Here is a 56,123-nt window from a genome sequence, read left to right as displayed (position 1 = left end):
CTATGGCGCAGACGTGCGCAACCAGCTGCCAGAGCCTGCGATAAAGGCTCTGGAAGAGGAAATGGCAAATCGCGGGTTCATTGTTTTCAAGCGCCAGGCGGGCCTCTCGCCCGAAGAACTGATTGATGCCTGCAAATGGTGGGGCGGCCGTGAGATCCACTCCACCCACGGTGTTCATCCCGCAACGCCGGGCCGCAACCGGCACATCTTCCGCTGCTCCAATGATGGCCGCCAAGGCATTCTCGGCGTTGGCCCACAATGGCACAACGACGGCAGTTTCGAAGCTGCCACCTTCTCCCACAGCGCCTACTACATGGCCCGCGCACCGGAGAACGGCGGCGGTACCCACTTCGCGCACCAGGGCGCCGCGTTTGATGCGCTGCCGCCGGAAAAACAGGATCTCTGGGAACGCTTGGTGTCGGTGAACTCCGCATCCAGCGTGACCCACCCCGTGGTTCACACCCACCCGATTTCCGGCCGCAAAAGCGTTTGGCTGCACCTGGGCATGACCGGCGCCATCATAGAACGCCTGCCGGAAGATGGCCTGACACTCGACCAGCTAAAAACCCTGCCCGCCCCCGCCGACAGCTTCCGGTTGCTGGACGAAGCCGCCATGAAAGAGCTATTCAACGATTACAACGACCTGTTGAACGACTCCTTCAAGGATGGTTACGGTATTCGCTACGAATACGACACCGGCGATCTGCTGTTTATCGACAACTGGGCCGTTGCCCACCGCGCCTCACCAGAGGCCCACCTGCCGGCAGAGCAGCAGGGCCTGCGCATCATGGACCGGGTAACCATCAAAGCTCCGCGGAACCTCGCGCCCCACTTTGGCCTGCCGCAATACATCAATATGGCCGGTCCTCACCCGTTCAATAAAGATGGCGTATGGCAGGCTGGTGGCGTGGGCTTTCGCTGGAAAGATGACATTCGTATGCAGAATTAGGCGAGCCGGTTTAAGATAACTCTGTTATCGCAATCTGCTGGACCCTGCCATGAAAGCGCGTGTGCAGTCTTACCTCACACTGATCCTTCTCTGCCTGCTCCTGGCTGCGCCGCCGCCTGCCGTTGCCGAAACTGTCCTGCGTGTTGCCTATGAGGATAAAACCCAATTTCCCTACTACATGGGTGACACCGAAAAGGTCCCGGAGAATCCCGGCGCGGCAGTGGAACTGGTCAAACTGCTGGAAGAGCGGATACCGGGTTTGCGGATCAAGTTCAGCCGCTACCCCTGGAAGCGATGCCTGGCCATGCTGGAAACCGGCCAGGTGGATGGGATATTCAATGCTTCCTACAATGCTGCGCGTACACGAATTGGCGAATACCCCCGGCGGGACGGCCAGGTTGACCCCACCCGACGACTGACCACCATCAGCTACCATCTATACGCCCTGCCAGATACCGATCTTGGCTGGACCGGCGAGGCGTTCGAGGATCCCGACCTGGAGATTGGCGCACCACTGGGTTACTCCATCGTGAGCGATCTGGAAAGCCTCGGCGTCTCCGTGATGAAGGTTCGCAGTTCCAGGCAAAGCCTCCAACTACTGACTGCGGGACGAGTCCATGCCGTTGCCCTTCAATCCGTCACCGCGGATTTCCTGTTAAGCCGCAACGCCGACCAGCTCGCGGGGATTGTCCGGATTGATCCACCCCTTAAAACCAAACCCTACTACCTGATGCTCTCGCGGGAGTTCAAAGCGACAAACCCGGAGCTTGCAGAGCTAATATGGAATGCCATCGGCGAACTCAGAGAAGAAAAGCTAGAGGACCTGGCCCAGCCCTATCTGTCGGAACCGGGTTAATTATCTTTCGAAAGCTGGTTAAGCCGAGTCATCACAAACGCCGCGATGGAGAGAATCAGAATCGCAATGGCCTCGAAGAGAATATTCTCGGGCGCCATATCCTTGCCCTGAAGAATAATCAGTCGAGCCAGTGCCGTGATGGCAATGAAAATGGGGAATACAGAAGCTGACCGTCGATCCGAGTAGAACACGGCCACCATGCCGATGACCTCCAGATACAGGAACATCAACAGAATGTCTGCGAGATTGATGCTCTGGGCGATATAGAGCGAGTGGAGCTCGAACGCGACCCCACCAAGCGTCATTAACACAACGATGAACAGCAGAATGCGCTCGATTATCTGGAAAAGACCAAGCGCCCACTTCTTTTCGGAAGCATCCATGGGGTTTGCCTTGTTGTTTGAGGGTATGTCGCTTTGGAAAGTCTAGCCAAGTAATCAGCCGACGCCGATCACATTGATTAACGTGCGGTTCCGCGATGAGCCAACCCATAGTCAATTGCCGCACATACCGCGACAGCCTGCGCGGCATTGCATTGCTCGGGGGTTACACGGGGGCTATCAGGGTAAACCTCGGTGGTGGTCCGGTAAGGAGCGCGGGTAATACCGGCGCACAGGCCCCACTGCGTGAGCGGATACTGGATCACGCCCCGGGCGACCACCGGTGAGCCGAAGATCTTGCCGCTCTCATCAGCCGGCGCGATATGCGTGACCTGCTCCACCGCCTTGATCAGTGCCTGCTGGAATTCGGGTTTCGGATTCTCGCTGTCATCAACGACATAAAAGCCATCGGGAATCCCGGCCGGCTCAAACGGTTTGCCGTCGCGGGCCGCCAGCGCCGGACGAAACTCCGATTCGTCGGTATCGGTGGTCTCGTGCAGGTCGACATGAATCAACGCACGATCACGAACAGGCGCCACCAATCGCATGAGGGCGGCCGACTCCTCCGCTGGGCTATCTTCGTGGAACGAGCGGTTCGGGTCAATCGCGTTGGGGTTCCAGCGATGAATGCGCTCATAGGCCCAGGGACTGACACAGGGCGCAACCAGCAAATTCACCTTGCCAGCATAATCCGCCGCGTGCTTATCCAGGAACTGCAGCGCGCCATGAACGCCGCTGGTTTCGTACCCGTGAACCCCGCCCGTTATCAGCACCACCGGCAGATCGTTATTCCAGTCGCGGCTGCGAATCGCCATCAGCGGATAATAATCCGGGCCGTAATCCAGAGCACCGTACTCTTCCACATCAAAGCGCGAGCGCAAGCGCTCGATTACACTCAACACCTCCGCCTCGTAACTGCGCTGACGGGTCTGCCGTGACAACCACTCCGCGCGTTCCGCGTCGCCCCAGGGAGTGCCAGGGGTGCCGATTGGATAGTCTGTTGAAGCTGTGTTCATAGCAGCGCTCCGTTAACGATCGCCCGCAACTCCTGACGGATGGGGTAGGTGGACGACGGAATCAGTTGCGTCATGAAAATCATCACCAGTTCCTCTACGGGATCGACAAAAAAGTTAGTGCTCGCAAGGCCACCCCAACCGTACTCACCAACCGATCCGTTGGTCTGGGATTTGGCGACGTCAGTCTTTACCGAAAAACCCAGACCAAAGCCAGTCCCGGCAAAGGGTGTCTCGCTGAATGCACCGACAGACAGGCCCGGTAGATCCTGATTGCGAGGCAGATGGTTACGACACATGAATTCCAGAGTTTTTCGACCAATAATCCGCCGCCCCCGGAACTCGCCAGCCTGACACAGTGCCTGGGCGAAGTGGAAATAATCGTCGATGGTGGAAACCAGCCCGCCGCCGCCAGACATAAACTGGGGCTTGCGCCGGAAGGGAGACGTCTCGGGGTCATCCTGCAGCGTGAACTGATCACCAGCCTGGTACTGATAGCATGCAGCGAAGCGCTCAAGCTGATCGTCACGAACATGGAAGCCGGTGTCAGGCATATCCAGGGGCTCAAAGATATGCTCTCGAAGATACTCATCAAACGGCTTATCAGCCAGCAACTGCACCAGATACCCAAGCACATCCGTGCTGACCGAATAGTTCCAGGCTGTGCCCGGGGAAAACTCCAGCGGCAGCTCTGCGAGGTGATCGACCAGGGCTTCCAGCGTCATACTCCGGCTGCCATCCAGCTTAAGCTCACGGTAGGCAGCGTCAACGTTGGTGCGCTGCATAAATCCGTAAGTCAGGCCTGACATATGCGTGAACAGGTCGCGAATTGTCATGGTGCTGGATGCAGGCGTGGTCAGGAAGTTGGGGTAAACACCGCTTTTATAAATCCGCCGGGTTCTCCAGGCAGGAATATACTTGTGTACGGGATCATCCAGTAAAAACCGCCCCTGTTCATAAAGCTGCATCATGGCGATAGATGTGATCGGCTTGGTCATGGAATAGATGCGGAAAACCGTATCCCGGCGGACCGGCTTGTTCCGTTCCACGTCCATCAATCCCTGGGCTTTCACATAGGCAACCTCCCCTCTCCGGGCGACCAGTGTCAGCGCGCCGGGTAACTTCCCCGGCTGGATGTAGCAACGTTCGAGGTGGCTTTCAATGTTTGAAAGATGATCCGTAGACAGGCCAGCAACCTGTGTGTGTTCCGTCATAGAGGGGGCACCTACTTGCGGGTTTTCGGATTTATGCGACCAGCTTACTCTGGCAGGCGCTCGAACTCTGGCACGTTGCCAAAGTCGCCATCCCAGGGTGCTTTACTGGCTGTGAAAATGTGGGCTGTGGGTACCATGGAGATTCCGGTGTCCAAACAGCCCGCCGGAACGACGAGAACACCTTCAAGCGGACTGCTCGGCAATGCTGACCCGCACAACTTACAAAAGCTCCTGTTGTGACGAGTGCCAAAGAGCGTAAAGGAGGTCACAGCACCTTCACCGTACAACCAGGTTAATTTGGCTGACTGCGAAAACAAATTGGCAGCATGCGCAGACCCCGTATCTTTTTGGCAATGTTTGCAATGGCACAGGTAAAAGCTATCGAAGTTACCTTCGATCTCAAATTTCACGGTGCCGCACAGGCAGGAACCAGAATGAACAGTCATCGGTTTTTCTCTATCGCTGTTACCGAATAGCCAGGACATCCTCGATATCAACCGGCCTTGAGAGTACGGATTTATACCAGACAAGATCCTCCTTCAGCATCAAGGGAAGCTCAAGGCCGAGTAAGTGCATGATCTCGCATCGAGAAAAATCGATGTTTAGCGCAACCCAGGTTCTATAACCTCACAATCCATTGGGCCGCCAAATGATGCACGCCACCTCCTTTTGCGCATAATGCTTGGCTTTACGACGTACCGGAGCGCTAACGTAGGTGCGTCCGATAACAGCCATTGGTTAAATTCTTGCATGCGCATGGTCATGCGCATAAGATCAGACTTTGTATTCTATATCTTCTGGGAGGCCCTCATGGCCGAACTCTATAACTCAGCCGCCCCCAAAAAAGCAGCGAACCTCTCAATCAATAGCGACCTTCTGCGTAAAACCCGGGAACTGAACATTAACTTGTCTGCCACCCTGGAACGAGCTCTAAAAGAAGAGCTTTCGAAACACGAAGCCGCACAATGGGTTGAAGAAAATCGCGCTGCGATAAAAAGCTACAACGATTTCGTCGAACAACATGGATGCTTCGGCGACGAATTCAGGGAGTTCTGATGGCACAGTTCGATGTGTACCCCAACCCGAGCAAAATTAGCAAGGCTCACTACCCTTACCTCGTAGATATTCAAAGCAGCCTTCTGGGCGATTTGGCAACTCGCATTGTTATCCCTTTGGGTAAACGTTCTGCCCTCGGTGGCCAAGCCATGCAAGGGCTCACTCCGGAAATCAGCTTCGCCGATCAGGAGCTGCTGCTGTTAACTCCGCAAATTTCGTCTATGCCTGAAAAACATCTCAAGAGCCCTATTGGCTCCCTCTCACATTTCAGAGACCAGATTGTTGGAGCTTTGGACCTGGCTATCACCGGCATTTAACCTTTCAGCTCAGCTGCGGGCAGCCCGCGAAGCGGGTTGGCCGTCGGCTGGAGCGCTTTATAGGGTGGCACGCCAGCTACTTGCGTGGATTCGCTGGCGGAAGTGCTCCGACCTGCTCCTGTAGATCGGTGAGCGGCTGCTGGCTCACCTTGAGGAATCCGTCGCGCGGTCGATCGAGATCGACCACGAGGGTGATAACCGCACCAAGGATGGCGAACGCTACGAAGACGCCACCGATCGGCAGTGAATCAAGTATCTGCTGGAAACTCACCGTCCCTCACGCTTCGGTAGTGGCCAGGTTCGCGAGATGTCGCGCATAGCCGTTGTATCTGGCATAGAGTAGTCCTCTTGTCATGCCGCCCAACGCCCGCCACCACTGGTGACAGAACCGCAGCGAAGCGGAGGTTTTGGCATCCGGTGCATGGCCTTGGTTATGTGCTGCTTCAGGCTGCAACAAGCTTCTTCACGTTGAGCTCTTTGCGATGTTGTTCAGCATGCCAGAGTTCATATTGGGACTGCTGATTCAGCCAGCTTTCTGCCGAAGTGTCGAAAGCAATAGAGAGCCGGATCGCCATTTCGGGACTGATACCGGCCTTGCCATTCAACACGGCACTCAGCGTTTTGCGGCTAACGCCCAATGCCTCTGCCGCCGCCGTGACAGAGAGGCCAAGGGGCTCAATACAAAGCTCTCGCAGTACTTCACCCGGGTGCGGAGGGTTGTGCATTAACATTGACGGTACCTCAGTGATAATCTTCGTAGTTCACAATCTCGGCATCTCCGTCTTCGAACTGGAAGGTCACTCGCCAGTTACCACTGACTGTCACTGACCAGATTCCGGCCCGATTGCCAGAGAGTTCGTGCAAACGAAGACCGGGTAAGTCCATATCTTTGACATTCGCCGCTGCATTCAGTCTACCGAGAATGAGCCGAAGCCTCTTAGCATGAGCGGCCTGAATCCCTGCAGTGCTGCCGGACTTGAAGAATTTTGCCAAGCCCTTGTGTTTGAAGCTTCGAATCATTCCTTGAATGTACCCTGTAACGTATCAGGTGTCAAAGCACATAACGCAGATGGTAGCCGGCGCCGTAGCGCAGCGAAGGGAACCAAAAGCAGTACGCTTTTGGCGTCCGGTTAACCACTTGGTGTACGCCCAGCATGGGCATGAACTAATGGGGTGAAAGTCCCCTGTGGGAAGATCACCGTTCAATGGGTTTTACCCGATTGAACGCGAACCACTAGCGAATGGCAAGGGCCGATCCGCGAGGAGCGGTCTGGAGGAAGCCGCTAGCAAAACTGCGAGCTGATGAACAAGAACATCATATGAGGCGTAGGCTGAAGGCGAGTTGGCACCAGACGACGAAGCCACGTGATCTAACGGCCACCGTAAATGATGCAGCAGTGCAGTGAGAGTGCATGTCCTTATCTGGGGAGATCTGCTCAACGAGCGATCGGTCAATGACCAGTCAGGCTCCTGGTCGATCAAGCCTGGGCGCAGCCGTTGCCATCGGCGGTTGCGAGCGAATGAGATGGACACCGATAGCGCCGATGGGGGTAACCCCACCGGTGATTGAGCAGAAGTCAGCAGCGGCCATAGTAGCCAAACGCCCGTCGTAATGGTCGGGACAGGGTGAAGGGCCTAACACCGGAAACAAAGGAGGAGCCGTGACCTACCTGAACGCACGAATGCCGTCCGGCAGTGACGTGGCTCAGCGTACGGCTACGAAACCAGCCTTTAGCGACGATCTACTCGAATCGGTTCTCAGCAAGGCCAATCTACAGCAGGCCTGGAAGCAGGTTCGAGCCAACAAGGGAGCGGCGGGCGTCGATGGTATGACCATCGGCGATTTCCCCGCCTGGGTAAAGGCCGGCCATTGGAGTGTGGTCGAGCAGTCGATTCGCTCGGGCGATTATCAACCAGCCCCGGTGAGGCGGGTTGAGATCGACAAGCCGGACGGGGGCAAGCGCCAGCTTGGTATCCCGACGGTGATAGACCGGGTGATTCAGCAAGCCATTGCCCAAACCCTGATGCCCATCTTCGACCCGGGATTCTCAGCGGACAGCTACGGCTTCCGTCCGGATCGAAACGCGCACCAGGCGGTGCGACGGGTGCAGAGCATCCTCAAGGAAGGGGGGCGCTTTGCCGTGGATGTGGACCTGTCGAAGTTCTTCGACCGGGTGAATCACGACCTGCTGATGACGCACTTGGGCTATAAAGTTCGGGACAAGCGCCTGTTGGGTCTGATTGCCCGGTATCTGCGAGCTGGGATTATCGATAACCAGCTCTATCTGGAAAATCGGGAAGGTGTACCGCAGGGTGGCCCACTGTCACCTCTGCTGGCCAACATCATGCTCGACCCACTGGATAAAGAACTGGAGCGGCGGGGTCATTGGTTTGCCCGTTACGCGGATGACTTCACCATACTGGTGAACAGCCGCCGTGCGGGTGACCGGGTACTGGCCAGTATCAGCCACTTCCTGGAGCACCGCCTGAAACTGACGGTCAACACGGCCAAGAGCCGGGTAGTCAGAAACAATGACAGCAAGTTCCTGGGGTTCACCTTCAAGGGAGCCCAGATCCATTGGCATCCGGACACGTTGCGTAAGTTCAAGCAGCGCATTCGGACACTGACGAACCGGAACTGGGGCGTGTCGATGCACTACCAGCTCTTCAAAGTCAGCCAGTATCTCCGTGGCTGGATTAACTACTTTGGTATCGCCATCGGCTATCAGCGCTGCTGCGATCTGGATCACTGGATTCGCCGTCGCGTCCGGATGGCCTATTGGCGACAGTGGCGCAAGCCGCGCACCAAAGTCAGGAATCTGATGAAGTTGGGTGTTCATGTGCAGGCCGCTGTGGCGTGTGGCATCACCAGCAAAGGTCCTTGGCGCAGCTCCAAGACGCCGGGTATTCAGCAGGCTCTGTCGAATGACTACCTGAAAGCTGAAGGCCTGGCATCACTGCGTGATGGATGGATCAAGCTTCACCATTCCCGGTGAAACGCCCTGTGCGGAGCCGCATGCAGGGTGTTGTGGGGGCTGGGGGTTAGATACCCCCGGCTACCCGATTAACGGCTATTGGCACCGGCCCACACGTATTTATTGAATATTGCTGGTGCCACTACTGTTACGACCACAGCCGCGATCAACCCAAATGTACCAGACCAATTCTCGGCAAAATCTAGGAGGTGGCAAAGCCACCCACCTGGGTTGTCATAACAATACTGCGGCGCAGACTTTGCCGCCGGAACGGCAAAGGGAAATATGAGCAATGCTCCGATCAGAGTTTGAATCCCGTAGCTGGTACAACCACTGAAAAAGGCGAAACGCTTTGGAGAGCCCAGTCCCTTCCATTTGGCAAAGATATAACCCCATAAGACGGGTAACCAGAACACGGCGGCCAACCCTATGCCTATTGCTATCGAAATGCCGAGGATCTTAATTTCCACTCTATACTTCCATATCTGGGACTAAAGCCGTTAACAGCTAATTATCCAACCCTATCATATAGTTACCTTCATTTCTCATCCTGCATTCCGGAGTTTTGCGAACGGGTTCGTATATTTCCGGGATGCACTCCCAGCTTAGTGCAGTTTCCCTTTTCTGCAGTCACCCTGTGAGAAGGCACTGCGGGCTGGTATCGTCTGCTTCCCAATTTCGTGCGGTACTGGAGATTTGCTGTGAAAAGTTGGTTATTTCTGGGCATTGCCATTGTTGCGGAAGTGGTGGCAACCAGCGGACTGAAGGCCAGTGAAGGGTTCACCAAACTCTGGCCCAGCCTGCTGGTGATTGCTGGCTATGCCGTGGCCTTCTACTTCCTTTCGATCACACTGAAAGAAATCCCGGTGGGCGTGGCCTATGCCATCTGGGCGGGGATGGGCGTTGTATTGGTTGCACTTATCGGCTGGCTGATTTACGGGCAAACTCTGGATGCCGCCAGCGTGATCGGGATGGGGCTGATTATTTCCGGTGTTGTGGTGATCAATGTATTCTCCAAGTCAGTCGCTCACTGATCTGTCGGCATAACCGGAGCCCCCTCAGATGCACGTTCCTTTCTGGCTGACCACCGCCCTGCTCTTCCCGGTACTACTTTACCAGGGCAAACAGGCTCGCCGCACAACGCCCAGGCTACCGGAAGCCGGGGGCTCTCCGTCTGGTCAATATGGTGAAGGTACTCCGGCCAGGCGAGTTCTGGTGATTGGTGAATCCACGGCGGCTGGTGTCGGTGTTGAAACCCACGATCAGGGCCTGGCCAGCCAGTTGGCGAGGCAGATTCACGAGCGCACCGGCCAGACCGTTGCCTGGCACACCTTCGGGGTCAACGGCATTCGGCTTGGGGCGCTGATTCGCGAACTGGAAACCGCCGAATTGCCAGAGGCAGATGTGGTGCTGTTAAGCATGGGGGTGAACGACACCACGGGCTTCACACCCCGTTTTCGTTTCCGCCGGCAATTGCGGGAATTGCGCCAGTTGCTCGCGCCACGATATTCAGTGCCCATGCTGCTTCTCAGCGTGCCGCCCATGCACCTGTTCACGGCGCTGCCTTCGCCGCTTCGGTACGTGGTGGGTTGGCGGGCAAGTCAGCTGGATAACCTCTATATCCGCCTTGCACGGCAGTATCCCCAGGACTTCAGCTACGTGAACTACCCGGTGGTCACCGATCCTGGACTGCTGGCCAGTGATGGCTATCACCCTGGCCAGAAGGGCTACCGGTATATTGCTGAGGCACTGGCAGACAAGGCCATTCCTGAAAAACTTTTCAGTGGAGAAAACCAGTCCAACTGATATATTAATTCCATCCAGCCAAATCCCGTTGTGGTGGTAGTAGGGGGAAGCGTGCAGACAGGAAGCGCGTTTTACTGCTGTCAGCCCAGCCTGCCAATTCCGATCTCCTCTGAGTCAGCCCGAAGGGCGATGGCTTTCTGGCCATAGCGGCCACTACATTATGCCGAACGGCATGTGTCATTGAGGAGTGTTGAAATGAAGACTGCTCTTTGTCTGCTCCAACCCAACCGTTCCATCCTTGCCGCAGCGTGCCTGGGTTTGGCCAGTGTCGCGCTCGCCGCCGATCCAGTCGTTTTCACCGGAGCCACAGTGCCGGTCGGTAATGGCACTGCGCGCGTGGAGGTCATTGTTAACAGGATGAACGAACCTGAATCTGTATCTGTCGTAATGACAAAGGATGCCCTTCAGGGGCTTCCCGAGGTCCAGGGCAACCAGATGGTCTGGGAGTTTGCATTACCCATGCCTGATGCCGGCCCCAAAACGGGATACAATCACGTGCTTCTTGACTGGAACCCTTCCGGGCATATTCCTGATGGGGTCTACACGGTTCCCCACTTCGACGTGCATTTCTACCTGATCAGCAATGGTGAGCGTGAGGCGATTACCTTCCATGGCGAGGGCCGTGAACTGGCCGTGGCAGCACCAGACCCACAACTTGTGCCCGCTGGCTACGTGATACCGCCGGATGCAGCTGTCGACAGGATGGGAATGCACGGCCTGGACCCTGCCGGGCATGAATTCCATGGCCAACCATTCAGCCACAACTTCATCTACGGCTATTACAAGGGCGAACTGATGTTCGTTGAGCCGATGGTATCCCTGGCCTTTCTGGAGTCGCTTCCGGACATGACGTCACCGGTCATAAAGCCGCAGCGGTACAGCTATCCGGCCTGGTACCCGGCAACCTACCGGATCGGATTTGATGCCGGTAAGGGTGAATACTCCATCGCGCTCCAGAACCTGGCCAGGTTTGATTAAGTCTGCCTCAGGGCGCCAGCTTGCGCTTCAGTGCCTTGGAAACCGACAGCGGCAGGTTGGGCAGTGAGCGCAGCATCCACGGCAGTATCCGGCGCTTGACCCCGCTCAGGGATTCCGGGATCACGGCTTCAATGAGGTGGGGTCCCGGCATTCTCTGGGCGTATTCCAGCGCTTTTGCCATTTCCTCGGCGGTGTGAACCCGCACGGCGTGAACGCCCATTCCGTTGGCCATTTCCGCGAAGTTGATCACCGGGCCGCGCAGGTCCAGCTGGGATTTGGCTTTTTCACCGGCATCTTCCGCGCCCACCCGCTCCAGTTCGATGTTGAGCACGGAGTAGGAGGCATTGTTGAAGATGATCGACGTGACGTTCAGCTGTTCCCGGGCCATGGTCCAGAGGGCCTGGATGGTGTACATGGCGGTGCCATCACCAATCAGGGCGATAACCGGCCGGTCCGGGCAGGCCACGGCGGCACCCACGGCATTGGGCAGGCCCTGGCCGATGGCGCCACCGGTGAGGGTGATCATGTCGTGGCGGGGAGCGCCGGCGGTCATGACCGAAAGCATCAGGCTGGAGGTGATGCCCTCGTCCACGATAATGGCGTTCTCGGGCATCAGCTCACCCACCGCTTTGCAGACTTTCTCGGCGGTGAGCTTGCCCCGTGGCCGGCCCGGCCGTTTCGCTGGTTGTAGCTTCGGTTCGGCCTGGCTGGCGCCGACGGCATCGTTGAGTTTGTTCAGGCTGGCCAGGATGTCCTGGTCGGGTGCCACCAGGGTATGTACCTGGCAGGTATCCGGCACCAGGTAGCTCTTCTTGCCGGGATAGGCAAAGAAGGAAACCGGCGCCTTGGCGTCCACCAGAACCAGGTGTTCCACGTCCGTCAGTTGCACCGTGGCCAGCTCGGCCAGGTAGGCCAGGCGCTCGATGTAAGGCAGGCCGGCACCCCGCTCCATACGGGTCGGGAAGGTTTCCGCCAGCAGGGTCGCGCCGCTGTGCGCAGCCAGTTTGGCGGCCGCCAGCATGCTCGGTTCGCGCAGGGAATGGCCGCCCATCAGCAGGGCCGTTTTCTTGCCGGAACGGATGGCCTTTGCAATGGCTTCAACTGTGGCATCGTCTGCCGGCTCGGGTGTCGGCGGTGCCACAGGCGCGTTGGGCACACCGCCCTCACCCCAGGACACATCGGCCGGCAATATCAGTGTGGCAACCTGCCCTGGCGCCGTGCGGGCAGCGGCAATGGCTTCGGCGGCATCCTGACAGAGGGTTTCCGTGCTCTTTGCAGTGCGTACAAACCCCGGGGACACGTTGCGGGCAACGGTCTCGATATCAGACTGCAGCTGGGCATCGTATTTCACGTGGTAGGTGGCATGGTCGCCAACAATATTCAGCACCGGCACCTTGCCCTTGCGGGCGTTGTGAAGGTTGGCCAGGCCGTTACCCAGCCCGCAGCCCAGGTGCAACAGGGTGGCGGCGGGTTTGTCGGCCATGCGGGCGTAGCCATCAGCGGCGCCGGTGGCCACCCCCTCGAACAGGGCAAGAACCGCCCGCATTTTGGGCTCGTCATCCAGGGCGGCCACAAAGTGCATTTCACTGGTGCCGGGGTTGCTGAAGCAGACCTCAACACCGGCATCCACCAGGGTTTTCATCAGGGCTTGTGCGCCGTTTGTCATTGTTGTTCTCCAAGCTTTCCGGGTTCAGGATTTTGTTTAAGTGGTTTGTTCACAGCATTCAGCCTCCGGCCACGATGGAGCGCACCGCTGCCCGGGCCGTCATGATGCAGCCCGGCAGGAAGGTACCTTCCAGGGAGCGCTTGCCGTTGGCACCACCGCCACCAAAGCCTGCGGCCTCCCCCACACAGTAAAGGCCACCAACAGGCTGCCCCTGGGCGTTGAGGACGCGGCTCTGCAGATCGGTTTGCAGGCCACCCAGGCTCTTGCGGGTAATCAGCTGCATTCGGATGGCGATGTAGGGGCCGGCGCCCGGTTTCTGCAGCGGCGCCGGCTTGCAGGTGCGCAGACGATCCGGCTTCCATTCCCGGGCGTGCTGGATCATGCGGATCTGGGGATCGTCATGGAGACTCGTGCCTGCCGCGAAATTGGCATCGAAGGCATCGGCGGTGGCTTTGAGCGTTGCCGGGTTGATGGCGTTGGAACAGGTGAGCGCGTTCATCTTGTCGGCCAGCTTAGTAAGGCTGTCCGCCACCAGGAAATCCCGGCTTTCATGCTGCATCTGTCGCACCAGGGCGTGGTTGCCCAGTAACAGCTCTTTCACAAACTGGGGGAACTGTTTGTCCCGGATGCGGGCGTTGTGCTCCGCGCCGGAGATGGCAAATTCCTTGGCGGCAATGCGCCAGTTCAGCAGGTGCCAGGTCCAGGGCTTTTCCTGTTCCGCTACTCGTTGGCAGAGCCAGTGGGTATCAAAGCCAGTCACCAGGGGTTCCGGGCCAATCCGCTCGCCCCGGTGGTTCAGCCACAGGGCCGATTTACAGGGAATGGTTGAAAGACCATGGCCGTGAAAGTGGGGGTACGGATGCGGGAAGCCGGCCGCGTAGTTCCACATTTCGCCGGCATGGGTGATCCGGCCTCCGAGGGTGTCGGCCACCCAGTGATGCATGCGGCCATCGGCATAGGGGTGGGCACCGTTCAACATGCGGGTGGGTTGCGGACGATCCACCGGCCAGTTGGCCCGGCATTCCTTGTGGCTGCCGTTGATACCGCCGGTAGCCAGAACCACAGCCGAAGCAGCGAGGCGGACTTCCTCACCAGTGGCCTCGTTAATGGCCAGAGCGCCGCTCACTTTTCCCGCTTCGTGGTCCAGTTCGGTGATGCGGTGCTGGTGCAGCAGGGTGAGCTTGCCGCTGGTGTTCGCCCGGTGAAGCGCCGTCATCAGGCACCGGACCAGTTCCCGGGCAGTGCCCCAGACCACATGGTAACGGGGCAAACGGTTGCCATCGCCAAAACGGCCACGCTCAACCCAATTCACCGCCGGCAGGAATTTTATGCCTTCGTTGCTGAGCCAGTCGTAAACATCGGACCGTGAATGCTCCACGTAGTAACGGGCCCATTGCAGGGGCAACTCATCGTCGGGCGCCAGCTTGCCAAAGCTTAGCCAGTCTTCCAGGGCAATCTCCGGTGTGTCCGCAATCTTCATGCGTTTCTGCAGCGGTGTGCCCACCAGCATCATGCCGCCAAAGGCCCATAGAGCCAGGCCTCCCATGCGCTCTTCGGTATCCCGGTCTGCCAGGACCACAGATTTGCCAGCGCGCAGGCCTTCCAGGGCCGCGACAATTCCGGCCAACCCGCCACCGACTACCAGAATATCTGAGGAAATTACCTTGGCCATATCGCATCCGACCTGATCGCAATGAGTTGTCAGCTTTAAAGATATACCGGTACCATGGCTTTAAAATTGACTTTAGAGGCCAACAAAATTGACTTTAGAGGCCACGGTTTCCATTGGCTGGGTCAACACCGTGATCGGCGCTGCAGAGAGGCTGTCGGTAACAGCCGACCAGCTGCTGGCAGAGGCGGATATCGCGCACTCCGCCTGCGAACTGGAACGCTGGCCGATTGATGATATTACCCGGCTCTGGCACGCCGCCGAACGCTGCACCGGTGATCCGGGCTTTGGCCTGAAAGTCGGTGCGGAGTTCTCTCCGATGAGTATCAGCGGCGTCGGGTTCGCGCTGCAGTCCGCCGCCACTCTCCGGGAAGCCATCGTGATGGTGCAGCGTTTCCAGCGGCTGATCTCCGATGGCGGGCGTTTCCAGGTTGTTGCCGGCAACGCGGCCACCTGGCTGGTTTACCACCCCAGGCAGGGACAGCTGGCATTCAGTCCGCATCAGATTGAGGCGGTTCTGGCCTCTGTGGTGGGCTTCGGGAGCTGGGTTACGGGAACCCGGATGCAACCGGCCCGGGTGCAATTCAGCCAACCGCGACTGGGGCCGTTGGCGGGGTATCAGACGGTATTCAACTGCCCGGTAGAATTCGAGCAGGCGTTCAGCGGGGTACTGATCGACAATAGCGTTCTGGACCAGCCCCTGCCCCAGGCCGACCCTCAGCTTGCGCAAGTGCACGAGCGCTACACAACCGCTCGCCTCGCCGCGCTATCCATCAACAGCGCCTCGGTGCCCGAAATACGAAGATGGCTCTCCGCTCGCATCGGCCCGGTTCTGCCCCGCCGGGCAGACGCGGCGGAAGCCCTTGGCATCAGCGAACGCAGCCTGGCCCGGCGACTCCGAGAACAGGGCCAGACATTCGATAGACTTGTTGATGACGTACGCCGCGAAAAGGCCCTGCAGGCGGTTGCCGATTCCACCTCTTCCCTGCCGGAAATCGCCGAAGCACTGGGTTTTGCCGAGGCAAGTACCTTTTACCGCGCATTCCGGCGCTGGACGGGCATGCCTCCGGTGCGGTGGCGCAAGCAGAACACTGTGCTATTTTGATCGGCTGAGCCGTTGCCCACAGCCCCTACCGTGAGGAGGGGAGGCAACCTCCCTTACTCACATCCACCCGCTTCAGCCGACAGACTCCGGACAAATTCCTGTTGAGCAGCAGCGAACCAACAAGTAACCTGCTGATCAGACACCAGAGCCTGAGGCACCATGAAGCCTGACTCCCATCAGCTCCCAGACAATGCCATCGGCGCGACCAGTTCGCAGCCGCCCTCAGACACCCCTGAGCGTGTTGCTGAGCTGATTCATCGTGTGGCTCAGAAAGACCGCCGGTCTTTCGCCCTCCTCTACCGGGCAACTGCTCCGAAACTTCTGGGCACCGTATTGCGTATCCTCAGAGACAGAGAATGGGCAGACGATGTTATCCAGGACAGTTACCTCAAGGTCTGGCAGAAAGCAGAGCAATTTCAGGACGGCAAATCCTCGCCTATCACCTGGCTGGTTTCGATTGCCCGTAACAGTGCGATTGATGAGCTGCGCAAACACCCTGCCGGACGCACCACGAACAGCAATGAGCTGGACGAGATGCCGGGCAGACAGTCAACGGCTCAGGAACAGCTGGAAGACCAGCAGGCGGCAAATAAACTGAATCACTGCATAGACCAATTGGAGAAAGACCGACAGGACATGGTACGCCTGGCCTATCTCAACGGCTGGTCCCGGGAAGATCTGGCAAGCCAGTTCGAGCAGCCGGTCAATACGGTAAAAACCTGGCTGCACCGCGCCCTGAAACAGATCAAAAGGTGCCTGGAATCATGACGGAACGCGACGACCTGGACATGCTGGTTGCAGAGTTCGTTCTGGGCACCTTACCGGCCCAGGAGCGGGAGTATGTTGAAACCCGGCGCCGCGAGGATCCGGAGGTGGAGACCCTGATTCTGCAGTGGGAAGAGCGATTGGGCAGGCTGGCTGAAGAAACCGAGCCCGTGCAGCCCTCGCCAGCGCTGTTCGCAAAAATCGAGAAGGCTCTGGACCGAATCGAATCGACACCCCGCAAGGCTGCCGAAACCTCCAACGTGGTTGCACTGCGCAGTCAGCTGAACCGCTGGCGCTGGAGTACGGCGATTGCTTCGGCGGCTGCCCTGCTGTTGATGGCAGTTCTGGTGTTCCAGCCACAGCCCGCACCTCAAATGCAGTCGTTTGTAGCCGTGTTCCAGCATAACGATCAACAGCCGGCCTTCCTGCTGACGGTGGACCTGAAGGAACAACGGCTTAATATCCGGCCGGTGACCGCCGAGGCAAGACCCGGAAAATCCTATCAGTTGTGGATCAAGGCAGACGAGCTGGGACCAAACCCACGTTCGGTGGGCGTTCTGGGCAACGATTTCAAACTTGATGAGGGAGCCTTGAGAAATTACGACCCCGCCCTTCTCAAGGAAGCCACGTTCGGGATAAGTGTCGAGCCCGAAGGCGGCTCACCCACTGGCCAGCCCACCGGGCCGGCGATTCATGGTTACCTCTACCCCACCGACGACAATAATCAGTAGTCGGGGCCACAAAATATCAACGGGTGCCTGAAACTTTGCGTACCCGCTCCCGTAGCTGCAGTTAAGCCGTCCAATAACAACCCAATGGACGGTAAACACTGAGACTTAGGAGAACGCAATGACCAAGCACGCAAAAACATCCGCACTTCTGGCTGCCCTGGTTTCCGGCGCATTCGCAACCGGCTCGGCACTGGCAGCTGAGCATAAAGCCGGGGTCTGGACCAATGATCAGTCCGTCGCCAACGGCGTTGTATCCGCCAAAAAGGTGGTTGCCGAACAGAATGGCTGGCTGGTGGTTCATCGCACCGACGAATCCATGAAGCCCGGCCCTGTCGTTGCCCATGCACCATTGCGCAAAGGCATGAACATGGATGTCGCGGCTATCCTGACCGAGGAAGTGCAATCCGGTGACATGCTGATGCTGATGGTTCACAGCGAAGACGGCGGCATGAAAACCGGAATTTTCGAATACACCCTGGGCGCCAAGGAAGACGGCCCGATCAAGAAAGATGGCAAGCTGGTGATGCAGACCATTACCGCAAAATAATCGCTGACACTCGGGCTGGCTGCTTGCGTATATGACGAATGCAGCCAGCCCTACTGGGCCTGACGCTTGCTCGCGTACATTGCCGTATCGGCCTTGCTGACCAATAGCCTCGCGGTTTCACCATCTTTCGGGTACATGGCCGAGCCGATACTGCAAGACACGCGAACCGTTTTTCCGCCGAGAACTACCGGTAAGCTCAGCATATCGCGAATCTTGACCATGGCGTTTTCGACAGACTCACGACCATGAACATCGGTGAGCAGCACTGTAAACTCATCGCCGCCCATCCTTGCCACGGTATCTGCCTCACGGGTGCAGTCCCTGAGTCTCTGAGCCATTTCGATCAGCAGTTGATCGCCGGCTTCATGGCCCAGGGTATCGTTAATCTGCTTGAAGTCGTTCACATCGAGGTACAGGAGCGCCAGTCGCCCTTCGTTCCGGCTTGCCGATCGCAGGGCTGTCTCCAGGCGGTCGTAGAACAGGGAACGATTGGTTAACCCGGTAAGCCCGTCGTGATGAGCGAGGAATCGAAGATTTTCTTCTGCACGCTTGCGCTCGACAACCGCAGCAACCTGGGTTGCCACGAACTCCAGTAATGACTTGTCGGCCTCGTCATACGATACGGCCATTGTCGCTCGCTCAATCACCAGGACGCCCAGAACGGACTCGTGGAAAACCAGAGGCACCGCCAGCCAGTTGGCAACCTCTGAGCCGGTTCTAGTGTGCATCCCAAGACCCGGATGCACCGGATCCCTGGCCGCCATGAGCGATTTTCGGGTGTTGATGACATCTTCAAGGGCGGATACCGGGGTCACTTGCCAGTCGATCCAACCGCTGTCCGTGCGCCAGTCTGGCGAGCTGAGCCGACCAGACCGTGACTGATTGAAACCCAGATAAAGATCAGACTCCGGGAAAAGTTCACCAATAATGGAGTGAACACCATCGCACAGATCGCGGAGCGTCTCTGCCTCATGAGCTGCCTCGGAGATCCGGTAAAGCGCGTTGCGAGTCTGGTCGCCCCGCCGTAATGCAGTGACATCGCGAGCCACGGCAATCCGAAGACGATCTTCCTCAGACCAGCGAGCCGACCACAGGATGTGCACGGCATGCCCATCTCTGTGCAGGTAACGATTTTCAAAATCCGTGTGGGTGTGACCACTCATTACCCGGCGGGCTGCGACCAGGGTGCGCTCCTGGTCTTCCGGGTGAATATAGTCAAGCAGTGGCGTTCCGATCATTTCCGCTGACGAGTAACCGAGCAACTGCAGGCAAGCCTCACTGACGAAAACGATCTGGCCGGATTCGTCCACCACGAAGATCGTGTCGAGTATGAGGTTGACCAGCTTGGGGTAGAGAGCATTGAGATCGATCGTCACATTCCATCTCCCTTTACGCCCAACCGGTCCAGATAGAGATGCAGGTCTGCCTCGCTCATATCCACATATTCGAGCACCCTGCCATAGAGCATGGCGGTCGGGACATTACGGCCATTCAGCTCTCGCTGGGTTTCGTGCAGTACGTAAAGAATGATTCTTTCAGTGCGGGTAAGGCCGTCTCTGGCATCAGGGATAACTTCAAGAAGCGCGCGAGAGTGGTCTGAAACAGCCATTATGTACCTGAGAAGATGCGATGGACCAGTACATAGTAGCAGGCTGGCAGCGAAGCCCACAGGGGGCAACGCTGCCTTTTAGTGGCAAATCAGATCTGTTTGTAGACCACCTCGGACAGACGGCTGCGGTTGCCATCGGTGTCCAGGGTTCGGATGGCGAAGTACCAGGTGCCCTCGGTAAGTTCGTCCACAAGCAACTCATCCACAGAGGCATCACCAATCGCGAGGCTCTGGTCCAGGTTTTCAGCGCTGGTGCCATAGACCACTTCGAAGCCTGCGATTTCGCCCATGGCCAGGCTCTCGCCATTCTCGCGGGTCAGCGGCGCGGTCCAGCTCAGCAGTGCCGTATTCGCCGGGACAGTTTCCTCGGGCGTTGTTTCGGTAACTGGCTCGCTGGTTTCCGTGTCTGTACCTGTGTCCGCTACGGTTTCGTCAGTAGTGGTATCAGTTGATGTTTCACCGCCTGAAGTGTCGGGCTCAGTTGTACCGGCAACCTGCTCGTCCGTTGAACCCGTAGACGTATCGGTCGAGGTATCGGTGTTGGTATCGGTTGAGCTATCGGTGGTGCTGCCGGAGTCAGTTCCAGCGGTTTCATCCCCGCCAGTGGTTCCGTCGGTGGTTCCGTCAGTGGTATTACCGGAGTCGACAACAACGGTATCACCCTCTTCATTTACATCGGCAATGGTTTTGAAGCGCTGAACGTTTCGGTACTCTACAACCACCAGTTTCTGGCTGATGACACTTGAATCCACCACATTCTGCAACTCGGAGGATTGCAGCGCAGCGGCGCTGACCAGATCCGCCAATGCTACGTTGGTACCGTCACCTGTGATGCTGATCTGGCCGGTAGCGCTGACCTGTGAGGTCACATCCGCCAGCACGTCAGAAATCGAATCCCATTGGGTGTTGTCGTTCACCAGAGCCAGAAACGCCGCGTTGGCAATTGCCACCTGAATGGCGTCAGCGGTAACTCCGGTCGTTGCATTCAGGTTGGTGAGGTCCGGCGGCGTCAGGCGCAGGGCGCCGGTCGGAAGGCCGAACCAGTTTTCCACGGTGCTGTAGGCATTGGAGATAGCCACCGGAGATAGCCCCTCCGAGCTACGCTCCGCCAGGGTAACCGCCAGGTGAGTCAGCGGAGTGAGGTTAACAGTTTCCATGCGCAGATCGCCTGCGCCCAGCAGACTGAAGTTGCTGTCCAGGGGCATGGTCTGGCCAAAAGCCACTGTCGCTCCGCCAGCCTGATCGCACTGGGGTACGACATCGCAGATCATGCGGGTGCCGCCATCAGCCGTCAGTTCAACTAAAGCCCAGCCTTCGGCCTTGCCGCGAAGCTGCCACTCGTAACTGCCGTCGTCTGCCGTCAACACCGGTTTTGCTGCCTGGCGCTGGGGCGAATAATAGCCGTCTTTATCCGCAATCAGGCGATTGGCAACAACCAATCCCTGCTGGATGACGCCCTTCATCGCTGCGCCAGCAATCTGCACTGTCGGCTCGGTCGTGACCGACGACTGTGCCGAGGTGTTGTCGTCGTCACTGGAAATGTCCAGATTGCAGCCCGAAAGCAGAACGACCGCAGGTAACATCAGCAGTCCTTGCTTCGTAAGTTTTTTGCCGCAATATGACATTGTTTCGCACCAATTATTTGACGAATTTGAGCGAATCTTACAGCGGCAGTTTTCGGTTATATGCGTCGCAGTTCCGGATTTCCCGGAGCAATTGCGTCAGGAAATTGGCGGTTACGGAGAGATACACGTTGTGATGGAAGGTTACAGCCCGGAGCTCGGATTGCGGGAGATAAGGCATTGTTTTAGCGTGTTTTTACGCATCGCGTTTAAATTCCGGCTCAGCGTCATCACCAATAAACACGGCGCCCAATTACAAATTTAAACGTTGGTAAAGTGAGAGCGATTTCACAGTTTTCCGGAGACCGCTCCCTGATAACGGAGATTCACTGACTTTGCGGAAGGTGCAGAGCCACCAAGGGAGTCAAACCCCCAACCTGTCACGCAACGCATAGTACCAGGCCCCCATCGCCGTCAAAGGCACCCGGAACGCGCGGCCACCCGGGAACGGGTAATGGGGCAAACTGGCGAACGCGTCAAACCTCTCCGCCTGACCCTGAATCGCGAGGGCCAATGCCTTGCCAGCCACATGAGTAAAAGTGACGCCATGGCCGGAGCAGCCCTGGGAATAGAACACATTCTCGTGCAAACGGCCGAGCTGGGGCAGGCGTGACAGGGTGAGCAGGAAATTGCCGGTCCAGGCGTAATCAATCTTCACGTTCGCCAGTTGCGGGAAGGTTTTCAGCATATTCGGGCGAATCAGCCGCTCAATGTTGGCCGGATCGCGGGCACCGTAGACCACACCGCCGCCGTAAATCAGCCGTTTATCACCAGACAGCCGGAAGTAGTCCAGCAGGTAGTTGCAGTCTTCGACACAGTTGTCGTTGGGCAGTAACTCTCTGGCAACGGCATCGTCCAACCGCTCGGTGGCAATAATCTGCGAGCCGCATGGCATGGATTTGGCGCCGAGTTCCGGCACCAGGCCGCCGAGATAGGCATTGCCCGCCAGAACAACTGTTTGCGCCCTCGCCTCGCCCATGTCGGTTTTAACGGTTACGGTTTTACCGGGGACGATGCTCGTTACCGTTGAATGCTCGTGAATCACGCCCCCGCGCGACTCCAGTGCCGCGGCCTCGCCCAGGGCCAGATTAAGGGGATGAATGTGGCCGCCGGTGTGATCGATGGATCCACCGACATACCGCTCCGTGCCAACCCGGGAGCGGATAGCGTTCCGATCCAGCAGTTCCAGTTGGTCATAACCGAATCGGCGCCAGAGCGCTTGCTGGTATTCCAGGTGCTTGAGTTGCTTTGAGTTGAGCGCGGCAAAAATACCGCCCTCCTTCAGGTCACAATGAATGCCGTAACTCTTTACCCTCTGGCGAATAATCTGGCTACCTTCGAAGGCCATTTCGGCCAGCAGCTTCAGGTGCTCCTGCGAAGTCTGCCTTTCGATACTGTCCAGATCACGGCTGAAGCTGTTCACGATCTGGCCGCCATTGCGTCCCGATGCACCCCAGCCAACCGTTGCGGCTTCCAGAACCACCACCCTGAAACCGGCTTCTGCCAGGAACAGCGCCGTGGACAGGCCGGTGTAACCGGCACCAACGACACACACGTCCGCCTCGCAGGATCCTCGCAGCGCCGGGCGCACAGGGGCCGGGTTGGCAGAGGCTGCGTAATATGAGGGAACCGGAGGATACTGGATCATTATGTGGCGCCAGAGAGGGTGAAAGAGACGTTCAGGATCCGGCGGGCAACGCGGCGCGCCGAAGAAAGTCTATGCCAGCGCCGGCCGTTCGGAAAGACACGTTCTTATACCTATATCGCGGGCGGCGCCCGCGCGTGAAAGTGCTGCTATGATTGCTCAACTCTACAGCCTGCGAGGCGCCCATGAATCAACCCGTCAGCTCTTCCACCCCAACCAGCCAAGCCGAATGGCAGGCCCTGACCGAACGCCTGTCACTGGAAGGCCGCGCCTACCTGAACGGCGCCTATCAATGGGCTGCCAAAGGAGAGACCTTTCTCTCGGTCAGCCCGATTGACGGGCGTGAGCTGGCCGCCATTGCCAGCTGTGATCAGAGCGATGCCGACCAGGCCGTTATGGCGGCCAGGAACGCCTTTGAGGCAGGCATCTGGAGTCAGCTGGCACCGGCCAAACGCAAGGCGGTACTGCTGCGGTTCGTTGACCTTATCGAAGCCAACGGCGACGAGCTTGCCCTGCTGGAAACCCTGGATATGGGCAAACCCATCAGCCACGCCAGGAACGTGGATGTGCCGGCCACCGCCAGAGCAATCCGCTGGACCGCCGAGGCCATCGACAAGGTCTACGGTGAACTTGCCCCCACGCCTCACAACCAGATTGGCATGATCTCCCGGGAGCCCATGGGTGTTGTGGCTGCCATCGTGCCCTGGAACTTTCCGATGATCATGGCGGCCTGGAAAATCGCCCCGGCCCTGGCCACCGGAAATTCGGTGATTCTCAAACCTTCCGAGAAATCACCCCTGAGCGCTATTCGACTGGCCGCCCTGGCCGAGGAAGCCGGCGTTCCCTCCGGCGTTTTCAACGTGCTGCCGGGCTACGGCCACACGGTGGGCAAAGCCCTGGCCCTGCACATGGATGTGGACTGCCTGGTGTTTACCGGGTCCACGAATGTCGCCAAACAGCTGATGATCTATGCTGGCCAGTCCAACATGAAACGGGTGTGGCTCGAGGCCGGTGGCAAGAGCCCGAACATTGTCTTTGCCGATGCGCCGGACCTGAAAAAAGCCGCCGCCGAGGCAGCCAGCGCCATTGCCTTCAACCAGGGCGAGGTGTGCACCGCCGGCAGTCGCCTGCTGGTTGAGAACAGCATTCGCGCAGAGTTTGTCGGCCTGATTCGCGAGGCCCTGAAAACCTGGCGCCCCGGCCACCCGCTGGACCCGGCAACCACTTGCGGCGCCATTGTGGATCAGGGGCAGCTGGATCGTATTATCGACTACATTGGCATTGGCCAGTCGGAAGGCGCGTGCCTCGTAGAAGGTGGCCAGAGGATTATGGAGGACACCGGCGGCCTGTTCGTTCAGCCCACGGTGTTTGACGGGGTGAATAACCAGATGCGCATTGCCTCCGAGGAAATTTTCGGGCCGGTGCTGTCGGTGATCGGGTTCGATACCGCTGATGAGGCCATCCGCATTGCCAACGATTCCATTTATGGCCTGGCCGCGGCAGTGTGGACCTCCAATATCAATACCGCTCACAAAGTGGCCAAGGCCCTGCGGGCCGGCAGCGTGTGGATCAACCACTATGACGGCGGCGACATGACAGCGCCCTTCGGCGGCTTCAAACAGTCTGGTAACGGCCGCGACAAGTCTGTCCACGCCTTCGACAAGTACACGGAATTGAAAGCGACCTGGCTGGTTCTGGAGTAGAGGCAAAAGAGCCTCTTCGCAACGACAAACGGCGCCTTCGGGGCGCCGTTTTTATCATTCACAAACCGCTATACCGTGTGCAGGTACCAGAGATATTCGAGATCCGAGATGGTCATCTCGAACTCATTCAGTTCATGCTCCTTACAGGCGACGAACACATCCAGAAACTGGCTGCCAAGATAGTCGGCCATCACTTTCGATTGCCCCAGCTCCCGCAAGGCATCCCGCAGGTTATTGACCAATGAGGCTTCGTGCTGTTCGTGGGCATTACCGACGGTGACCGGTGGTGGTTCGATCCTGTTGGAGATGCCGTAGTGAATGCCAGCCAGCACGGCGGCCATCAGGAGATACGGGTTGGCATCGGCACCGGCTACACGGTGCTCAATCCGCAGAGCCTCGGGATCACCGCCCGGCAGACGCAGCGACGCGGTGCGGTTATCCACGCCCCAGGTGGCAGCACTGGGCACGTAGTATTCAGGGCTGAACCGCCGATAGGAGTTGATATTGGGGCAGAACAGCGCCATGGCATCGTTCATGGTCGCCACCAGTCCGCCTACGGCCCAGCGCAGCATGTCGTTAGGCTGCTCGGCGTCGCCGGCGAACACGTTGCGGCCTTCGCCATCCACCAGGCTAACGTGCAGGTGCATGCCGCTGCCAGCCTGGTTGTGATAGGGCTTGGCCATGAACGTGGTGTCCATTTCATGGTCGTAGGCCATGTTCTTGATCAGACGCTTTAGAAGGGTGGCGTGGTCGCAGGCCTGCACCGCATCGTCCACATAGTGCAGGTTGACTTCAAACTGCCCGGGCGCCGACTCGGCCACCAGCGCATCCGCTGGCAGTTCCTGCTCGTGAGCGGCATCCAGCACGTCCGCCAGGAATTCCGCGTATTCGTCCAGATCATCAATGGAATAGGCCTGGGTGCCGGCCGGGCGCTTGCCGGAGATGGGTGACTTGGGTGGCTGAGGGCGACCGGCGAGGTTTTCCTGGTCGATCAGGTAAAACTCCAGCTCAAAGGCCGCCACAGGAGTCAGCCCCAGCTCCTCAAACCGCTTGACGATGTTCTGTAATACCACCCGCGGGTCTGCGAAAAACGGTGTCTCGCGATCCAGCTCATACATGGTCAACAGAAGTTGCGCAGTGGGCCGCTTCTGCCAGGGTTCCATGGTGAGGGTATTCTCGATAGGCAGGCACACCCGGTCTGCCTCGCCGATATCGAGCCCCAGCCCGGTTTCTTCCACCGTGGTGCCCTGAATGTTCAGGGCAAAGATGGACGCCGGCATGGCCACGCCACGCTCGAATACCTTCGCCAGCGCCGAAGGATCCACCCGCTTGCCGCGAACAATGCCATTCATATCCGGGATCAGCAGATCAACAAACTGCAGTTCGGGGTGTGCCTGAAGGAACGAGTCGGCACTCGTAGAACCAGAAGCCATAGGGAAAGCCTTCCACAACGCAAACAGGCCTGGTGCCGAGGAGCCGGCGCAGGGGTTTAAACACTCCTTTATCCCGTTTTCCGGGGTGTTTGGCAAGATAGGCACATACCGTAAACCCCGGTTTCGACACATTTAGCATGACTCAGGCTTCCGATAGGGAAAACCACTGATCCGTTTGATGAATTTTTTTATAGCGCACACCTGATTCTCGTGCTAAATATCGCGCGAACACGGTTAGTTCTAAACCGCCGTTTTCCAGGACAAGCCTTAAAGGAGTCAAAAGGCGGCGACCGGTTCTTTCCGGGACAACAGCCAACTGCGGCCACCCTCAGCAGACCTGCACAACACTGCGTGCGTCCTGCACGTTTTGTATTAATCCCTTTTGAGTGAGGGACATCATCCAATGTTGAAGTTGTGTAAGCCACAGGCGCTGGCCGCCTCTGTTGCGTTGTCTCTGTGTGCCTCCTCCGCGTTTGCCGCTGAGGAAGTGCGTGTCTACAACTGGTCCGATTACATCGCTGAGGACACCCTGGCGAAGTTCACGGAAGAAACCGGCATCAAGGTCATCTACGACGTTTACGACAGTAACGAGATCCTCGAAGCCGCCCTGCTTTCCGGTCGTTCCGGCTACGATCTTGTTGTGCCTTCCAACCACTACGTGGCCAAACAGATTTCTGCCAACGCGTTCGTGGCCCTGGACCACAGCAAACTGTCGAACATGAGCAACCTGAACCCGGACCTGATGGACGATCTGGAAAAGGTTGACCCGGGTAGCCAGTTCGCCCTGCCCTATCTCTGGGGCACCAATGGCTATGGCTATAACGAAGGCCGTATCCAGGAAATCCTGGGTGACAGCGCCCCCACCGATTCATGGGCCCTGGTATTCGATCCTGAAGTCACCGGCAAACTTGCCGCCGGCGGCTGCGGTATTGCCATGCTGGATTCCGGCGAAGAGATGGTGCGTGCGGCCATGGCTTACGTTGGCCTGGACCCGAACAGCAACAACGCCGACGACATCAAAAAAGGCGGTGAGGTGATCAAGGCCATTCGCCCGAACATCACCTACTTCCACTCGTCCCGCTACATTGGCGATCTGGCTAACGGTGACCTGTGTGTGGCTGCCGGCTACTCCGGCGACATCCTGCAGGCCGCTGCCCGTGCCGAGGAAGCCGGGAACGGCAACGTGATCCGCTACACCATTCCCAAAGAGGGTGCGGTGCTGTGGTTCGACATGATGACTATCCCGGCCGGCGCGCCGAACGTGGAGAACGCCCACAAGCTGATGAACTTCCTGATGCGCCCGGAGATCATTGCGGACGTGACCAACTACGTGTGGTACGCCAACCCGAACAAGCCGGCGAACGAGTTTGTTGATCCGGAGATCCTGGGCGACACCAGCATCTACCCCACGGATGACGTGATGAAGAAGCTGTACATCATGGAAGGCCGGCCTCAGGACGCACAGCGTCTGATGACCCGCACCTGGACCAACGTGAAGTCTGGTCGTTAAGGGGTGGAAAACGGCAACAGCACCTCCGCGCAAGCGGAGGTGCTACTCAGCATTCGGGGCATTTCCAAAAGCTTTGATGGCACGTTGGCCGTGGACAATGTGAACCTGGACATCCATAAGGGCGAGATTTTCGCCCTGCTGGGTGGTTCCGGCTCCGGCAAGTCCACCCTGCTGCGCATGCTCGCTGGTTTTGAAGCGCCCAACACCGGCACCATCGTGCTCGACGGCCAGGACGTTACCAGCCTGCCCCCGTTCCTGCGCCCGACCAACATGATGTTCCAGTCCTATGCCCTGTTCCCGCACATGACGGTAGAGCAGAACATTGCCATGGGTCTGAAACAGGACAAGCTGCCCAAGAGCGAAATTCGCGATCGGGTGGCCGCCATGCTGAAGCTGGTCAAGATGGAACCCTATGCCCGGCGCAAGCCCCAGCAATTGTCTGGTGGTCAGCAACAACGCGTTGCCCTGGCCCGCTCTCTGGCCAAACGTCCCAAGCTGTTGTTACTGGACGAACCCATGGGTGCCCTGGATAAGAAGCTGCGCACCGAAATGCAGCTGGAACTGGTGGAGATTCTGGAAAACGTGGGCGCCACCTGCCTGATGGTGACCCATGACCAGGAAGAAGCCATGACCATGGCCAGCCGGATAGCCATCATGGCCCAGGGCAGGATTGCCCAGATCGGCTCGCCGATCGACATCTACGAAAGCCCGAACAGCCGCATGACTGCGGAATTCATAGGCTCGGTGAATATCTTCGAGGCTCATATCCGGGAAGACGAAGCCGACAGCGTTACGCTGACCAGCGACCTGCTGGACGCCCCGGTATTTATCGATCGCGGCGTAACCACTCCGGCGGAAAGCACCGCAACACTGGTGGCCCTGCGTCCGGAGAAGATCTACCTCACCTCTGACAAACCGGACGGCGAGCACAACTGGAGCTGCGGCACGGTGGACAATATTGCCTACCTGGGAGACATCACGTCTTACTACGTGAAACTGGCCAGCGGCAAACGCGTTCAGGCCACCATGGCGAACGTGGAACGCCGTGGCGAGCGGCCAACCTGGGGCGACAGGGTATTCGTATCCTGGGAAGCCTCCAGCCCCATCCTGCTCTGGAACTGAGCCAATGAGACGGAAACTTTTACCCACCCCTCTGACCGAGCGGGTGCGTGCAGTCCTGTTTAATCGCCGGGTGGTGTTCGGTATCCCCTTCCTGTGGCTGCTGCTGTTCTTCCTCCTGCCTTTTGCGCTGGTGCTGAAGATCAGTCTGACCTCGGCGGTGATGGCCATTCCCCCTTACGAACCGGTCTTCCGGTGGGTGGACAACACCCTCTCGGTGGTGGTGAATATCGGGAATTATCTGTTCCTGCTGTCCGACAGCCTCTATATCGCTGCCTATTGGGGGTCGGTGAAAACGGCGTTCCTGGCCACCGTTGTGTGCCTGCTTATTGGCTACCCCATGGCCTACGCCATGGCTCGGGCACCGAAGCACTGGCAACTGGTGCTGCTGTTGATGGTGATGCTGCCGTCCTGGACCTCGTTCCTGATCCGTGTCTACGCGTGGATGGGCATCCTCGGCAACCAGGGGTTGCTGAACAGTTCTCTGATGTGGCTGGGTCTGATTGAACAGCCCCTGAAAATGCTGAACACCAACTTCGCGGTGGTACTGGGCATTGTCTATGCCTATCTGCCGTTCATGGTGCTGCCCATCTACACCAACCTGGTGAAGCTCGACGTGCGGCTGCTGGAGGCAGCATCAGACCTGGGCTGCCGGAGTCTCACGACTTTCTGGGCCATTACCCTGCCACTGTCGAAGGCCGGTATTCTGGCCGGTTCCATGCTGGTGTTTATCCCCGCCGTGGGTGAGTTCGTAATTCCGGAGCTGCTGGGCGGGCCGGATACGCTGATGATCGGCAAGGTGTTGTGGGAGGAGTTCTTCAACAACCGCGACTGGCCGGTGGCGTCGGCCCTGGCGATCGCGATGCTGTTGTTACTGCTGGTGCCCATTGTGCTGTTCCATCGGTTCCAGGCCCGGGAGATGGAAAAGCATGGTTAAGTCCCGTTCCTTCAGTTTCTCGAAAGTGATGCTGGTTCTTGGCCTGCTGTTTCTTTACCTGCCGATGTTCGTGCTGATCGTGTATTCGTTCAATGCGTCCCGGCTGGTGTCGGTGTGGGCCGGTTTCTCGACGCACTGGTACGGCGAGCTGTTCCGGGATGAGCAGATTCTGTCGGCGGTGTGGATGAGCCTGCAGATTGCCTTCTACTCCGCCAGCATGGCGGTGTGTCTGGGGACGCTGTGTGCGTTCGTGATCACCCGGTTCAAGAAGATGCGCGGGCGCACGCTGCTGTCCAGCATGATTACCGCGCCACTGGTTATGCCGGAGGTGATAACGGGCCTGTCGCTGCTGCTGTTGTTCGTGCAGATGGCCCAGACCATCGGCTGGCCGGTGGATCGTGGCATGGCAACCATCTGGATCGCCCACACCACCTTCTGCAGTGCCTATGTGGCGGTAGTGGTGTCGGCCCGGTTGCAGGAAGTGGATCGCTCCATCGAGGAGGCGGCCATGGACCTGGGCTGCACGCCCCTGAAAACCTTCTTCGTGATTACACTGCCAGTGATTGCTCCGGCGCTGGTGTCCGGCTGGCTGCTGGCGTTTACTCTGTCCCTGGATGATCTGGTGATTGCCAGCTTCGTTTCCGGGCCGGGAGCAACAACACTGCCGATGGTGGTGTTTTCGTCTGTGAGAATGGGGGTTTCGCCGAAGATCAACGCGCTGGCCACCCTGATCATCGTGGCGGTATCGCTGATTGCGTTTATTGCCTGGTATCTGATGCGCCGGGCGGAACGCAAACGGCTGCAGACACCGGACGCCTAACGTCCAGAGGCCCCGCTCGCGTCCTCACAGGGCATCGGGAAAGGCAGAGACAAGGTAGTCCACCAGCGCACGGACTTTGGGTGTGACGAACTTGCGGGTGGGATAGACGGCGTAAACGCCAAGCTCGGTGGAGCGATACGCCGGCATCAGCTCCATCAGCCGCCCGGCTTCCAGGTCTTTATGAACCAGAAAGCCGGGCTGCAGCACAATGCCCTGGCCGGCCACGGCAGCACCACAGCAGGTTTCGCCATTATTGGCGTACATCCAGGGCCGCACACGGACGCTGGTAGCGCCATCGGGCCCCTCAAAAGGCCAGTCGTTACCTGTGGTGAAGTTGCTGTAGCCGATAACTCTGTGGCTGGCCAGGTCTGCCGGTTTCGCTGGGGAACCGTGGGTGGCAATGTAATCCGGCGAGGCGCAAGCCATCAGCCGGGTGGAGGTTATCCGTCGGCTGACCAGTGTAGAGCTTTGCAGTGTGGCAATCCGGATGGCCAGATCAAAGCCTTCCTCGACGATGTCCACCAGCCGGTCTGAAAGGTCGATCGACAGCTCCACATCCGGATAGCGGGCGTGAAAGTCTCCCCACAAAGGCGCCAGGTGGCTGATTCCGAAGCTGACCGGCGCGTTCACCCGTAACGTGCCCCGTGCGACATCATTGCGGGAGGTAATTTCCGCTTCTGCCTCCTCAACGCCAGCCAGTAACTCCCTGCATCGGACATAGAACACCTCCCCTTCTCCCGTCAGCGACAGGCGGCGGGTGGTCCGCTGCAACAGCCGAACCCCGAGACGACTTTCAAGTTCGCTGACATAGCGAGAAACAGCGGCCTTGGACATCCCCAGATTCTCCGACGCAGCCACGAAGCTCCCCGCCTCAACCACGGTGCAGAACGTCTGCATCTCCAGCAATCGATCCATTGTTTCTTTTTCCGGAACAGTTAATTCAATAAAGCTACGTTTATCCCGTTTATTGATATCTGTAAAGTACCCACATGCTCACAACACACCCAAGGAGATTCACCATGAACAACGCATTCCTGAACAAATTGATGGCTACTGATGCAGGCTGGGGCGCCCTGGCCCTTCGGATTCCCGTCGGTATCATTTTCGCCGCTCATGGCGCACAGAAACTGTTTGGCTGGTTTGGCGGCTACGGCCTGGATGGTACAGGACAATGGATGGATTCCATCGGGCTGAGCCCAGGCTACCTGATGGCCCTGTTAGCCGGCGGTGCGGAATTCTTTGGTGGTCTGGCTCTGATCATCGGCCTGCTGGTTCGGCCCGCCAGCGCGGTACTGGCATTCGCCATGCTGATCGCCATTTTCAGCGTTCATATCGGCAACGGCCTGTTCATGAGTAACAATGGTTACGAGTTTGGCCTGGCCTTGCTGGCGGTATCCGTATCCCTGATATTCAGTGGAGCAGGCCGGGCATCCATCGACCGCGCAATTGCAGCCCGATAACCACCGCAACGCGGAGGAGCAAATCATGAGTCTGTTTGTTTCCCACGGCGCTCCCACCTTCGCACTGGAGCCGGGCCTCGCTGGCCCGGCCCTGACAGAGCTGGGCAAACGCCTGAACAGGCCCAAGGCGGTACTGGTAGTCTCGCCACACTGGATGACGAGAGAAATACGGGTTGGCGTCTCGGGAACACCTGAGACCATTCACGATTTTCGGGGCTTTCCATCCGAGCTGTACAACCTTCAGTATCCGGCATCCGGTCACCCGGAACTGGCGCGGACTGCTCTGGCGTTGCTGGAGGCAGGAGGCTGGAGCGCCAAAGCAGACGAAACCCGGGGGCTGGATCATGGGGCGTGGGTGCCAATGATGCACCTGTTCCCCGATCATTCGGTTCCGGTATTTCAGGTCTCGATGCCCGCCAACCTTGAACCTGAGTCAGCCTGGCAGCTGGGCCAGACCCTGCAGCCACTCGAGCATGCGGGTGTACTCATCATCGGATCAGGCAGCCTTACCCACAACCTGTACGAAGTTCGCTGGGGTGACCCGAACGCATCCGGGTATGCGAGGGATTTCACCAACTGGGTTCGTGCAAACGTGCAGGCCGGAGACCATCAGCAGCTGATAGCAACGCTGAAGAAAGCCCCACACGCCCTACGCGCGCACCCCACCAGTGAGCACTTCCTGCCTCTTTTGGTAGCTGCCGGTGCGGCCGGTGAACAGCAACCCGGCGTGCTGATTGATGGCGGCATCGAACACGGTGTTCTGGCCATGGATGCCTTTGTTTTTCAGCATCCGGCCTGAACCGGCAGGGAACTACGCTGCCGCTTGGCGGCGGTCCCGGACAGACTGGATCCATTTGTAAAACACAGGGACCAGCAATGTGCCCAGAACGGTGGCGGCAACCATGCCACTGAGAACCGTGATACCGAGGCTAACCCGGCTTGCCGCTCCGGCGCCGCTGGCAAAGACCAACGGTAGTACGCCAAGCACGAACGACAGGGCGGTCATCAACACCGCCCGGAAGCGCAGCACCGCCGCTTTCTGGGCCGCCTCGAAAGTCGAAATACCTGATTGGCGCAACTGCATGGCAAACTCCACAATCAGAATGGCGGTTTTGGTGGAGAGCCCGATCAGCAATACCAGGCCCACCTGGGCGTAGATGTTGTTCGCGAGGCCCACCAGCCAGAGCCCGGCCATGGCGCCGGCAAGGGCCAATGGCACGGCGCCAAGCACTGCTACCGGGAGGGTCCAGCTCTCGTATTGGGCCACCAGGAACAGGTACACGAACACCAGGGCCAACAGGAAGATTACCGCTGCCAGGTTACCCGCCTGTATTTCCTGCAGGCTCTGCCCGGCCCAGCTAAATTCATACCCTTGCGGCAGGCTCTTTGACAGCTCTTCCATGGTCGCGATGGCGTCGCCACTGGCAAAGCCTGCTGCCGCCTCCCCGGAGATGGTTACCGAGCGCTTCAAATTGAAATGCTGGATGCTTGAGGGCCCGAGCACAGGCTTGAGCGAGGCCAGCGTGGTCAGCGGCACCATATCGCCATCCCGGTTGCGGACAAAGTAATGGGACAGATCTTCGGGGCGCTGCCGGAACTCGCCTTCGGCCTGTAGAAGCACCCGATAGTTTTTGCCAAACCGGGTGAAATCATTCACGTAGAGCGAGCCGAGCTGGGTCTGCAAGGTAGAGAAGATATCAGAGAGCTCGATACCCAGGGCCTTGGCCTTGTTCCTCTCAACCTCCAGCAGATATTGCGGAATGTTCGCCCGGTAGGTGCTGTATACCCGGGATAGCTCCTCGCGCTGGTTGGCCTCGTAGATGAGACCATTCATAACCTGCGCCAGTTCCGCAACGTCCCTGCCCTGATTGTCCTGCAAACGGAAATCGAAACCGGACGAGGTTCCCAGACCGGGGATCGGAGGCGGGTTGAAGACCATTACCTGGGCCTCGGGAATTGTCCAGAGCCTGGAATACAGCCTTGGAATCACCGCGCCGAGGCCCAGACTGGCCTCTTCCCTCTCTTCCCAGTCCTTAAGCATGACAATCCCAAGGCCGTTGTTCGTGGCAGCGCCACCCAGTAATGAGAAGCCCGACACCGTAATGAAATCGGTCACTGCCGGATCTTCCAGCACCATGTCGGTGACTTTACCAAGCACGGCTTCGGTTCGCTCCAGGGAAGCAGCATCGGGCAACTGCACATCCACAAACAGGAAGCCCTGGTCCTCCGGCGGCACGAATGCCGAGGGCACTGATTTGAACAGGCCAGCACCGGCAACCAGAATCACCACCAGGGTAAGGCCAACGAGTGCCCCTTTGCGAAGAAGCTGCACCACAAGCTTCGAGTAGCCGCTGGTGGTCCGCGTAATCAGCACCTCGAAAGGCCGGAGCCAGCCAATGGCCTTATCCCCGCCCTTGCCAAGCAGCGCAACGCACAGAGCCGGGCTCAGGGTGAGCGCGTTGATTGAGGAGATGACCACCGCCACCGAAATAGTGACCGAGAACTGCTGGTAGAGCTTGCCGGTGATCCCAGGCATGAAGGCAACAGGCACGAACACGGCCAATAACACCAGCGTGGTGGCAATCACCGGCCCGGTGACTTCCGCCATCGCCTTGGTGACCGCCTCGCGTATAGGCAGTTTCTCCTCGGCAAGGATGCGTTCCACGTTCTCGATAACCACAATGGCGTCGTCCACCACAATGCCAATCGCCAGAACCAGACCGAACAGGGTGATGGTGTTGATGGAATAACCAAGCACCGACATAACCGCAAAGGTGCCAATCAGGGAGACCGGGATGGCAATACTGGGAATCAGCGTGGCCCGCCAGTTCTGAAGGAACAGGAACACCACCAGGATCACCAGGCCGACGGCCTGGAACAGCGTCACGATGACTTCGCTGATGGAGCGGCTGATAAACTCAGTGGTGTCATACAGTACGGTGTGATTCACACCCTTGGGAAAACTGGCGGACGCCTCATCAACCAGTGCTTTTACCCGTTCCGCGACCTCCAGCGCATTGGCATCGGGCAGCTGATAGATTACCAGGAATGCCGTGTCCTGATTGTTCAGTTTCGCGGTGGAGGTATAGGAGCGGGAGCCCAGCTCGATACGTCCCACATCCCTCAGGCGCACAAAGCCGCCATCAGGCCTGGAGCGGAGAATGGTCTGGGCAAACTCTTCGGGGTCTGACAGGCGTTCCCGGGTCTGGATACTGTAAACGAACTGCTGGCCCGCAGGCACTGGCGGCTGGCCGAGTTTGCCGGCCGCGACAATCTGGTTCTGCTCCCGAAGCGCGGCCGCAACCTCGGCAACGGTCACATCCAGTGAGGCCATCCGACGGGGATCCAGCCAGACTCGCATGCTGTAATCTTTCGCGCCCATCACTTCCGCCGAACCCACGCCCGGCACCCGACCAAGGGCTTCGACAAGATTATTAGAGGCGTAGTTGCTGAGGAAGACGCCGTCCAGGTCCGGTCGCTCGGAGGTCAGATTGATACCCATCAGCATGTTGCCAGCCTGCTTGCTGACCACCACGCCCTGTCGCCGGACTTCATCGGGCAAAAACGGTTCCGCCAGGGCAACCCGGTTCTGAACGTTGACCTGGGCGATGTCTGTATCGGTGCCACTCTCAAAGGTGAGCGTGATCTTGGCCGTGCCATCACTGGAGGCAGTGGACTCGATGTAGATCATGCCCTCCACCCCGTTCAGCTGTTGCTCGACCGGCCGGATCACCGCTTCCTCCACTACCTGGGCGCTGGCCCCGGGAAGCGACGCGGTTACCTGGATCTGGGGCGGGGCCATGTCCGGATACATGTTGACCGGAAGAATGCGTAATGCCAGCAGCCCGGCGAGGGTAATCAGTATGGAAATGACAAACGCGAACTTCGGTCGATGGATAAAAACCCGGCTGATCATTGGCTCGCCTCACCCATCTGGATGAGAGCCCCGGTTTGCGGATCAATCTGTTTTTGAACAGCGCTGACCGTGACCCCGGGCCGGACTTTCTGGAGGCCCTCCACAATCACCTGGTCACCGGCTTCGAGCCCTGAATTGACCACCAGCAGCGCTCCCTCCCGAGCGCCAGTCTGGATGAAGTGCTGGGCAACCTGATTCTGGTCATCAACCACCAGAACAAACTTCCCTTCAATGGTCTCCTGGACCGCTACCTGGGGGACAAGCACCTGGGCCTCACCTGACTGCCCCTCAACCCGGAGTGTCACGTATAAGCCCGGCACGAGGACCGCATCGGGATTGGGGAAAACAGCTCGCACCGCAACGGTGCCTGTGCTGGCATCGGTCTGTACGTCGGCGAAATCTACAACACCACTCTGCTCATAGCGCTCGCCATCTGGCAGGGTAAGATAAAGCCCCAGGGATCTGGACAGCGCTTGAGCAGATTCCGCTCCCCTGCGCCGGAAGTTAATGAAATCGGCCTCGTTGATCTGGAATTCCACGTATACAGGGTCCGTCACCAGCACCGAGGTTATCGGCCCGGTTGCAGGACTGACCACGGCACCCACGTCGTAATTCAGGCGGCCGATCCAGCCATCAAAAGGCGCTCGTATCTCGGCATACTCGAGATTGCTGCCCGCCTTCTGAACCGCGGCCTGGGCAGCCTTCAGGCGGCTTTCAGCTGCGCTGAAGCGATCTTTGAGTTTGTCCAGGTCCGCAGCCGATAAAAAGCCCTTTTCCGACACTTCCTCCCCCCGCTGGAGGTTTCGGGCTGCCGAGTCCACTTCGGCGCGGGCGGCGGCCAGTTCAGCATCCGCCTGCTGAAGATCAGCGCTCGCGCGAGTATCCTCAAGCCGGATCAGGAGCTCACCCTGGCTGACTTTCGCGCCCTCGGTGAAAAGGATTTCCCGAATTTCTGCTTCAATGCGCGGCGTAATATCAGCTTTGGCAGAAGCAGCCGTTCTGGCAACGAACTCCCGGGAGGGCCGGATTTCGCTGGCCTCAAGCACCACCACGGAGACGGCGACGGGGTTGGTTTGTTTTTGTTCCTGAGGCTCAGAACAGCCAGTCAGCGTGAGTGCGATCCACACCAGAAGAAGGAGAACTGCCCCTTTTTTCAAACCTGCATTCCATCGTGCAAAAAACGGCATTATTTCATCTCCTTGAATGGATACTCCCCGGTGGGCATAACAAACGCCCGCACTAAGATTAGACAATGCCTTTATGGCAGGCCATTTAACATTCGATTTTTCTCAGCCGGGATAAGCCGGTCCAGTCTTATCCGGTTTCGATAACCATTAGATGACCTGGAAACTTTGCTATATTTGCTTTGAATAGCGCCGGAACTGGATGAAAATAGTTCCACCCTTGGACTCCCCACGAATGGACTTGCCGATGAGACCCCCGATTTACCCTCCCTCTTTGCTCGCAATCATTTTCATTGCTCTTTTTCTTGCGGGATGCGCCTCAGGTCCGGAGGTGAAAAGTATCAGCAAGGCTCCGAATGTTTCTGATGCTCCCAGAAACCTTCTGGTCCTCGCCATTAGTCCGAAAGAAAACAGCAGATCACTTATGGAAGCAGCATTGGTCTCACGGCTGCGCGCCGCCGGCTACGAGGCTGAAGCATATGGTCCAGCACCATCCTTGCCCTGGAAGGATGCAGACGCACTTCGCGAGAAAGTAAAAGAGCGACTGCAGACGCAGACGGCCGACGGTGTTCTAACCGTCTCACTGGTGCGAAAGAACCGGCAGGTTGAGCATGTCCCGAACCAGGTGGTGTTTAACCCTGTCGTAACCAATATTGGTGCGCTGGGGTCCGTCACCTACATGGAAACCATGACAATTCCGGACCGTTACGAGGAATCCACCGAATACATCCTGAGAACAACCTTGTTCGATACGGACTCTGGCAAGGCCATCTGGCAAATGTTTTCCAGCACCATTGATCCGACATCGCTTGAGCGGGCAACCGAGGAGTTTTCTCGGGTTGCTGTGCGCGAGCTTCAAAAATCCTTCAAGGAATGAGCCAACACATGACCATCCACAAGACCGCAAAGTTCTCTGTCGTAATGTTGGGGTTGTCCCTCGCGGGATGTGCTTTTCAGGATACGCTGTCGCTTGGAGTTGACGATCCCTGCGCCTCACTGAAGGGAATCGTTGCTGACTACCCGTCAGGATTCGAGCAATACCGGGGCAGCCCGAACGGTTTCAGATCGGTTACTGTCTACAATGCGAAGGAGCAGTTGATACGGGGACACTGCGAAATCTGGAGCTGGGCGAATAACGACAGCGCCTACGTCTGCTCCAGCAACACCCCCAACGACGAGGTTGCCACCACACGGTACACCAAAGCCGTCGACTGGATGGGCCAATGCCTGGGTGATAGCTGGCCAAGCGAGGAAGGCGAAAGAACTCGGGATGGCGAGAATGCAGGAACGGTAACCCGGTTTCGCTCGTCCGACGCTGGCAAACCGAACATATCGGTTCACAGGGTAGCGTTCCGCGGAGATTCCGCGGTTTATGTCTATGTGGGGACACCCAGTCGGTTAGCCGAGTTCTAGCCGAAGAAACGCAACCAGCTGAACAATGAAAAGGGCCACCCCGAGAGGTGGCCCTTTTCATTTTCGGGGGTGCGGAATGCGTCAGCCCAGATTCTTTTTCACAAACTTCTGGATCTCGCCCACGATACCGCTGCGGAAGGCCAGGACCGTCAGTACAAAGATACCCCCGAGGATTGGATCCACCCAGTCACGCAGGGCACCCTGGGAGAGCTGATACTCGATGTTCACCACGAAGGTGGCGCCAACCACCGGGCCCAGAAGTGTTCCCATACCACCAACCAAAGTCATAAGGATGACTTCGCCCGACATGTGCCAGTGAGCATCGTTCAGGGAGGCCAACTGGAATACGACGGATTTCATGGAACCGGCAAGCCCTGCCAGTGCTGCTGAGATCACGAATGCCAGTACCTTGTAACGATCCACGTTGTAACCTAGGGAAACGGCACGGGGCTCGTTCTGCTTGATGGCCTTCAGCACCTGGCCGTACGGACTGTTGACGATACGCTGTACCAGCAGGTAGCAGGCGATGAACACCACCAGAACGAAGTAGTACATGTTCAGGTTGTCTTCAAGATTGATAAAGCCCAACAGCTCACCACGGGGAATGCCATGCATACCGTCTTCACCACCGGTGAACTCAGACTGGACGAAGAAGAAGAACACAAGCTGCGCAAGCGCGAGGGTCACCATCGCGAAATAGATGCCCTGGCGACGAATCGACAGCAACGCAAAGCCCGTGCCCAGCAGAGTGGCCGCAAGCGTGCCCGCGATGATACCCATCTCTGTGGTGAGCCCGCTGTAATTACTGAGCAGATAACCGGTGGTGTAACCACCCGTGGCCAGGAAGGCCGCATGGCCAAAGGACAGCAGGCCGGTGAACCCGAACAGAAGGTTGAACGCCACCGCAAACAGCGCGAAGCACAGGATCTTCATCAGGAAGACCGGATAGATCATGAAAGGTGCGGCAAGCAGGATGAGCAGCAGCACGCCGTTCAGCATCATCTTTTTACGATCCTGAGCGGCCTGTTCCTCAACGATAGCCTTGTGAATGTCGGCGGAATTGACTGGCTGATTCATGTTTATGCCTCCTTACCGAACAAGCCACTGGGCCGGAACATAAGAACCAGAACCATGACCAGGAAGATGACCGCCGAGGATGCCGGCGGGTAGAAGGTTTTGGTAAGCCCTTCAATAACGCCCATCAGAATACCCGTGATAATGGCACCGCCGATGGAGCCCATGCCGCCGATGACCACCACGGCGAATACCGTAATCAGTGTGGCTGACCCCATGACCGGAGTCACCGAATAAATGGGCGCGGCCAGAACACCGGCGAAGGCGGCCAGCGCCACACCAAACCCGTAAGTGAGGCTGATCAACAACGGTACGTTGATGCCAAAACCCTGCATCAACTGGGAATCTTCAGTACCGGCCCGCAGGTAGGCTCCCAGCTTGGTTTTCTCAATCACGAACCAGGTTCCAAAGCAGACGACCAGTGCCGCTACGATAACCCACGCACGGTAGTAGGGCATGAACATGAAGCCGAGGTTTACGCCGCCCTTGAACATGTCCGGCATGGCGTAGCGAAGGCCTGAAACCCCAAACCAATTTACCAGTACACCTGAAATGATCAGCGCGATACCGAATGTCAGCAGCAGGCTATAGATGTGATCCTGCCCCGCGATGCGACGCAGTAAAAAATATTCAATGGCGACACCAAAGGCACCGACCAGAAGAGGTGCCAACAATAAGGCGACCCAGTAGTTCACGCCCAGATAATCGAACATCAGGACGGTGGTCATGGCGCCGAGCATATACATGGCACCATGGGCGAAGTTGATGATCTTCAGCAGACCGAAGATGACCGCGAGCCCAAGGCTCAGCAGGGCGTAAAAGGCGCCGTTGATTATTCCGATCAGGAGCTGGCCGGATAGCACAGCTAAAGGGACGCCGAAAATCATGGACATTGGGCTAACTCCAGAAGCAGCACAGGGATTGTTTTTTGGCTTTGTTTTTTTCCGTTGTCATGGGTTCGCCCTGCCCTGTTGCAGGACGAACCCAAAACGGTCGCTTTTAGTTATTGACCAGCTTGCACTTGCTCTCGGAGAGCGGACGGTAGGACTCTTCGGCCGGGATGGTCCGCAGAATCTTGTACAGATCCCACTCGTTCTTGGACTCGGCCGGGGTCTTCACTTCCGCCAGGTACATATCATGCACCATGCGGCCGTCAACACGGATCTTGCCGTTCTTGGCAAACATGTCGTTGATCGGAGTGTCCATCATCTGCTTGCGCACAGTCTGGGCATCGTCAGATCCGGTGGCGTCAACGGCATTCAGGTACTGCATGGTGCTGGAGTAGATACCTGCGTGAACCATGGTCGGGCGTACGCCGGTTTCTTCCATGAAGCGATCAGACCACTCACGGGTCTCATCGTTCATGTCCCAGTACCAGCCTGTGGTGAGCTGGATGCCCTGGGCAGTCTGCGCACCGAGCGCATGAACGTCCGTCAGGAACAGCAGCAGTGCCGCCAGAGTCTGGCCAGACTGGGTTACACCGAATTCACTGGCGGTGGTGATGGCGTTGGTGGTGTCAGCGCCGGCATTCGCCAGACCGATGACATCAGCGCCGGAAGCCTGAGCCTGAAGAATGAACGATGAGAAATCCTGGGTCGGGAACGGGTGGCGAACAGTACCCACAATTTCACCGCCGTTGGCTTCAACAACGCGTGTTACATCACCTTCCAGTGCGTGACCGAACGCATAGTCCGCAGTCAGCATGTACCAGGTTTTGCCACCTTCTTTAACAACCGCGCTGGCAGTGCCGTTGGCCAGCGGGTAGGTGTCGTAAACATAGTGGATGTGGTTGGGAGTACAGTGCTCGTTCGTGATGCTGGAAGCGGCTGAGCCGGAGATGATACCGAGGCGATCGTTTTCTTCCAGGATCTTGCTCACGGCGATGGAAACAGAGGAGGCCACCATACCGGCTACGAGGTCTACGTCCTCGTTTTCAACCCAGCGACGGACTGTGCTGGATGAGGTATCCGGGCTGTTACGGTCATCGGCACTGACCACTTCAATCTTGGCGCCGTTTACCTGGCCGCCGAAATCGGCAATCGCCATTTCCAGGGCCTTCAGGCCGTTAGGTCCAGCGAGGTCACGGTAGGTGCCGGACATGTCCGCCAGATAACCGATCTTGACCGTGTCGTTGGAAATGGCCGCCTGGGCTCCGCTTGCCATCATGGCTGATGCAACGGCTGATGTCAGAAGCTTTTTCATCATTGTCATTGTTGTATCTCCGCTACTGTCTTGCGTTGGTTCGGGTTGTTGTTGCTTTTCTTGCTCTCGTCCTATCCGGGATCAGACCCCCAAATAGCTATCCAGCACCGACTGCTTGGCACTCAGTTCGTTGGCGCTGACTTCTTCCACAATCTGACCGTGCTCAACAACGTAATGACGGTCGGCTAACGGTGCTGCGAAGTGGAAATTCTGTTCAACCAGGACAATGGTCAGGCCCTTGTTTTTAAGGGCAATCAGGACCTCTCCCAGCTTTTCTACAATAACCGGCGCCAGGCCCTCGGTGATCTCGTCCAGCAGCAGCATATTGGCGCCTGTGCGCAGAATACGCGCCATGGCCAGCATCTGCTGCTCGCCACCGGACAGCTTGGTGCCCTGGCTGAAGCGTCGCTCATAGAGGTTGGGGAACATGTTGTAGATTTCTTCCAGACTCATACCGCCGCTACGCACGACGGGCGGTAGCGTCAGGTTCTCCTGGACACTCAGTGAGGAAAAAATGCCCCGATGTTCGGGGCAATACCCGACACCCAACCTGGCAATATGGTGAGGCGCACAGGACATGGTCTCCTCACCGTTAATCATTATGGATCCGGTTCGCCGGCCAACCATGTTCATGATGGCTTTGAGCGTTGTGCTGCGGCCCGCACCATTCCGGCCCAACAAAGTCACCAATTCCCCGCGGTTCACCACCATGTCGATGCCGTGGAGGATGTGGGATTCGCCGTAAAAGGCATGCAATCCGGACAAACGGAGCTGTTCGTACTCGCGATCGGATTTCGTGGTCATTGCGCTGCCTCCGCCTGATCACTGTCGGCGGTGGTGCCGCGCTCTCCGCTACCATCACTACCCATATAAACCTCGCGAACCCGTGGATCGCCGGAAACCGCTGCGTAATCGCCTTCGGTCAGAACGGCACCCTGGGCCAGCACAGTGATGCGATCACACAACTTGCTGACCACACTGAGGTTGTGCTCAACCATCAGCACAGTTCGTCCCTCCGCAGCCTTGCGCACCAGCTCCACAACGCGATCAACGTCTTCCGAACCCATGCCCTGGGTCGGCTCGTCGAGCAACAGCAGTTGCGGCTCCATGGCAAGCGTGGTCGCCAGTTCCAGCGCCCGTTTGCGCCCGTAAGCCAATTCTACGGTGGTGGTGTTGGCGAATTCAGCCAGGCCCACGGCATCCAGAAGCTCCATGCAACGCTGGTTGAGCTTGTGCAGGGAATTACCGGATTTCCAGAAACTGAAGGAGGTACCCTCAAAGGTCTGTAAGGCGACCCGGATGTTCTCCAGCGCGGTCATGTGCGGGAATACGGCTGAGATCTGAAACGAGCGTACAATGCCCTGGCGGGCGATGGCGGCGGACTTCATGGTAGTGATGTCCTGACCCTTGAACAGGATCTGGCCCCGGGTCGGGATCAAGAATTTGGTGAGCAGATTGAAGACCGTAGTCTTGCCGGCACCGTTAGGGCCGATCAGGGCGTGAATATGGCCTTTCTCAACCTTCAGGTTCACGTCGTCGACCGCAACAAAGCCCTTGAATTCTTTGACAAGGTTACGGGTCTCCAGAACGTACTGTTCACTCATGAGCCAATCTACCTTTGTTATTGTTGTGCGTTTTATCTGACTACCAGATTAGATTGACGTATACGTAAACGTCAACACTTAATTGCAGTTTTTAAGTACACTCTCGCTACGCAAAAAGTCGTATAGAAGGTCTACTACCTGGTCCTGCTTTTCCAGGTGTGGAGAGTGCCCGGCGTCTTCGAGAAAGACCCCGCGGGCATTTTCCCCGATACCTGCAACAATATCCGTTACCTGCTCAGGTACTCCGTATTCATCGTTCTCCCCCTGAATGATGATAGCCGGACATTCGATTGCCGCCAGCCACCGACTGAAATCCATGGCTGATTGGAACCCTTCGTCCCGCCAGACTGTCTGCCAGGCGTTGAATAGGTCGTCAGTCCGGTTGCCGTGATAGCGGACCAGACGATCCCGTATATCCGTCTCCCGATAGCGAACGGCCATCTCCTCTATACCAGCGAGGGTGAGGTGATCCGCATAGATGTGTGCGGCCATGGTTACCAGCGACTTCACACGGCCACCCAGGGTGCCAGCGGCCACAAGGGCAATGGAACCTCCGTCGCTATGCCCTACCAGCACAACATCCCTGATCTCGAGCTTGTCCAGCAATCGGGGCAACCACCGATGGCCTGCAACCTCAAGGTAATCGTAAGGGCGAGGAAGTTCTTCGTCAGAAGAGTGGCCGTAGCCCTGCCGATTGTAGATCAGCGCATCGCAGCCAGTGGCTTTCGCCATTCTTTCCGGGAACTTTCGCCACAGCGCGATGCTGCCAAGGGATTCATGGAGAAAAACCAGCACCGGCCCTTTCGGTTCCGCGTGCTGGATCCGCCTCACTTCCAGCTCAACACCATCGCCTACCGGCACCATCATGTCACGAATCTGCATGGACTTACCGGTTTGGAGGAATTGAGTAGGTCATGGTGGAGTGGGCCACCGGCTCTTCCGCGCCTTCAGAGTAGACAAACACCTCACCCACACCCATGGTGCGGCCCACTTTCAGCATGGTCGCCCGGGCCCAGATGGGCTGATGGGCCACCGGCTTGCGGAGGAAGTTGATATTGAGGTTGGTGGTCACTGCCAGCGGCACCAGACCGATCTTGCTCAACAGCGCGGCATACAGGGTAACGTCTGCCAACCCCATCATAGCTGGCCCGGATACGGTTCCTCCGGGCCTGAGATGCGCCTCATCCACTTCCAGTTTCATTTCTGCCCAGCCATCCCCGAGCTTCTGCAGGGTGCCGTAGGCTTCCCCCTGCGGAAACTGTTCATCAAGGAAGGCCTGCAGCTCTTCAAACGTAATGATCATGCGCCGATTTCTTCCTTGGCCTGATTACGCAGAACGAACCGCTGGATTTTTCCACTGGGTGTCTTGGGCAACTCATCAACAAACTCGATTTCCCGCGGGAAGGCGTGGGTAGAGAGCCTGCGACGCACCAGTTCCTGAAGTTCGTCTTTCAGGGCCTGCTCGTCTCCAAGAGCATAATCGCCCTTGATCACCACATAAGCCTTGATGATGGAACCGCGCTTTTCATCCGGCTTGCCGACAACACCCGATTCCGCCACAGCGGCGTGCTCGAGGAGCGTGCTTTCGACATCCGCTGGCCCCACGCGGTAGCCGGCCGTGGTGATAATGTCATCATCCCGGCCACTGAAGGAGAAGTTGCCATTGCCGTGGTTGATAACCATGTCGCCGGTGAGGTAGTAGCCGTTAACGAACGGGTCTTTTTCACCCCAGGTGTAACCGTCAAAGTGGAACAGCGGTGAGGCCTTCACATCGACAGCCAACTGACCAACTTCGCCCTCGCCCACTTCTTCGTTTTTCTCGTTCAGCGCGACAACCTTGTGGCCCGGGGAGGCATAGCCCATGGAACCCTCACGTACCGGATGCGCAAGGCCGTGGAAGTTGCAGCAGGTCATGCCGGTCTCGGTCTGGCCGTAGTGGTCTTTCACCGGGCAGAAGTGACGGTTGCGAATCCAGTTCACCACTTCCGGGTTCAGAGGCTCGCCGGCACTGCTGGCAACGCGCAAGCCCAGGTTCTCGCCTTCCGGCAGCACGTGATCGTTGGCCTTCAGCAGGCGGTACGCCGTGGGCGCTGCTGCCAGGTTGGTGATCTTGTATTTCCGGATCATGTCGTAGGTGGATTCCGGGGTAAATCCGCCCGGATTGAAGTGTGTCGCATGGCCCATCAGAAGAGGCCCAACCACGGCATAGTAAAGCCCGTAAGCCCAACCGGGATCGGCTACGTTCCAGAACTTGTCGCCGTCCTGCAGATCGATGGCGTACTTCATGTAGACATAGAACGCCAGCAGCGCCTTGGCGGGAACGGCAACGCCCTTGGATTTACCCACGGTTCCGGAGGTGAACATCTGGAGGAACGGATCGTCGCCCTTGATCATGACAGGCTCAAACTCACTGGACTGAGCCGCGAGGGTTTCCTGGAAATCAGGGATGTCTGCACCAATCTCACTGGCGTTGACACCAACCACCGGCGGGCAGACTTTGACATCGTTCAGCTTGGGATAGTTCTCAGGGTTGGTCACCACCAGCTTGGTACTGGCCCGCTCAAAACGGTATTCGATCGCACCGGAACCAAAGGCAGTAAACAGCGGCTGATACACGGCACCGGCACGGAGGGTACCGGCAATAACTATCAGCAGCTCCGGAGTGCGCGGCAGGAGTGCAGCCACCCGGTCGCCCTTGCCGATACCCTGGGATTTCAGATAATGGGCGAACCGTGCAGAGGCCTCTTTCAATTCAGCGAAAGTCAGACTGCCATCACCGCCATCCTCTGTTTCGTAGTAAAGGGCAACCCGACTTGGGTCATCCGCCCATTTGTCGCAGATTTCGTGGCACACGTTGAGCCCGCTATCCAGACGTCCATCCAGGATGTCCGCTTCCAGAGCAGCAGGATCGAAGTTGTTGTAAACGTCGGTATATTCCGGAAGGCTCATTCTCAACTCCTGTTGTTTTTATCATCGAAAGCACGGGTCAAGGTTTAGCACAGGCTTCACTTTACGTAAAGGTAAACTTTAGACGAAAAAGGAAGAAATCTGCCTGGTTTTATGAGGTGGAAAACCGGGCGCAGCGGCATGTCGCGCCCGGGAAAGAGATCCGGAAAGGACCTCAGGATTGAGAGGTAATTTTTCCGGTATGGCGGCTGGACAGAATGTGGTGGAGGGATCCGCACTCAACCATGGGATCATCGCAGTTGACCACAATGTCGGAGCGGGCGATGACATAACCCTTGCCGGTGATGCTGTTCTTGATCACCTGGTACTCGCCCTCTTCCTCGACGGAGGTAAATTCCCCGATAAAACCGGTCTCTCTCAGGGAAACGGTTTCGAGCTTGTCGCCCGGCTTTATGCTGCCTTCGTAGTTCATCAGCGCCAGGCGCGCGGAGGTGCCGGTGCCCGTTGTGCTCCGGCAGATCACACCGGGATGCACATAGGTTGCGGACCGTGACCGGTAATAGCCCTCTGCCACATGCTCCACCGGCCCCATGAAGTGGAGGAACGGCAACGGCCCCACATCGCCAAGGGTGTAATGGGAGAAGCCCCGCTCGGCCTGGATGGCCTCAACGATGGCGTGGGCGGTTTCCGACAGCTTGCGCTCTTCGTCCAGGGTCAGATCAAAGCCCAGACTGGACGCGTCCACCAACGCATAAAAGCCGCCACTGTAGGCAACACTGTAGGTAATCTCACCCAGTGAGGGCACGTCGATGGTGGCCTTGTAGGTGTGGATATAGCTGGGCAACCCCTCACAGGTGATGGCTTCCACCACGCCGTCGTGCACCGTCGCCTCAATTTGAACCAGGCCAGCGGGAGACTCCAGGAGAAAGTTCTGTTTGCCTTCCTGTTTCGGCACGATGCCCGATTCCAGCACTGCAGTGGCCGTACAGATGGTATTGGAGCCTGAGTATATGGGGTAACCCATAACTTCCATGATGATATAACCGGCCGCGGCGCGCGGATCCGTTGGCGGCACCAGCAAATCCACAGACATTTCCGGCACACCGTATGGTTCTTCCAACAAAAGCCGGCGCAGGCCATCGGCGTCATCCCGCAGGTACTCCATCTGTGCCCGAACCGTATCGCCGGGCAACAGATCAATCCCGCCGGTCACGATCCGGCTGACATCACCGCCGGCGTGGGTATCCATCAACTGAATGGTCAGTTCCGGTTTCATCAGGCGCTCTCCAGTGACCAGGGTTGGCCGTGTTCTTCCCATTGTGAGTCGGGAACGATCACGATCTTGCCGAGATAATTGCTACCCCGGTTCACAAAATACTCTTCTGCCCGATGCAGATCGGAGAGTTTGAAGGCACCGTGCAGAACCGGTTTCAGCTGCCCTCCGCGGATCCAGGCCATCAGTTGTTCCGCCTCTTCCCGGGTGCCATGAGATACCCCGAAAATCTGCACCTGGTAGAGGTAGATCCGGGTCCACAGAATTTCGCTGATATTGCCGCCGCTGGCGCCGGCAATACTGAGTCGCGGGTAGGTGCTGCGGGCGTTCATATCAAAGATCATGGTGTCGATGAACACATCGGTCATCTCACCGCCGACCAGGTCCATGACCGCATCGATGGGTTTGCCACCGGTTTCCGCTTTCACACGATCCACAAAGCTGTCCATATCAGACCGATCCAGCACGGCCTCGGCACCCAGCTCAAGCAGAGCCGACGCCTTGTCCTGTTTGCTGAGAGCGTAGGGAATGGCCCCCATGATCCGGCAAAGCTGGATCAGGGCCGTGCCGACACCGCCACTGGCACCGGTAACCAGCACCCGCTCGCCGGCGCTGATGTTGGCCGAGGTAAGCATGTGCATGGCAGTCTGATAGGAACACATCCCCATGGACGCGACTTCGGCATCGGCCAACTCGGGGTTGGGTATGTGATGGAACTGGTCTGACAGGAGCGCTACATATTCGGCGTAGCCGCCATCGGCACCGTGCCCGAAGTAATCGGGGGTGAGGTTGATGTCCCGCCGGTCATTGGCGTAAATGTTGAAATCCAGCAGTCCCCGCTCGCCGATACGAGACTCGTCCACACCGTCACCAACGGCCACAACACGGCCGGCGATATCCGCACCCTGAATTCTGGGAAAAACCAGCGTGGGCTTTCCGCCCATCTGAAAGGATGTCATTTCGCCTTTTTTGGTAGGATACAGCCCTTCCCGCGCTTTGCGGTCGGTGTTGTTCTTCGCCGTAGCCGTCACCTGGACAAGCACCTCTCCTGGCCCTGGGGCAGGAACAGGCACATCCTGATACTCCAGTTTATCGACATCACCGTGACCGGTCAGAACCATGGCTTTCATGGTGTTCGGGATCATGGGCTGACGATCCTCCCTGTTTGCTGAATCTCGGGTATCCAGAGAGGATAGGTGAGTTTCCGGGGTGTGTCAGGGCTTGTTACGGGTATCCATTACCCCGCTACCGGGCGATGACCTTGTAGACCGGCCGTAACTTGGGGATCTGCTTGAGCACCACCTGAATGACCGTCATCAGGGGCACTGCCAGAAGCACACCCACTGGTCCCCAGAGCCAGCCCCAGAAGAAAATCGAGACAAAGATAATCACCGGATTGATCGCCATCCGAAAGCCGTGAATCCAGGGTTCGATGAAAAAACCGACCAGCGTGGTCAAACCGAGGAATCCCAGCGGCGCAATGGCCATCATCCAGAACTCATCAAGGCTGATGGCGGAGACAATCGTAAGCATGGAGATAGAGAGAATAACCCCCAGATAGGGGATAAACCGGGCTAGCCCAGCGACCAGCCCCCACACAGCCGGATCCGGCAGCCCGACCGCCCAGCAGATCAGGCCGGTTGTGGTGCCCACCGCCAGGTTACTCAGGCTGAGAACACCCAGGTATTGGGCAATCTGATGCTGGGAATCGTGGGTAATCCGAAGTACCGTTTTCCGCTGATCAATGGGCAACTGACGGACAAAATTCTTGATCAGACGATCACCGCTGACCAGCAGAAAATAGGTCAATGCCAGTGCCAGCGCCAAGCCGGCGATCGCATTTCGGGCCTTGGCCATTAATTGGCTGCGCCAGGAGTCCGTTTGCAGAACAACCGCCGTTGGCTGCTGTTGTTCCGACTCTGAAAGCTCCTCCACGGACTTTTCAACCTGCTCCGCGGATTCTGTGACTTTCGCGATCTGACGGCTGATTTCACTCTCGCCAACGAGCAAGCGCGAAATGCCCTGAGGCACCTCTTCCGCCCACTTCAACGCCGGGGTTGCCACCGCCAGAGTTATGCCGACGATTCCCGCCAGCACCAACAGCACGAAAATCAGAGAACTGATCATCCGGGGAATCCGCCATTTTACGTAGGCTCTTTTGACCAGAGGCGAAAGCAGCAGACTGGTCATGACGGCAAGAATGATGGGCAGAACAATCTGATGAGCCACGTACAGGGTGTACAGGATCCCCAGGCCGAACAGCCCGTAGATCGGCGTGGCGAGATCCGATGAAATCAGCGGGCGCTTGCTCTCGCCCGCCGGTTCGTTGTTTGTGGGTTGGCCGTTCATGATGAACCCTGCATACCGTGAAATAAACTGGCCCGGAAGAATCCAGGCCAGTGTTTATGGCAGTCAGTCTACCTTCACCAATGCACGGGCGCATCCGGGGGAGGGTTACGTGGGGTTCACCTGAAACAAAAACCGAAGTTTCGAAAACGAAATGTAAGCTCGGCACTTCGATTTTTTTTTGACGGATTCTTGCCATTACCTAGTTTATCGGCTCAGGATGATTGACGACGCAGCGGAAGCCGTTGCCGCTAGCGGAAACAGGCACACCGTATCGCGCAAACACAGTAGCATTGCCACCTACGTGGTCGCCGTGGCCAGCCCAATCTCTTACAGTTTTCTCCGGACTTTCTGGATTAATTGCTTTCAGGGGACCTTGGGGATTAGTTCGCGGCGCATGCTGGTAATAGTCTTTCTGAAACCAGTCCTGAGTCCATTCAGCGACATTCCCGGTCATGTCGTAGAGGCCCAGAGAATTTGGGGGATAACTGCCAACTGGTCGGCGCTCAAATTTAAGCGAAGAATGGATCAAAGTGTTGCCGGAGGGACGAATCGATGTGTCGACATATTCCGTAGGGCGCTTTAAATACGGGTCGTTTTCGACTTGTCCTGAGTTCGTCGCATAGGCTACCCGGCGCCCCCGGCTTCTCGCACCATACTCCCATTGCGCCTCAGTCGGCAGCGCAAAAGGCAACCCCGTCTCCTGAGCTAACCAAGCACAATAGCCTTCGGCCTCTCCATAATTGGGCACTCTGGCAGGCTTGTTTCGGAAGTAAGGTGACAAAAGATCGTCAGTTGGCGAGTTAACATATCGGTGTTTGAATGGGGATTCTTCATATTGAGAAAGCCGCCCCGTAGCTTCGTAATACACCCGCATTTGGCCCCAAGTAGTTTCGTAGCGTGAGATTGAATAGCTATCGACCTTTACCTCAATTGCCGGGCGACTATGATCTACTAAAGTCACGTAGGCAGAACCATCGGGCCGACCCACGTCTCCGAGCTCAAATTCACCGCCTTCAACAAAAACCTGATTCTCGATAGCATTTTCCACAACGCGAGATACAGAGCTATCGCCATCAGTACCACCAAGACCACCACATGCGACCAAAAAAGTCGGCATTATCGTCAGGCCAATCACCCTCAACCGTTCAATTCTCAACATCTACTAGGTTTCCTTAACCAATCCTACAAATACGACAAACACTAAAAGGATCCATTCTTACCGGCCTGTCAGCGACGGCTACCTGGTACTTCAAGCCACGAATGAAGAGATACTGATCCGATTTATTCTTGCCTATGAAGTCAAACAGCCGGTCGAAGTTATTCTCGAACTTATCCAGCCGGGCAAAGCCTTGCGGATTCATTCGTAACACCGTTTCCTCGAAATCACGCCATCCCTGAAACGAATTCAGAATCAAATTCACGGCTTGGATTTTAATATCGTCATCACTTCAGATATCGGGCGTTAGCCACCAGTCGGGACGTCTAATTGGCTGCCAGTCAACTTGACTAGTATAGGCACTTCGCTTATTGCAAGGGCTTCCTGCCCTTTCTTTAATTTATAGGCTTGGGATGATTGACGACGCAGCGGAAGCCCTGATTGGGCGAATTAACACTGACAGCTCGCCGGGCATAGACTGTCGCCAAGCCACCACTGTGGTCCCCATACCCAGCGATATCACGAACACTCTTCTTTAAACTATCAGAACCTTCACCGGGCTCAGATGCCACTGGATTACTTGCGTTTAAGTGCCCGTAGCCTGATTGAAACCAGTCGCGCGTCCACTCAGGTACGTTTCCAGTCATATCGTACAAACCCAAAGGGCTAGGCTGATAAGAGCCAACCGGACGCCTCTCCACAGCGAATGAAGAGTGAATGAGGACATTACCCGTTACAGGCTTCAAAGGATCAACTGAAGCCTTCTGTAGATAGTCATCCAGTACCAATTCACCGGTACTCGTAGCGTACGCAATCCGTTGTCCACGGTTCCTTGCTGCGTATTCCCATTGTGCCTCTGTCGGTAGTGCAAACGGCAAATTAGTCTTCTCAGCAAGCCATGCACAATATTCTTCAGCCTCGGAGTAATTGGGGCTTCTTGCTGGCTTCAATGCATAGTTTGGGGAGGTGGGGTCGTCATTCGACTCAATTGGTAATCTCGCCGCACTCCGAAACCCATTTTCAATGGTGTAGTTACCTGCTCGGCCAACGTCGCGGAGAAAGACCAAGAATTCACCCCAAGTGACCTCCTTGCTCTGTATCGAAAAATCATCAATGTTGACCATTATCGACGGCTTGTTATTTTCGAGTAACGGAGAGAATGGCTCGCCGGAAGCTTGGCCAACATCTCCCAGTCGGAACTCTCCCCCTTCTATAAAGACGAGACTATCCTCCGCATTTGCCAGAACCAGAGCGAGCTCGTCCTCCGAGAGTTGTTGAGACGAACTCGAACAGCCAACAACCAGCCCAAGTACAGCAGCGCCTATCCATATTCTGAAATTCTCAATCATACGACCTCTGTTCCTCAAGCTATTCCACAAACCTTACAGGCAGAAAAAGGATCAAGTTGAACGGGCCCCACCAAGTTTGCTCGTTGACCATGCAAAACTTTTCGATAAAGCCGGTAGTCATTTAAATTTTTCCCAATAAAGCTGAACACTCTCCTAACATTTTCATCGAATTGTTGAGGGAAAGGCTCCGCACTTTCATTTATTCTGACGATGGTTTCTTCAAAATCCCTCCATCCTTGCATCGACTTCAGAATCAGGGAGACGGCTTGGACTTTGGTGCGGGTACCATCAAACAGTTGCGGAGTCAGCCAAAAGTCATCCGTCAAAATAAACAACAACTTAGCTTTGGCTTCGGGTGGCGAGTGCCGCAAGATACTTTCTTCGCCTTTCTCATTGTCTGAGATTATGTTGGTAGCGAATTCCAGTGCCACGCGCTCTCGATCCAGACTCGAAGTTAGTGCTATGGAAAGGTCGTTAAAAAAGGTGATAACCGTTTGCGTTCCTTGTTCCGCAAGGTTCGCTGCCGCGAGGGAGAGGTTTACGCCTGTACCCAGTGCATACACCGACAGTCGCCCATACCATCCAAATGCATCGGTTACGGGATCGAACAACTCTAAATACCTGAAATCCACGTTCCCAAGAGCTTTGTAGACGTAATGCAACATCTGGACGATATTCGATGGGTCAACTTCAAGTAAAAAACTGCCGGATGCTCCAACCCCAAAGACAATACCCGCGTGCACATTGAAATAAAACTTCCCAGTCGTATCGCTAAATTCCAAGCGGATCTGAATTTCACCTCCAAGTCCTGCAGCTCCCTCAACTTTTTTGCCGATCTCACAAAGCTTTTGCCACTGAGATTGCCTAGATAAAACATCCGTCCAGAGCAAGGCGCCAGAAAGTTCACAACCGGCTCTTATACCTGCAAACACACCGCCATCCACCGATGCGCCTTGCCCATCCTTTCTGGCTGCTACACCCTTTAACTCTGGAATACCGTTACTGCTTTTCACCTCTACATTGGCCGCAATAAGTACCGAAGCACCTGCGAAACCGCTCAGAGCTGCCCGAACCCTCGCCTGAAAATGCCCTAGGGAAACTTCCTTCCGTTCGCCATCTGGTCCACCTAAGCGATAGGTAACACGGACTTGTGATCGGTTGTTCGCAGGAAACGCCTGCTCAACACCAACCTTGCCCTGCGCCAGTGCATACTGCGCTTCCACTTTCGCCTGGAAATGCACTTTTCCCTTGCGCGGATCAAATTCACCCGAAGCTGCCGCGCCGGCAGCAAAGCGCATGAACTGTGCCTCTGCGGAGGCATCAAACCCGGTTTCGTCGACCGCTTCCCGCCTGGCTTCCGCGTCTCCCCAGATGAACCAGGATGCCTCATCGTAAAACTTGTTCAACGTCGTCATAAGCGCGCCATTCTTATCCGGCTCCCAGAGGGTTGCGTTGAACTTGACGTTGAGTTCGCTACGGATAGCGTCTCGAAGCTTCGCTGGATCAACGCCGTTCTCGGTCAGCCAACCCTTGCTGCGCTCGCTGTCTCGCGATGCCATCGGATACCGGCGAGGGTGGTTCGCGATCTTGTCAGAGCGCACGAAAGTGACGTGTTTATTGCCAGCCAACCGCTTTATCTCAGTAATCGGTGGGATGGACTGCATGTCGATGGTCAGGACTGAGCGAGCCTCAAGTTCGTTTATCATCCGCTCTTTCTCCTCCTGCACTTCAGACAACAGTTGCCCTTCGCCTTCAGTCGCGCCAAGTTCAGAATCGGTCTCGCCTTCATCGAGTCCGTCAAGCTTGCGGTAGAATTCGGTTATCGGACCACAAACAAATTCCTCTTCTTCGACCCACTCCGCCAATTCCGCCTCAGTCAGAAGAATCAGCTCGTCCGCTCCGGTTACGTGAACAACTTCCACGATTTCTTCGGAACAGGATGGCTCCTGGGCAACAGAACCCACTTCACAGCTGGAGAATTGCTCCTCGTTAGCCGCCGGAATCTTGAGCGGTTGTCCCGGGAAGATTCGATCCGGGTTCTCAATTTCAGGATTCAGCCGCATCAGGCTGCTGAGGGTCGTTTGATGCCGTTGTGCAATCGCACTGAGGGTGTCGCCGGAGCGAACGGTGTATTCAGAATTCATCAGGCAACTCCGTATGCCAAATGGTTATCAGCTGCTTGCAGACGTGCGCCAGTCGAGAGCTCAGAGTCAGACAGAATGGTGCGGATTTCGGCAAGCTTGATCCGCTCCCCGTGAACCACAGCCAGCTCTGCGTAACGGCTAACCTCCTTTTCGGTTCGAAAACCCAGCGCGGTTGCCTCATTGATGAGTTGCTCCAACCGTGCTCGATCCGTGATGTCGAGAAAGCGGCCCAACTTCTCGACGAACTCATGCCTGGCGCTCTGTGACAGCACTGCCACATGATTTTCAGTTAGCAGAAACCAGCCTTCCTCAAGGGCGTTCCTGGCGAGTTGCGAGCCATCTGAATCGAACCTGGATAGCTCTCCGTCCGGCTGGAAGGCCAACCACTCTCTGACTGGCCCGCTAAAGCGAGCGCGTTCCTGCTCATTTAATGCAGACATCAGCCGCGTGAGCTGCCTGGGTGCGTAATAGCGCAAATAGGAGAATCCCCCATCCGGCATCTGCACACTAAGCAAACTGCGCAAATGACCCGCCACAAGGGGAAGGCTATTATCCGATACAAGGATAATGGCTTTATTCCGCCACTCCGATTGGGCTCGCCAAAGCCGTGTACCCTCGGAGGGTTTGACCAGGCAAGGGGTGACGCCCATAGCCGCTTCATGTGGTGTGCCCAAGAACAGATATTCCAGCTCGGGCTGATCATCGTGCTCGTAGATGAAGCGCGGTGCATCAAACAACGCACCGTCGAAGAGAATGCAGGCTTTGGCCCTGGTTGTTTCATCCAGCCCTATCATGCAGTCACACCCTCGCATGAACAGGATGAGAGGGCGCAGGTGCCATCCGGCTTGCGCCCACACTGCTTGACCAGTGCAACATCGTTCCTGGCCGCTGTTTTTAAGGCCTGTACCGAACTTGGGGCAGGCCCCGCTGAAGCCCGGGTGTCGGTTTCCGCAAGCTGTGCCGGTTCATTCGTATCGGAAATGTCACTCAAGCTGCGCGGTAGTGCAGGCACCTGGGCTGCCACCCCACTCCCACTCCCCGGCCCGCCACCAGAATTCATGCGTACCGAAGGGCCGGATACCGTCACACCACTGGGATCCAGTTTCAGAAAGCTGCCACCCGCCTTGAGCGTTAACTCGGCTCCTGCCTCGATCACGACTTTCATGCCCGCCTTGTGGTGAATCTCGGTGCCGGCTTCAACGAGCTGGTTTTTGCCCTGTTTACTGTGAAAACTGCCACCCACCGACAGACTGTAATCACTTCCCACCGACTCACGCTGTTCGCCATCGACCGTGCGGTGCTCATTGCCTTTCACATGACTGAAATCATGGTTTTCCACGGTGCGATGACTGTCGTTCCGAATCACCTCTGTGCGGTTGTTCTCGGTGAGCAGGTCCAGATCTTTCTGGGCGTGTACGTAGATCTGTTCCTGACCGGCCTCATCCTCAAATCGCAGTTCGTTGCTGCCCTCGCCCTTGTGGGTTTTCGTTTTCAGGGTGGTGCGGGTTTTGTGCTCAGGCAGACCATAGGGCGGTGTATTGGTGATGTGATGGGTTCGCCCGGTGATGATGGGCTGGTCCGGGTCGCCGTCCAGGAAGGAGACAATCACTTCGTGGCCGATTCGTGGCAAGGCCATGAAGCCATATTGGCCGCCGGCCCAGCCCTGA

Annotated in this window: 55 protein-coding genes (1 of these 55 running past the window's edge); 21 read left to right on the top strand and 34 right to left on the bottom strand. The window is 57.3% G+C overall.

Annotation, left to right across the window (positions count from 1 at the left end; genetic code table 11):
• Positions 1 to 949, top strand: the 3' portion of a protein-coding gene (locus tag KEHDKFFH_RS12295; RefSeq protein ID WP_104322191.1) for a TauD/TfdA dioxygenase family protein. Its footprint begins 128 nt before the window's first position; only the last 949 of its 1,077 coding nucleotides appear in the window; the start codon falls outside the window, past its left edge; the stop codon is at positions 947 to 949.
• A gap of 49 nt (positions 950 to 998) precedes the next feature.
• Complete coding sequence (locus tag KEHDKFFH_RS12290; RefSeq protein ID WP_104322190.1) at positions 999 to 1,805, top strand: substrate-binding periplasmic protein; 807 nt, start codon at positions 999 to 1,001, stop codon at positions 1,803 to 1,805.
• Here the strand turns inward: KEHDKFFH_RS12290 and KEHDKFFH_RS12285 are convergent.
• The 4 genes from KEHDKFFH_RS12285 to KEHDKFFH_RS12270 form a co-directional block, all read right to left on the bottom strand.
• Positions 1,802 to 2,188 carry a phosphate-starvation-inducible protein PsiE gene (locus KEHDKFFH_RS12285; RefSeq protein ID WP_104322189.1) on the bottom strand — a complete coding sequence of 129 codons (387 nt, stop codon included), beginning with the start codon at positions 2,186 to 2,188 and terminating at the stop codon, positions 1,802 to 1,804. The genes KEHDKFFH_RS12290 and KEHDKFFH_RS12285 overlap by 4 nt on opposite strands.
• 77 nt (positions 2,189 to 2,265) lie before the next feature.
• Entirely contained in the window at positions 2,266 to 3,201 is a 936-nt protein-coding gene (locus KEHDKFFH_RS12280) for a M14 family metallopeptidase (protein ID WP_104322188.1), read from the bottom strand.
• The gene (locus KEHDKFFH_RS12275; protein WP_104322187.1) at positions 3,198 to 4,412 is read right to left on the bottom strand and encodes a serine hydrolase domain-containing protein; all 1,215 of its coding nucleotides are present in this window, start codon (positions 4,410 to 4,412) and stop codon (positions 3,198 to 3,200) included. Before KEHDKFFH_RS12275 ends, KEHDKFFH_RS12280 begins: the two co-directional genes overlap by 4 nt.
• A 44-nt stretch (positions 4,413 to 4,456) precedes the next feature.
• Entirely contained in the window at positions 4,457 to 4,858 is a 402-nt protein-coding gene (locus KEHDKFFH_RS12270; protein ID WP_104322186.1) for a GFA family protein, read from the bottom strand.
• Between the two features lie 364 nt (positions 4,859 to 5,222).
• On the opposite strand from KEHDKFFH_RS12270, the gene KEHDKFFH_RS12265 reads away from it, so the two are divergent.
• Positions 5,223 to 5,468 carry a type II toxin-antitoxin system CcdA family antitoxin gene (locus KEHDKFFH_RS12265; protein ID WP_104322255.1) on the top strand — a complete coding sequence of 82 codons (246 nt, stop codon included), beginning with the start codon at positions 5,223 to 5,225 and terminating at the stop codon, positions 5,466 to 5,468.
• On the top strand, positions 5,468 to 5,785 hold the full coding sequence (locus KEHDKFFH_RS12260) for a CcdB family protein (RefSeq protein ID WP_104322185.1): 318 nt from the start codon (positions 5,468 to 5,470) through the stop codon (positions 5,783 to 5,785). Before KEHDKFFH_RS12265 ends, KEHDKFFH_RS12260 begins: the two co-directional genes overlap by 1 nt.
• Positions 5,786 to 5,861: 76 nt before the next feature.
• Here the strand turns inward: KEHDKFFH_RS12260 and KEHDKFFH_RS12255 are convergent, their stop codons facing one another.
• The 3 genes from KEHDKFFH_RS12255 to KEHDKFFH_RS12245 form a co-directional block, all read right to left on the bottom strand.
• On the bottom strand, positions 5,862 to 6,056 hold the full coding sequence (locus KEHDKFFH_RS12255; protein ID WP_104322184.1) for a hypothetical protein: 195 nt from the start codon (positions 6,054 to 6,056) through the stop codon (positions 5,862 to 5,864).
• 172 nt (positions 6,057 to 6,228) lie between these two features.
• Positions 6,229 to 6,516 (bottom strand): HigA family addiction module antitoxin, encoded by a 288-nt coding sequence (locus tag KEHDKFFH_RS12250; protein WP_102587158.1) that lies wholly within the window; start codon positions 6,514 to 6,516, stop codon positions 6,229 to 6,231.
• A gap of 10 nt (positions 6,517 to 6,526) precedes the next feature.
• The gene (locus KEHDKFFH_RS12245; RefSeq protein ID WP_104322183.1) at positions 6,527 to 6,805 is read right to left on the bottom strand and encodes a type II toxin-antitoxin system RelE/ParE family toxin; all 279 of its coding nucleotides are present in this window, start codon (positions 6,803 to 6,805) and stop codon (positions 6,527 to 6,529) included.
• A gap of 641 nt (positions 6,806 to 7,446) precedes the next feature.
• Between KEHDKFFH_RS12245 and ltrA the strand changes: the two genes are divergently transcribed.
• Positions 7,447 to 8,781, top strand: coding sequence for a group II intron reverse transcriptase/maturase (gene ltrA / locus KEHDKFFH_RS12240; RefSeq protein ID WP_104322182.1), 1,335 nt, complete (start codon positions 7,447 to 7,449; stop codon positions 8,779 to 8,781).
• A gap of 68 nt (positions 8,782 to 8,849) precedes the next feature.
• On the opposite strand, the gene KEHDKFFH_RS12235 is transcribed toward ltrA, so the two are convergent.
• Positions 8,850 to 9,230 (bottom strand): hypothetical protein, encoded by a 381-nt coding sequence (locus KEHDKFFH_RS12235; protein WP_104322181.1) that lies wholly within the window; start codon positions 9,228 to 9,230, stop codon positions 8,850 to 8,852.
• A gap of 210 nt (positions 9,231 to 9,440) precedes the next feature.
• Between KEHDKFFH_RS12235 and KEHDKFFH_RS12230 the strand changes: the two genes are divergently transcribed.
• From KEHDKFFH_RS12230 to KEHDKFFH_RS12220, 3 genes are all read left to right on the top strand, one after another.
• On the top strand, positions 9,441 to 9,794 hold the full coding sequence (locus KEHDKFFH_RS12230) for a DMT family transporter (RefSeq protein ID WP_277872180.1): 354 nt from the start codon (positions 9,441 to 9,443) through the stop codon (positions 9,792 to 9,794).
• 28 nt (positions 9,795 to 9,822) lie between these two features.
• On the top strand, positions 9,823 to 10,566 hold the full coding sequence (locus KEHDKFFH_RS12225; protein ID WP_104322179.1) for an SGNH/GDSL hydrolase family protein: 744 nt from the start codon (positions 9,823 to 9,825) through the stop codon (positions 10,564 to 10,566).
• Between the two features lie 195 nt (positions 10,567 to 10,761).
• A complete protein-coding gene (locus KEHDKFFH_RS12220) occupies positions 10,762 to 11,544 on the top strand; it encodes a DUF5602 domain-containing protein (protein WP_104322178.1) in 783 nt (260 codons plus the stop codon).
• 7 nt (positions 11,545 to 11,551) lie between these two features.
• Here KEHDKFFH_RS12220 and KEHDKFFH_RS12215 read toward each other — a convergent pair whose 3' ends face one another.
• Both KEHDKFFH_RS12215 and KEHDKFFH_RS12210 read right to left on the bottom strand, forming a co-directional pair.
• Positions 11,552 to 13,210 (bottom strand): acetolactate synthase large subunit, encoded by a 1,659-nt coding sequence (locus KEHDKFFH_RS12215; RefSeq protein WP_104322177.1) that lies wholly within the window; start codon positions 13,208 to 13,210, stop codon positions 11,552 to 11,554.
• A gap of 58 nt (positions 13,211 to 13,268) precedes the next feature.
• A complete protein-coding gene (locus KEHDKFFH_RS12210) occupies positions 13,269 to 14,882 on the bottom strand; it encodes an FAD-dependent oxidoreductase (protein ID WP_104322176.1) in 1,614 nt (537 codons plus the stop codon).
• 88 nt (positions 14,883 to 14,970) lie between these two features.
• Here KEHDKFFH_RS12210 and KEHDKFFH_RS12205 point away from each other — a divergent pair, with 88 nt between their 5' ends.
• From KEHDKFFH_RS12205 to KEHDKFFH_RS12190, 4 genes are all read left to right on the top strand, one after another.
• Entirely contained in the window at positions 14,971 to 15,984 is a 1,014-nt protein-coding gene (locus KEHDKFFH_RS12205; RefSeq protein ID WP_104322175.1) for an AraC family transcriptional regulator, read from the top strand.
• A gap of 159 nt (positions 15,985 to 16,143) precedes the next feature.
• A complete protein-coding gene (locus KEHDKFFH_RS12200) occupies positions 16,144 to 16,752 on the top strand; it encodes a sigma-70 family RNA polymerase sigma factor (RefSeq protein WP_104322174.1) in 609 nt (202 codons plus the stop codon).
• Positions 16,749 to 17,480, top strand: coding sequence for an anti-sigma factor (locus KEHDKFFH_RS12195; RefSeq protein ID WP_104322173.1), 732 nt, complete (start codon positions 16,749 to 16,751; stop codon positions 17,478 to 17,480). The genes KEHDKFFH_RS12200 and KEHDKFFH_RS12195 overlap by 4 nt, the downstream gene beginning before the upstream one ends.
• 118 nt (positions 17,481 to 17,598) lie before the next feature.
• Positions 17,599 to 18,027 carry a DUF7282 domain-containing protein gene (locus tag KEHDKFFH_RS12190; protein WP_104322172.1) on the top strand — a complete coding sequence of 143 codons (429 nt, stop codon included), beginning with the start codon at positions 17,599 to 17,601 and terminating at the stop codon, positions 18,025 to 18,027.
• A 50-nt stretch (positions 18,028 to 18,077) separates the two neighbouring features.
• On the opposite strand, the gene KEHDKFFH_RS12185 is transcribed toward KEHDKFFH_RS12190, so the two are convergent.
• The 4 genes from KEHDKFFH_RS12185 to KEHDKFFH_RS12170 form a co-directional block, all read right to left on the bottom strand.
• Complete coding sequence (locus tag KEHDKFFH_RS12185; RefSeq protein ID WP_104322171.1) at positions 18,078 to 19,403, bottom strand: sensor domain-containing protein; 1,326 nt, start codon at positions 19,401 to 19,403, stop codon at positions 18,078 to 18,080.
• Positions 19,400 to 19,636 (bottom strand): hypothetical protein, encoded by a 237-nt coding sequence (locus KEHDKFFH_RS12180; RefSeq protein WP_064227260.1) that lies wholly within the window; start codon positions 19,634 to 19,636, stop codon positions 19,400 to 19,402. The genes KEHDKFFH_RS12185 and KEHDKFFH_RS12180 overlap by 4 nt, the downstream gene beginning before the upstream one ends.
• 89 nt (positions 19,637 to 19,725) lie before the next feature.
• Positions 19,726 to 21,219 (bottom strand): fibronectin type III domain-containing protein, encoded by a 1,494-nt coding sequence (locus KEHDKFFH_RS12175; RefSeq protein WP_241956490.1) that lies wholly within the window; start codon positions 21,217 to 21,219, stop codon positions 19,726 to 19,728.
• A gap of 403 nt (positions 21,220 to 21,622) precedes the next feature.
• A complete protein-coding gene (locus tag KEHDKFFH_RS12170) occupies positions 21,623 to 22,903 on the bottom strand; it encodes an NAD(P)/FAD-dependent oxidoreductase (protein ID WP_277872181.1) in 1,281 nt (426 codons plus the stop codon).
• Positions 22,904 to 23,088: 185 nt separating this feature from the next.
• Between KEHDKFFH_RS12170 and KEHDKFFH_RS12165 the strand changes: the two genes are divergently transcribed.
• On the top strand, positions 23,089 to 24,606 hold the full coding sequence (locus KEHDKFFH_RS12165; RefSeq protein ID WP_104322168.1) for an aldehyde dehydrogenase: 1,518 nt from the start codon (positions 23,089 to 23,091) through the stop codon (positions 24,604 to 24,606).
• Positions 24,607 to 24,674: 68 nt separating this feature from the next.
• Here the strand turns inward: KEHDKFFH_RS12165 and KEHDKFFH_RS12160 are convergent, their stop codons facing one another.
• Complete coding sequence (locus tag KEHDKFFH_RS12160; RefSeq protein ID WP_104322167.1) at positions 24,675 to 26,039, bottom strand: glutamine synthetase family protein; 1,365 nt, start codon at positions 26,037 to 26,039, stop codon at positions 24,675 to 24,677.
• 403 nt (positions 26,040 to 26,442) lie between these two features.
• Between KEHDKFFH_RS12160 and KEHDKFFH_RS12155 the strand changes: the two genes are divergently transcribed.
• From KEHDKFFH_RS12155 to KEHDKFFH_RS12140, 4 genes are read left to right on the top strand one after another with little or no spacing between them, the layout of a single operon-like run.
• On the top strand, positions 26,443 to 27,549 hold the full coding sequence (locus tag KEHDKFFH_RS12155; protein ID WP_104322166.1) for a polyamine ABC transporter substrate-binding protein: 1,107 nt from the start codon (positions 26,443 to 26,445) through the stop codon (positions 27,547 to 27,549).
• A 3-nt stretch (positions 27,550 to 27,552) separates the two neighbouring features.
• Positions 27,553 to 28,671, top strand: coding sequence for a polyamine ABC transporter ATP-binding protein (gene potA / locus KEHDKFFH_RS12150; protein WP_104322165.1), 1,119 nt, complete (start codon positions 27,553 to 27,555; stop codon positions 28,669 to 28,671).
• 4 nt (positions 28,672 to 28,675) lie between these two features.
• Positions 28,676 to 29,605, top strand: a complete 930-nt coding sequence (locus KEHDKFFH_RS12145; protein WP_104322164.1) for an ABC transporter permease subunit — start codon at positions 28,676 to 28,678, stop codon at positions 29,603 to 29,605.
• On the top strand, positions 29,598 to 30,425 hold the full coding sequence (locus KEHDKFFH_RS12140) for an ABC transporter permease subunit (protein WP_104322163.1): 828 nt from the start codon (positions 29,598 to 29,600) through the stop codon (positions 30,423 to 30,425). The genes KEHDKFFH_RS12145 and KEHDKFFH_RS12140 overlap by 8 nt, the downstream gene beginning before the upstream one ends.
• A 24-nt stretch (positions 30,426 to 30,449) precedes the next feature.
• Here KEHDKFFH_RS12140 and KEHDKFFH_RS12135 read toward each other — a convergent pair whose 3' ends face one another.
• On the bottom strand, positions 30,450 to 31,340 hold the full coding sequence (locus KEHDKFFH_RS12135; RefSeq protein ID WP_104322162.1) for a LysR family transcriptional regulator: 891 nt from the start codon (positions 31,338 to 31,340) through the stop codon (positions 30,450 to 30,452).
• Positions 31,341 to 31,444: 104 nt separating this feature from the next.
• Here KEHDKFFH_RS12135 and KEHDKFFH_RS12130 point away from each other — a divergent pair, with 104 nt between their 5' ends.
• Positions 31,445 to 31,885 carry a DoxX family protein gene (locus tag KEHDKFFH_RS12130; RefSeq protein WP_104322161.1) on the top strand — a complete coding sequence of 147 codons (441 nt, stop codon included), beginning with the start codon at positions 31,445 to 31,447 and terminating at the stop codon, positions 31,883 to 31,885.
• Between the two features lie 25 nt (positions 31,886 to 31,910).
• The gene (locus KEHDKFFH_RS12125; RefSeq protein WP_104322160.1) at positions 31,911 to 32,684 is read left to right on the top strand and encodes a DODA-type extradiol aromatic ring-opening family dioxygenase; all 774 of its coding nucleotides are present in this window, start codon (positions 31,911 to 31,913) and stop codon (positions 32,682 to 32,684) included.
• A 12-nt stretch (positions 32,685 to 32,696) separates the two neighbouring features.
• On the opposite strand, the gene KEHDKFFH_RS12120 is transcribed toward KEHDKFFH_RS12125, so the two are convergent.
• Together KEHDKFFH_RS12120 and KEHDKFFH_RS12115 are read right to left on the bottom strand one after the other, a co-directional pair.
• Entirely contained in the window at positions 32,697 to 35,801 is a 3,105-nt protein-coding gene (locus KEHDKFFH_RS12120) for an efflux RND transporter permease subunit (protein ID WP_104322159.1), read from the bottom strand.
• The gene (locus tag KEHDKFFH_RS12115; protein WP_241956489.1) at positions 35,798 to 36,988 is read right to left on the bottom strand and encodes an efflux RND transporter periplasmic adaptor subunit; all 1,191 of its coding nucleotides are present in this window, start codon (positions 36,986 to 36,988) and stop codon (positions 35,798 to 35,800) included. Before KEHDKFFH_RS12115 ends, KEHDKFFH_RS12120 begins: the two co-directional genes overlap by 4 nt.
• 421 nt (positions 36,989 to 37,409) lie before the next feature.
• Here KEHDKFFH_RS12115 and KEHDKFFH_RS12110 point away from each other — a divergent pair, with 421 nt between their 5' ends.
• Together KEHDKFFH_RS12110 and KEHDKFFH_RS12105 are read left to right on the top strand one after the other, a co-directional pair.
• On the top strand, positions 37,410 to 37,862 hold the full coding sequence (locus tag KEHDKFFH_RS12110; protein ID WP_146084206.1) for a hypothetical protein: 453 nt from the start codon (positions 37,410 to 37,412) through the stop codon (positions 37,860 to 37,862).
• Between the two features lie 8 nt (positions 37,863 to 37,870).
• Positions 37,871 to 38,398, top strand: coding sequence for a hypothetical protein (locus KEHDKFFH_RS12105; RefSeq protein WP_104322157.1), 528 nt, complete (start codon positions 37,871 to 37,873; stop codon positions 38,396 to 38,398).
• Positions 38,399 to 38,479: 81 nt separating this feature from the next.
• On the opposite strand, the gene KEHDKFFH_RS12100 is transcribed toward KEHDKFFH_RS12105, so the two are convergent.
• The 16 genes from KEHDKFFH_RS12100 to KEHDKFFH_RS12020 form a co-directional block, all read right to left on the bottom strand.
• Positions 38,480 to 39,475: a branched-chain amino acid ABC transporter permease gene (locus KEHDKFFH_RS12100; RefSeq protein ID WP_104322156.1), complete on the bottom strand. Its 996-nt coding sequence runs from the start codon at positions 39,473 to 39,475 to the stop codon at positions 38,480 to 38,482.
• Positions 39,476 to 39,477: 2 nt separating this feature from the next.
• The gene (locus KEHDKFFH_RS12095) at positions 39,478 to 40,365 is read right to left on the bottom strand and encodes a branched-chain amino acid ABC transporter permease (RefSeq protein ID WP_104322155.1); all 888 of its coding nucleotides are present in this window, start codon (positions 40,363 to 40,365) and stop codon (positions 39,478 to 39,480) included.
• Between the two features lie 106 nt (positions 40,366 to 40,471).
• Complete coding sequence (locus KEHDKFFH_RS12090) at positions 40,472 to 41,683, bottom strand: ABC transporter substrate-binding protein (protein ID WP_104322154.1); 1,212 nt, start codon at positions 41,681 to 41,683, stop codon at positions 40,472 to 40,474.
• Between the two features lie 72 nt (positions 41,684 to 41,755).
• Entirely contained in the window at positions 41,756 to 42,478 is a 723-nt protein-coding gene (locus KEHDKFFH_RS12085) for an ABC transporter ATP-binding protein (RefSeq protein ID WP_064227239.1), read from the bottom strand.
• Positions 42,475 to 43,278 carry an ABC transporter ATP-binding protein gene (locus tag KEHDKFFH_RS12080; RefSeq protein WP_104322153.1) on the bottom strand — a complete coding sequence of 268 codons (804 nt, stop codon included), beginning with the start codon at positions 43,276 to 43,278 and terminating at the stop codon, positions 42,475 to 42,477. The genes KEHDKFFH_RS12085 and KEHDKFFH_RS12080 overlap by 4 nt, the downstream gene beginning before the upstream one ends.
• 78 nt (positions 43,279 to 43,356) lie before the next feature.
• Positions 43,357 to 44,160 (bottom strand): alpha/beta fold hydrolase, encoded by an 804-nt coding sequence (locus KEHDKFFH_RS12075; protein ID WP_104322152.1) that lies wholly within the window; start codon positions 44,158 to 44,160, stop codon positions 43,357 to 43,359.
• 4 nt (positions 44,161 to 44,164) lie between these two features.
• Positions 44,165 to 44,581, bottom strand: a complete 417-nt coding sequence (locus KEHDKFFH_RS12070; protein WP_008175922.1) for a PaaI family thioesterase — start codon at positions 44,579 to 44,581, stop codon at positions 44,165 to 44,167.
• Entirely contained in the window at positions 44,578 to 46,227 is a 1,650-nt protein-coding gene (locus tag KEHDKFFH_RS12065) for an AMP-binding protein (RefSeq protein ID WP_104322151.1), read from the bottom strand. The genes KEHDKFFH_RS12070 and KEHDKFFH_RS12065 overlap by 4 nt, the downstream gene beginning before the upstream one ends.
• A gap of 172 nt (positions 46,228 to 46,399) precedes the next feature.
• Positions 46,400 to 47,461, bottom strand: coding sequence for a proline racemase family protein (locus KEHDKFFH_RS12060; protein ID WP_104322150.1), 1,062 nt, complete (start codon positions 47,459 to 47,461; stop codon positions 46,400 to 46,402).
• A complete protein-coding gene (locus tag KEHDKFFH_RS12055; protein ID WP_104322149.1) occupies positions 47,461 to 48,603 on the bottom strand; it encodes a zinc-binding dehydrogenase in 1,143 nt (380 codons plus the stop codon). The genes KEHDKFFH_RS12060 and KEHDKFFH_RS12055 overlap by 1 nt, the downstream gene beginning before the upstream one ends.
• Before the next feature lie 100 nt (positions 48,604 to 48,703).
• A complete protein-coding gene (locus tag KEHDKFFH_RS12050; RefSeq protein WP_104322148.1) occupies positions 48,704 to 49,807 on the bottom strand; it encodes an AI-2E family transporter in 1,104 nt (367 codons plus the stop codon).
• 199 nt (positions 49,808 to 50,006) lie between these two features.
• A complete protein-coding gene (locus tag KEHDKFFH_RS12045) occupies positions 50,007 to 50,966 on the bottom strand; it encodes a formylglycine-generating enzyme family protein (RefSeq protein ID WP_104322147.1) in 960 nt (319 codons plus the stop codon).
• Between the two features lie 392 nt (positions 50,967 to 51,358).
• Entirely contained in the window at positions 51,359 to 52,312 is a 954-nt protein-coding gene (locus KEHDKFFH_RS12035; RefSeq protein WP_104322146.1) for a formylglycine-generating enzyme family protein, read from the bottom strand.
• A gap of 14 nt (positions 52,313 to 52,326) precedes the next feature.
• Positions 52,327 to 54,456 (bottom strand): LysM peptidoglycan-binding domain-containing protein, encoded by a 2,130-nt coding sequence (locus KEHDKFFH_RS12030; RefSeq protein WP_104322145.1) that lies wholly within the window; start codon positions 54,454 to 54,456, stop codon positions 52,327 to 52,329.
• Positions 54,456 to 55,250, bottom strand: a complete 795-nt coding sequence (locus tag KEHDKFFH_RS12025) for a DUF4123 domain-containing protein (RefSeq protein ID WP_104322144.1) — start codon at positions 55,248 to 55,250, stop codon at positions 54,456 to 54,458. Before KEHDKFFH_RS12025 ends, KEHDKFFH_RS12030 begins: the two co-directional genes overlap by 1 nt.
• A partial coding sequence (locus tag KEHDKFFH_RS12020) for a type VI secretion system Vgr family protein (protein ID WP_241956488.1) occupies positions 55,247 to 56,123 on the bottom strand: 877 nt, incomplete at its 5' end. The genes KEHDKFFH_RS12020 and KEHDKFFH_RS12025, both read right to left, overlap by 4 nt.

Source organism: Marinobacter maroccanus (assembly GCF_002933275.1).
Classification (GTDB): domain Bacteria; phylum Pseudomonadota; class Gammaproteobacteria; order Pseudomonadales; family Oleiphilaceae; genus Marinobacter; species Marinobacter maroccanus.
This window is presented reverse-complemented; position numbering and strand designations above follow the sequence as displayed.

Coding starts and splice junctions, on each gene's coding strand:
- KEHDKFFH_RS12290 (WP_104322190.1), top strand. CDS start 999: ATGAAAGCGCGTGTGCAGTCTTACCTCACACTGATCCTTCTCTGCCTG.
- KEHDKFFH_RS12285 (WP_104322189.1), bottom strand. CDS start 2,188: ATGGATGCTTCCGAAAAGAAGTGGGCGCTTGGTCTTTTCCAGATAATC.
- KEHDKFFH_RS12280 (WP_104322188.1), bottom strand. CDS start 3,201: ATGAACACAGCTTCAACAGACTATCCAATCGGCACCCCTGGCACTCCC.
- KEHDKFFH_RS12275 (WP_104322187.1), bottom strand. CDS start 4,412: ATGACGGAACACACACAGGTTGCTGGCCTGTCTACGGATCATCTTTCA.
- KEHDKFFH_RS12270 (WP_104322186.1), bottom strand. CDS start 4,858: ATGACTGTTCATTCTGGTTCCTGCCTGTGCGGCACCGTGAAATTTGAG.
- KEHDKFFH_RS12265 (WP_104322255.1), top strand. CDS start 5,223: ATGGCCGAACTCTATAACTCAGCCGCCCCCAAAAAAGCAGCGAACCTC.
- KEHDKFFH_RS12260 (WP_104322185.1), top strand. CDS start 5,468: ATGGCACAGTTCGATGTGTACCCCAACCCGAGCAAAATTAGCAAGGCT.
- KEHDKFFH_RS12250 (WP_102587158.1), bottom strand. CDS start 6,516: ATGTTAATGCACAACCCTCCGCACCCGGGTGAAGTACTGCGAGAGCTT.
- KEHDKFFH_RS12245 (WP_104322183.1), bottom strand. CDS start 6,805: ATGATTCGAAGCTTCAAACACAAGGGCTTGGCAAAATTCTTCAAGTCC.
- KEHDKFFH_RS12225 (WP_104322179.1), top strand. CDS start 9,823: ATGCACGTTCCTTTCTGGCTGACCACCGCCCTGCTCTTCCCGGTACTA.
- KEHDKFFH_RS12220 (WP_104322178.1), top strand. CDS start 10,762: ATGAAGACTGCTCTTTGTCTGCTCCAACCCAACCGTTCCATCCTTGCC.
- KEHDKFFH_RS12215 (WP_104322177.1), bottom strand. CDS start 13,210: ATGACAAACGGCGCACAAGCCCTGATGAAAACCCTGGTGGATGCCGGT.
- KEHDKFFH_RS12210 (WP_104322176.1), bottom strand. CDS start 14,882: ATGGCCAAGGTAATTTCCTCAGATATTCTGGTAGTCGGTGGCGGGTTG.
- KEHDKFFH_RS12200 (WP_104322174.1), top strand. CDS start 16,144: ATGAAGCCTGACTCCCATCAGCTCCCAGACAATGCCATCGGCGCGACC.
- KEHDKFFH_RS12195 (WP_104322173.1), top strand. CDS start 16,749: ATGACGGAACGCGACGACCTGGACATGCTGGTTGCAGAGTTCGTTCTG.
- KEHDKFFH_RS12190 (WP_104322172.1), top strand. CDS start 17,599: ATGACCAAGCACGCAAAAACATCCGCACTTCTGGCTGCCCTGGTTTCC.
- KEHDKFFH_RS12180 (WP_064227260.1), bottom strand. CDS start 19,636: ATGGCTGTTTCAGACCACTCTCGCGCGCTTCTTGAAGTTATCCCTGAT.
- KEHDKFFH_RS12175 (WP_241956490.1), bottom strand. CDS start 21,219: ATGTTACCTGCGGTCGTTCTGCTTTCGGGCTGCAATCTGGACATTTCC.
- KEHDKFFH_RS12165 (WP_104322168.1), top strand. CDS start 23,089: ATGAATCAACCCGTCAGCTCTTCCACCCCAACCAGCCAAGCCGAATGG.
- KEHDKFFH_RS12160 (WP_104322167.1), bottom strand. CDS start 26,039: ATGGCTTCTGGTTCTACGAGTGCCGACTCGTTCCTTCAGGCACACCCC.
- KEHDKFFH_RS12155 (WP_104322166.1), top strand. CDS start 26,443: ATGTTGAAGTTGTGTAAGCCACAGGCGCTGGCCGCCTCTGTTGCGTTG.
- KEHDKFFH_RS12145 (WP_104322164.1), top strand. CDS start 28,676: ATGAGACGGAAACTTTTACCCACCCCTCTGACCGAGCGGGTGCGTGCA.
- KEHDKFFH_RS12140 (WP_104322163.1), top strand. CDS start 29,598: ATGGTTAAGTCCCGTTCCTTCAGTTTCTCGAAAGTGATGCTGGTTCTT.
- KEHDKFFH_RS12135 (WP_104322162.1), bottom strand. CDS start 31,340: ATGGATCGATTGCTGGAGATGCAGACGTTCTGCACCGTGGTTGAGGCG.
- KEHDKFFH_RS12130 (WP_104322161.1), top strand. CDS start 31,445: ATGAACAACGCATTCCTGAACAAATTGATGGCTACTGATGCAGGCTGG.
- KEHDKFFH_RS12125 (WP_104322160.1), top strand. CDS start 31,911: ATGAGTCTGTTTGTTTCCCACGGCGCTCCCACCTTCGCACTGGAGCCG.
- KEHDKFFH_RS12120 (WP_104322159.1), bottom strand. CDS start 35,801: ATGATCAGCCGGGTTTTTATCCATCGACCGAAGTTCGCGTTTGTCATT.
- KEHDKFFH_RS12115 (WP_241956489.1), bottom strand. CDS start 36,988: ATGCCGTTTTTTGCACGATGGAATGCAGGTTTGAAAAAAGGGGCAGTT.
- KEHDKFFH_RS12110 (WP_146084206.1), top strand. CDS start 37,410: ATGGAAGCAGCATTGGTCTCACGGCTGCGCGCCGCCGGCTACGAGGCT.
- KEHDKFFH_RS12105 (WP_104322157.1), top strand. CDS start 37,871: ATGACCATCCACAAGACCGCAAAGTTCTCTGTCGTAATGTTGGGGTTG.
- KEHDKFFH_RS12100 (WP_104322156.1), bottom strand. CDS start 39,475: ATGAATCAGCCAGTCAATTCCGCCGACATTCACAAGGCTATCGTTGAG.
- KEHDKFFH_RS12095 (WP_104322155.1), bottom strand. CDS start 40,365: ATGTCCATGATTTTCGGCGTCCCTTTAGCTGTGCTATCCGGCCAGCTC.
- KEHDKFFH_RS12090 (WP_104322154.1), bottom strand. CDS start 41,683: ATGACAATGATGAAAAAGCTTCTGACATCAGCCGTTGCATCAGCCATG.
- KEHDKFFH_RS12085 (WP_064227239.1), bottom strand. CDS start 42,478: ATGACCACGAAATCCGATCGCGAGTACGAACAGCTCCGTTTGTCCGGA.
- KEHDKFFH_RS12080 (WP_104322153.1), bottom strand. CDS start 43,278: ATGAGTGAACAGTACGTTCTGGAGACCCGTAACCTTGTCAAAGAATTC.
- KEHDKFFH_RS12075 (WP_104322152.1), bottom strand. CDS start 44,160: ATGCAGATTCGTGACATGATGGTGCCGGTAGGCGATGGTGTTGAGCTG.
- KEHDKFFH_RS12070 (WP_008175922.1), bottom strand. CDS start 44,581: ATGATCATTACGTTTGAAGAGCTGCAGGCCTTCCTTGATGAACAGTTT.
- KEHDKFFH_RS12065 (WP_104322151.1), bottom strand. CDS start 46,227: ATGAGCCTTCCGGAATATACCGACGTTTACAACAACTTCGATCCTGCT.
- KEHDKFFH_RS12060 (WP_104322150.1), bottom strand. CDS start 47,461: ATGAAACCGGAACTGACCATTCAGTTGATGGATACCCACGCCGGCGGT.
- KEHDKFFH_RS12055 (WP_104322149.1), bottom strand. CDS start 48,603: ATGATCCCGAACACCATGAAAGCCATGGTTCTGACCGGTCACGGTGAT.
- KEHDKFFH_RS12050 (WP_104322148.1), bottom strand. CDS start 49,807: ATGAACGGCCAACCCACAAACAACGAACCGGCGGGCGAGAGCAAGCGC.
- KEHDKFFH_RS12045 (WP_104322147.1), bottom strand. CDS start 50,966: ATGTTGAGAATTGAACGGTTGAGGGTGATTGGCCTGACGATAATGCCG.
- KEHDKFFH_RS12035 (WP_104322146.1), bottom strand. CDS start 52,312: ATGATTGAGAATTTCAGAATATGGATAGGCGCTGCTGTACTTGGGCTG.
- KEHDKFFH_RS12030 (WP_104322145.1), bottom strand. CDS start 54,456: ATGAATTCTGAATACACCGTTCGCTCCGGCGACACCCTCAGTGCGATT.
- KEHDKFFH_RS12025 (WP_104322144.1), bottom strand. CDS start 55,250: ATGATAGGGCTGGATGAAACAACCAGGGCCAAAGCCTGCATTCTCTTC.